Source organism: Haloferax massiliensis (assembly GCF_001368915.1).
In the GTDB taxonomy this organism is placed as follows: Archaea; Halobacteriota; Halobacteria; order Halobacteriales; family Haloferacaceae; genus Haloferax; species Haloferax massiliensis.
This window is the reverse complement of the sequence record NZ_CSTE01000007.1, coordinates 1-56,106: the sequence shown is the minus strand read 5'-3', so window position 1 is coordinate 56,106 and position 56,106 is coordinate 1. Positions and strand designations below refer to the sequence as shown.

General features: G+C 68.9%; 52 protein-coding genes (1 of these 52 only partly in view). 25 read left to right on the top strand and 27 right to left on the bottom strand.

All coding sequences use genetic code 11. From position 1 onward, the window contains the following. Positions 1-28, top strand: partial view of an ABC transporter substrate-binding protein gene (locus tag BN996_RS19380; protein ID WP_089781769.1) — the final stretch only. Its footprint begins 1,208 nt before the window's first position; 28 of the gene's 1,236 nt are visible here — the last part of the coding sequence; its start codon lies off the left edge, out of view; its stop codon occupies positions 26-28. A gap of 87 nt (positions 29-115) precedes the next feature. Here the strand turns inward: BN996_RS19380 and hutH (BN996_RS19375) are convergent, their stop codons facing one another. From hutH (BN996_RS19375) to hutU (BN996_RS19360), 4 genes are read right to left on the bottom strand one after another with little or no spacing between them, the layout of a single operon-like run. After that, positions 116-1,702 (bottom strand): histidine ammonia-lyase, encoded by a 1,587-nt coding sequence (hutH, locus tag BN996_RS19375; RefSeq protein WP_089781772.1) that lies wholly within the window; start codon positions 1,700-1,702, stop codon positions 116-118. Next, positions 1,695-2,933 carry an imidazolonepropionase gene (hutI, locus tag BN996_RS19370; protein WP_089781774.1) on the bottom strand — a complete coding sequence of 413 codons (1,239 nt, stop codon included), beginning with the start codon at positions 2,931-2,933 and terminating at the stop codon, positions 1,695-1,697. Before hutI (BN996_RS19370) ends, hutH (BN996_RS19375) begins: the two co-directional genes overlap by 8 nt. Continuing rightward, positions 2,926-3,876 (bottom strand): formimidoylglutamase, encoded by a 951-nt coding sequence (gene hutG / locus BN996_RS19365; RefSeq protein ID WP_089781776.1) that lies wholly within the window; start codon positions 3,874-3,876, stop codon positions 2,926-2,928. The genes hutI (BN996_RS19370) and hutG (BN996_RS19365) overlap by 8 nt, the downstream gene beginning before the upstream one ends. After that, positions 3,873-5,642, bottom strand: coding sequence for a urocanate hydratase (gene hutU, locus BN996_RS19360; RefSeq protein WP_089781778.1), 1,770 nt, complete (start codon positions 5,640-5,642; stop codon positions 3,873-3,875). The genes hutG (BN996_RS19365) and hutU (BN996_RS19360) overlap by 4 nt, the downstream gene beginning before the upstream one ends. An 87-nt stretch (positions 5,643-5,729) precedes the next feature. On the opposite strand from hutU (BN996_RS19360), the gene BN996_RS19355 reads away from it, so the two are divergent. Then, a complete protein-coding gene (locus BN996_RS19355; protein WP_089781780.1) occupies positions 5,730-6,380 on the top strand; it encodes a helix-turn-helix domain-containing protein in 651 nt (216 codons plus the stop codon). A 3-nt stretch (positions 6,381-6,383) separates the two neighbouring features. Here BN996_RS19355 and BN996_RS19350 read toward each other — a convergent pair whose 3' ends face one another. Next, on the bottom strand, positions 6,384-6,785 hold the full coding sequence (locus BN996_RS19350; RefSeq protein ID WP_089781782.1) for a VOC family protein: 402 nt from the start codon (positions 6,783-6,785) through the stop codon (positions 6,384-6,386). 370 nt (positions 6,786-7,155) lie between these two features. Between BN996_RS19350 and BN996_RS19345 the strand changes: the two genes are divergently transcribed. Further along, positions 7,156-8,289, top strand: a complete 1,134-nt coding sequence (locus BN996_RS19345; protein WP_089781784.1) for an MFS transporter — start codon at positions 7,156-7,158, stop codon at positions 8,287-8,289. 130 nt (positions 8,290-8,419) lie between these two features. Here the strand turns inward: BN996_RS19345 and BN996_RS19340 are convergent, their stop codons facing one another. The 8 genes from BN996_RS19340 to BN996_RS19305 form a co-directional block, all read right to left on the bottom strand. After that, entirely contained in the window at positions 8,420-8,953 is a 534-nt protein-coding gene (locus BN996_RS19340) for a 3-isopropylmalate dehydratase small subunit (protein ID WP_089781786.1), read from the bottom strand. Beyond that, a complete protein-coding gene (locus BN996_RS19335; protein WP_089781788.1) occupies positions 8,950-10,263 on the bottom strand; it encodes a 3-isopropylmalate dehydratase large subunit in 1,314 nt (437 codons plus the stop codon). The genes BN996_RS19340 and BN996_RS19335 overlap by 4 nt, the downstream gene beginning before the upstream one ends. 1 nt (position 10,264) lies before the next feature. Continuing rightward, on the bottom strand, positions 10,265-11,224 hold the full coding sequence (locus BN996_RS19330) for a hydroxymethylglutaryl-CoA lyase (RefSeq protein ID WP_089781790.1): 960 nt from the start codon (positions 11,222-11,224) through the stop codon (positions 10,265-10,267). Continuing rightward, positions 11,221-12,426, bottom strand: coding sequence for a CaiB/BaiF CoA transferase family protein (locus BN996_RS19325; protein ID WP_004967838.1), 1,206 nt, complete (start codon positions 12,424-12,426; stop codon positions 11,221-11,223). The genes BN996_RS19330 and BN996_RS19325 overlap by 4 nt, the downstream gene beginning before the upstream one ends. Positions 12,427-12,568: 142 nt before the next feature. Further along, positions 12,569-13,969 carry a dihydroorotase gene (locus BN996_RS19320; protein ID WP_089781792.1) on the bottom strand — a complete coding sequence of 467 codons (1,401 nt, stop codon included), beginning with the start codon at positions 13,967-13,969 and terminating at the stop codon, positions 12,569-12,571. After that, positions 13,966-14,625 carry an isochorismatase family protein gene (locus BN996_RS19315; RefSeq protein ID WP_089781794.1) on the bottom strand — a complete coding sequence of 220 codons (660 nt, stop codon included), beginning with the start codon at positions 14,623-14,625 and terminating at the stop codon, positions 13,966-13,968. The genes BN996_RS19320 and BN996_RS19315 overlap by 4 nt, the downstream gene beginning before the upstream one ends. Positions 14,626-14,691: 66 nt before the next feature. Continuing rightward, positions 14,692-15,669 (bottom strand): LLM class flavin-dependent oxidoreductase, encoded by a 978-nt coding sequence (locus BN996_RS19310; protein WP_089781796.1) that lies wholly within the window; start codon positions 15,667-15,669, stop codon positions 14,692-14,694. Beyond that, positions 15,666-16,073: a nuclear transport factor 2 family protein gene (locus BN996_RS19305; protein WP_089781798.1), complete on the bottom strand. Its 408-nt coding sequence runs from the start codon at positions 16,071-16,073 to the stop codon at positions 15,666-15,668. The genes BN996_RS19310 and BN996_RS19305 overlap by 4 nt, the downstream gene beginning before the upstream one ends. Positions 16,074-16,306: 233 nt before the next feature. Here BN996_RS19305 and BN996_RS19300 point away from each other — a divergent pair, with 233 nt between their 5' ends. From BN996_RS19300 to BN996_RS19270, 7 genes are all read left to right on the top strand, one after another. Further along, positions 16,307-17,740 carry an FAD-dependent oxidoreductase gene (locus BN996_RS19300; protein WP_089781800.1) on the top strand — a complete coding sequence of 478 codons (1,434 nt, stop codon included), beginning with the start codon at positions 16,307-16,309 and terminating at the stop codon, positions 17,738-17,740. Between the two features lie 162 nt (positions 17,741-17,902). Then, positions 17,903-19,225 carry an ABC transporter substrate-binding protein gene (locus tag BN996_RS19295; RefSeq protein WP_089781802.1) on the top strand — a complete coding sequence of 441 codons (1,323 nt, stop codon included), beginning with the start codon at positions 17,903-17,905 and terminating at the stop codon, positions 19,223-19,225. A gap of 93 nt (positions 19,226-19,318) precedes the next feature. Further along, positions 19,319-20,284 (top strand): branched-chain amino acid ABC transporter permease, encoded by a 966-nt coding sequence (locus tag BN996_RS19290; RefSeq protein ID WP_089781804.1) that lies wholly within the window; start codon positions 19,319-19,321, stop codon positions 20,282-20,284. Continuing rightward, positions 20,281-21,357, top strand: a complete 1,077-nt coding sequence (locus BN996_RS19285; RefSeq protein ID WP_089781806.1) for a branched-chain amino acid ABC transporter permease — start codon at positions 20,281-20,283, stop codon at positions 21,355-21,357. Before BN996_RS19290 ends, BN996_RS19285 begins: the two co-directional genes overlap by 4 nt. Then, positions 21,357-22,148 (top strand): ABC transporter ATP-binding protein, encoded by a 792-nt coding sequence (locus BN996_RS19280; RefSeq protein WP_089781809.1) that lies wholly within the window; start codon positions 21,357-21,359, stop codon positions 22,146-22,148. The genes BN996_RS19285 and BN996_RS19280 overlap by 1 nt, the downstream gene beginning before the upstream one ends. After that, entirely contained in the window at positions 22,141-22,845 is a 705-nt protein-coding gene (locus BN996_RS19275; RefSeq protein WP_089781811.1) for an ABC transporter ATP-binding protein, read from the top strand. Before BN996_RS19280 ends, BN996_RS19275 begins: the two co-directional genes overlap by 8 nt. 1 nt (position 22,846) lies before the next feature. Then, the gene (locus BN996_RS19270; RefSeq protein ID WP_089781813.1) at positions 22,847-24,175 is read left to right on the top strand and encodes an MmgE/PrpD family protein; all 1,329 of its coding nucleotides are present in this window, start codon (positions 22,847-22,849) and stop codon (positions 24,173-24,175) included. A 20-nt stretch (positions 24,176-24,195) separates the two neighbouring features. Here the strand turns inward: BN996_RS19270 and BN996_RS20865 are convergent, their stop codons facing one another. From BN996_RS20865 to BN996_RS19230, 8 genes are all read right to left on the bottom strand, one after another. Continuing rightward, positions 24,196-24,474, bottom strand: coding sequence for a hypothetical protein (locus tag BN996_RS20865; protein WP_089781815.1), 279 nt, complete (start codon positions 24,472-24,474; stop codon positions 24,196-24,198). 27 nt (positions 24,475-24,501) lie between these two features. Beyond that, complete coding sequence (locus tag BN996_RS19260; RefSeq protein ID WP_089781813.1) at positions 24,502-25,830, bottom strand: MmgE/PrpD family protein; 1,329 nt, start codon at positions 25,828-25,830, stop codon at positions 24,502-24,504. A gap of 1 nt (position 25,831) precedes the next feature. Next, entirely contained in the window at positions 25,832-26,536 is a 705-nt protein-coding gene (locus BN996_RS19255) for an ABC transporter ATP-binding protein (protein ID WP_089781811.1), read from the bottom strand. After that, positions 26,529-27,320 carry an ABC transporter ATP-binding protein gene (locus BN996_RS19250; RefSeq protein ID WP_089781809.1) on the bottom strand — a complete coding sequence of 264 codons (792 nt, stop codon included), beginning with the start codon at positions 27,318-27,320 and terminating at the stop codon, positions 26,529-26,531. The genes BN996_RS19255 and BN996_RS19250 overlap by 8 nt, the downstream gene beginning before the upstream one ends. Then, positions 27,320-28,396 carry a branched-chain amino acid ABC transporter permease gene (locus BN996_RS19245; RefSeq protein ID WP_089781806.1) on the bottom strand — a complete coding sequence of 359 codons (1,077 nt, stop codon included), beginning with the start codon at positions 28,394-28,396 and terminating at the stop codon, positions 27,320-27,322. Before BN996_RS19245 ends, BN996_RS19250 begins: the two co-directional genes overlap by 1 nt. Continuing rightward, positions 28,393-29,358 (bottom strand): branched-chain amino acid ABC transporter permease, encoded by a 966-nt coding sequence (locus BN996_RS19240; RefSeq protein ID WP_089781804.1) that lies wholly within the window; start codon positions 29,356-29,358, stop codon positions 28,393-28,395. Before BN996_RS19240 ends, BN996_RS19245 begins: the two co-directional genes overlap by 4 nt. Positions 29,359-29,451: 93 nt before the next feature. Then, positions 29,452-30,774, bottom strand: a complete 1,323-nt coding sequence (locus tag BN996_RS19235; RefSeq protein ID WP_089781802.1) for an ABC transporter substrate-binding protein — start codon at positions 30,772-30,774, stop codon at positions 29,452-29,454. A 162-nt stretch (positions 30,775-30,936) separates the two neighbouring features. Next, positions 30,937-32,370, bottom strand: coding sequence for an FAD-dependent oxidoreductase (locus BN996_RS19230; RefSeq protein ID WP_089781800.1), 1,434 nt, complete (start codon positions 32,368-32,370; stop codon positions 30,937-30,939). Positions 32,371-32,603: 233 nt separating this feature from the next. Between BN996_RS19230 and BN996_RS19225 the strand changes: the two genes are divergently transcribed. From BN996_RS19225 to BN996_RS19190, 8 genes are all read left to right on the top strand, one after another. Continuing rightward, positions 32,604-33,011, top strand: a complete 408-nt coding sequence (locus BN996_RS19225; protein ID WP_089781798.1) for a nuclear transport factor 2 family protein — start codon at positions 32,604-32,606, stop codon at positions 33,009-33,011. Then, the gene (locus BN996_RS19220) at positions 33,008-33,985 is read left to right on the top strand and encodes an LLM class flavin-dependent oxidoreductase (protein ID WP_089781796.1); all 978 of its coding nucleotides are present in this window, start codon (positions 33,008-33,010) and stop codon (positions 33,983-33,985) included. Before BN996_RS19225 ends, BN996_RS19220 begins: the two co-directional genes overlap by 4 nt. A gap of 66 nt (positions 33,986-34,051) precedes the next feature. Then, complete coding sequence (locus tag BN996_RS19215) at positions 34,052-34,711, top strand: isochorismatase family protein (RefSeq protein WP_089781794.1); 660 nt, start codon at positions 34,052-34,054, stop codon at positions 34,709-34,711. Further along, the gene (locus BN996_RS19210; protein WP_089781792.1) at positions 34,708-36,108 is read left to right on the top strand and encodes a dihydroorotase; all 1,401 of its coding nucleotides are present in this window, start codon (positions 34,708-34,710) and stop codon (positions 36,106-36,108) included. The genes BN996_RS19215 and BN996_RS19210 overlap by 4 nt, the downstream gene beginning before the upstream one ends. 142 nt (positions 36,109-36,250) lie before the next feature. Further along, positions 36,251-37,456, top strand: coding sequence for a CaiB/BaiF CoA transferase family protein (locus BN996_RS19205; RefSeq protein ID WP_004967838.1), 1,206 nt, complete (start codon positions 36,251-36,253; stop codon positions 37,454-37,456). Then, positions 37,453-38,412 (top strand): hydroxymethylglutaryl-CoA lyase, encoded by a 960-nt coding sequence (locus BN996_RS19200; protein ID WP_089781790.1) that lies wholly within the window; start codon positions 37,453-37,455, stop codon positions 38,410-38,412. Before BN996_RS19205 ends, BN996_RS19200 begins: the two co-directional genes overlap by 4 nt. Position 38,413: 1 nt before the next feature. Beyond that, entirely contained in the window at positions 38,414-39,727 is a 1,314-nt protein-coding gene (locus BN996_RS19195) for a 3-isopropylmalate dehydratase large subunit (protein ID WP_089781788.1), read from the top strand. Further along, on the top strand, positions 39,724-40,257 hold the full coding sequence (locus BN996_RS19190) for a 3-isopropylmalate dehydratase small subunit (protein ID WP_089781786.1): 534 nt from the start codon (positions 39,724-39,726) through the stop codon (positions 40,255-40,257). Before BN996_RS19195 ends, BN996_RS19190 begins: the two co-directional genes overlap by 4 nt. Before the next feature lie 130 nt (positions 40,258-40,387). Here BN996_RS19190 and BN996_RS19185 read toward each other — a convergent pair whose 3' ends face one another. Further along, a complete protein-coding gene (locus BN996_RS19185) occupies positions 40,388-41,521 on the bottom strand; it encodes an MFS transporter (RefSeq protein ID WP_089781784.1) in 1,134 nt (377 codons plus the stop codon). Between the two features lie 370 nt (positions 41,522-41,891). On the opposite strand from BN996_RS19185, the gene BN996_RS19180 reads away from it, so the two are divergent. Then, positions 41,892-42,293, top strand: a complete 402-nt coding sequence (locus tag BN996_RS19180) for a VOC family protein (protein WP_089781782.1) — start codon at positions 41,892-41,894, stop codon at positions 42,291-42,293. A gap of 3 nt (positions 42,294-42,296) precedes the next feature. Here the strand turns inward: BN996_RS19180 and BN996_RS19175 are convergent, their stop codons facing one another. After that, complete coding sequence (locus BN996_RS19175; RefSeq protein WP_089781780.1) at positions 42,297-42,947, bottom strand: helix-turn-helix domain-containing protein; 651 nt, start codon at positions 42,945-42,947, stop codon at positions 42,297-42,299. 87 nt (positions 42,948-43,034) lie between these two features. Here BN996_RS19175 and hutU (BN996_RS19170) point away from each other — a divergent pair, with 87 nt between their 5' ends. Genes hutU (BN996_RS19170) through hutH (BN996_RS19155) form a run of 4 tightly spaced genes read left to right on the top strand, consistent with a single transcriptional unit; the run spans position 43,035 to position 48,561 of the window. Then, positions 43,035-44,804: a urocanate hydratase gene (hutU, locus tag BN996_RS19170; RefSeq protein WP_089781778.1), complete on the top strand. Its 1,770-nt coding sequence runs from the start codon at positions 43,035-43,037 to the stop codon at positions 44,802-44,804. Continuing rightward, positions 44,801-45,751: a formimidoylglutamase gene (gene hutG / locus BN996_RS19165; protein WP_089781776.1), complete on the top strand. Its 951-nt coding sequence runs from the start codon at positions 44,801-44,803 to the stop codon at positions 45,749-45,751. The genes hutU (BN996_RS19170) and hutG (BN996_RS19165) overlap by 4 nt, the downstream gene beginning before the upstream one ends. Continuing rightward, complete coding sequence (gene hutI, locus BN996_RS19160) at positions 45,744-46,982, top strand: imidazolonepropionase (RefSeq protein ID WP_089781774.1); 1,239 nt, start codon at positions 45,744-45,746, stop codon at positions 46,980-46,982. The genes hutG (BN996_RS19165) and hutI (BN996_RS19160) overlap by 8 nt, the downstream gene beginning before the upstream one ends. Beyond that, the gene (gene hutH / locus BN996_RS19155) at positions 46,975-48,561 is read left to right on the top strand and encodes a histidine ammonia-lyase (RefSeq protein ID WP_089781772.1); all 1,587 of its coding nucleotides are present in this window, start codon (positions 46,975-46,977) and stop codon (positions 48,559-48,561) included. Before hutI (BN996_RS19160) ends, hutH (BN996_RS19155) begins: the two co-directional genes overlap by 8 nt. 87 nt (positions 48,562-48,648) lie before the next feature. Here the strand turns inward: hutH (BN996_RS19155) and BN996_RS19150 are convergent, their stop codons facing one another. Continuing rightward, positions 48,649-49,884, bottom strand: coding sequence for an ABC transporter substrate-binding protein (locus BN996_RS19150; protein WP_089781769.1), 1,236 nt, complete (start codon positions 49,882-49,884; stop codon positions 48,649-48,651). A 94-nt stretch (positions 49,885-49,978) separates the two neighbouring features. Here BN996_RS19150 and BN996_RS19145 point away from each other — a divergent pair, with 94 nt between their 5' ends. Next, the gene (locus tag BN996_RS19145) at positions 49,979-51,238 is read left to right on the top strand and encodes an ABC transporter substrate-binding protein (RefSeq protein ID WP_089781767.1); all 1,260 of its coding nucleotides are present in this window, start codon (positions 49,979-49,981) and stop codon (positions 51,236-51,238) included. 24 nt (positions 51,239-51,262) lie between these two features. Here the strand turns inward: BN996_RS19145 and BN996_RS20315 are convergent, their stop codons facing one another. From BN996_RS20315 to BN996_RS19135, 3 genes are all read right to left on the bottom strand, one after another. Further along, positions 51,263-51,406, bottom strand: a complete 144-nt coding sequence (locus tag BN996_RS20315) for an HVO_A0556 family zinc finger protein (protein WP_167344176.1) — start codon at positions 51,404-51,406, stop codon at positions 51,263-51,265. A 266-nt stretch (positions 51,407-51,672) separates the two neighbouring features. Continuing rightward, a complete protein-coding gene (locus BN996_RS19140) occupies positions 51,673-52,329 on the bottom strand; it encodes a lactate utilization protein (protein WP_089781765.1) in 657 nt (218 codons plus the stop codon). 129 nt (positions 52,330-52,458) lie between these two features. Beyond that, the gene (locus BN996_RS19135) at positions 52,459-54,009 is read right to left on the bottom strand and encodes a cobyric acid synthase (protein WP_089781763.1); all 1,551 of its coding nucleotides are present in this window, start codon (positions 54,007-54,009) and stop codon (positions 52,459-52,461) included. Between the two features lie 191 nt (positions 54,010-54,200). Between BN996_RS19135 and BN996_RS19130 the strand changes: the two genes are divergently transcribed. Beyond that, positions 54,201-55,817 carry a long-chain-fatty-acid--CoA ligase gene (locus BN996_RS19130; RefSeq protein WP_089781761.1) on the top strand — a complete coding sequence of 539 codons (1,617 nt, stop codon included), beginning with the start codon at positions 54,201-54,203 and terminating at the stop codon, positions 55,815-55,817. Positions 55,818-56,106 lie beyond the last annotated feature (289 nt).

The following is a 56,106-nucleotide window of genomic DNA, read 5'->3' as shown; positions in this document are numbered from 1 at the left end:
CGCCGACATCATCAACGGCAATCTCTGAGTCGGCGACCGCGGACATCTCGTCGGGGCGACCTCGTGGCCTCGTCGGCGGCGGCGCGAACGGCGTCGACGGCGACGCGCCCGGCGGTCAGTCGGAGAGCCCGGCGTCCGCGATAGCCGCGCGAATCGCGCCGAACCGGACGAGGTCGGCCGCGGTCTCCAGTTCGCCGTCGAGGCGGCGGTCCTCGTCCAGCGGCGGAACCACGGACCGAATCGCGTCGCGGACGGCTCCCGTGCCGGTGCCGAGTTCGAGGCCGTCGCCGAGGAACTCCGCGGCCTGCGACCCACAGAGGAGTTCGACGCCGACGATGGTCGCGACGTTCTCGGCGACCGTGCGGGCGTTGAGGGCGCTCTGGCCGCTCATGCTCACGTGGTCTTCCTGCCCGCCGCTGACGGGCGTCGAGTCGATGGAGGGGCGACCGAGCGACCGGCACTCGTTGAGGAGCGCCGCGGCGGTGTACTGCGCAATCATGTACCCGGAGCGGAGGCCGCTGCGTTCGGTCAGGAACGGCGGGAGGTACGACTCCTGCACGTCGGGATTGAGCATCCGGTCGGTCCGGCGCTCGGAGATGGCCGCGAGTTCTGTCAGCGCGCCGGCGGCGTAGTCGAGTCGGAGCGCCAGCGGTTCGCCGTGGAAGTTGCCGGCGGAGACGACGGCGGCCGCGTCGGTGCCGGGCGCGCGCTCGTCCACCGCGCCGGCCGGGAAGACGAGCGGGTTGTCGGTGACGCTGTTGAGTTCGACCTCGACGGCCTCGCGGAGGTGCGAGACGGCGTCTCTGACCGCGCCGTGGACCTGCGGGAGACAGCGAATCGAGTAGGCGTCCTGCACGCGCTCGCAGTCCTTGTGCGATTCGAGGACGGTCGACCCGGCGGTGAGGCGGCGAATCGCGGCCGCGCTCTCTTTCTGACCGGGGTGGGGGCGAACCTCGTGGATTGCGGGGTCGCAGTTCGCCGTCGTCCCCATCGTGACCTCGGTCGCGAGCGCGCCGGCGGCGTCGGCGGCCTCGACGGTTCGCTCGGCGTCGACGACGAACAGCGAGGCGAGGCCGACCGTCAGTTGCGTCCCGTTGATGAGCGCGAGGCCCTCCTTGGAGGCGAGCGTCACCGGTTCCAAGCCGACCGCTCGCAGGGCTTCGTCGCCCGGGAGTCGCTCGCCGTCGACGCGGGCCTCGCCCTCGCCGATGAGGACGAGCGCCATGTGCGCGAGGGGCGCGAGGTCGCCGCTCGCGCCGAGGCTCCCGCGGGAGCGGACGACCGGCTGAACCCCCTCGTTGAGCATCGAGACGAGCAGGTCGACCACCGAGGGCCGAATGCCCGAAAAGCCCTTGGCGAGCGTGTTGGCCCGGCTGACCATCATCGACCTGACCTCCTCGCGGGCGAGTTCGCGGCCCGCGCCGGCGGCGTGACTGCGGACGAGGTTGGTCTGGAGGCGCTCGATGTCCTCGCGGTCGATGTGGGTCTCCACGAGGTGTCCGAAGCCGGTGTTGACGCCGTACACCGGTTCGCCGGAGTCGAGGACGGACTCGACGCGCTCGCGCGACTCGCGCATCCGCTCGCGCGACTCGGCGGCGAGCTCGACCGGGGCGTCGTGGCGGGCGACGGCCGCCACGTCTTCCGGCGCCAGCGACGCGCCGTCGAGCGTGACCGACTCGGGGAGCGACGCGGCGTCACTCACGGGCGACCACCCCCGATTTCAGCACGGTCGAAACGGGGTTCGTGTCGAACCGGTACGAGAGGTGCGACGCGGTCGGCACGTCGAGCACGACGGCGTCGGCAGGGGCTCCCGCGCGGAGCGTGCCCGTGCCGTCGTCGCGGTCGAGCGCGCCCGCGGCGGCGCTCGTGACGCCCCGAATCGCCTCGTGGGGCGTCATTCGCATCCCGACGCTGGCGAGAGTAGCGACGAAGCTCATGCTTCGGGAGAAGCAGTTCGGGTTGAAATCGGTGGCGAGCGCGACCTCGTGGCCCGCGTCGAGGAAGGCGCGGGCGTCGGCGTAGTCGGCTCCGAGGCCGAACGCCGTGCCGGGAAGCATGACCGGCGTGACGCCGGCGTCGACGAGCGTCTCGCGGCCCGCCTCGTCGGTGTGAAGCAGGTGGTCCGCGCTGGCCGCGCCGACCGCGGCCGCGACGTCGGTGCCGCCGATGGCGGCGAACTCGTCGGCGTGAATCTTCGGCGCGAGGCCGTGGTCGCGGCCCGCTTCGAGAATCCGACGGGACTGCTCGGCGGTGAACACGCCGCGCTCGCAGAACACGTCGCAGAACTCGGCGATGCCCTGTTCGGCGACCGCGGGGAGTTGGTCGGCGACGACCGACTCGGCGTACTCCTCGGCGTCCACGCCGCGGGGGACGGCGTGTGCGCCCATGAACGTCGGAATCACGTCCACCGGGTGGTCCGACCCGGCCGCGTCGACGGCCGAGAGCATCCGTAGTTCGGTCTCGGTGTCGAGGCCGTAGCCGGTCTTCACCTCGACCGTCGTCGTCCCGTGGGCGAGCATCGCGTCGAGGTGCTCGGTGAGGTTCGCCACCAACTCGTCGTCTGTGGCCTCGCGGACCGCGTCGACGGTGCGGAGGATGCCGCCGCCGTCGGCGAGAATCTCCTCGTAGGTCGCGCCGCGGAGCTTCGCCACGAACTCGTCGGAGCGGTCGCCCGCAAAGAGCGCGTGGGTGTGAGGGTCGACGAAGCCCGGCAAGACCGTCTTGCCGGTCGCGTCGATGGCCGTCTCGGCGTCCGCGACGGGGTAGTCCGCGAGCACTTCGGCCGTGGGTCCAACGGCGACGACCTCGCCGTCGAGCGCGGCGAACGCGGCGTCTTCGAGGACGACGACGCCGGTTCCCTCGTCGGGGCCGACGACCAGTTCGGCCGCGCCGTGGACGACCGTGAGGCCGGCCGCGGAACCCGCGTCAGTCACGGGACACCACCCCCGCGAGGAAGTGGGCGACCGCGCGGGCGGCCGCGCCGACGGTTCGGCCGTCCTCGTCGTCCAGCGGCGGCGCGCACTCCACGACCTCGAAGCCGACGACGCGGGGGTCGGCCGCGACGCGGCGGAGCATGGAGAACAGTTCGCGGGTGGTGACGCCGCCGGGGGTCGGCGCGCTCGCGCCCGGCGCGGCCGTCTGGTCCAGCACGTCCACGTCGAGGCTGACGAAGACGCGGTCGCAGGCGGCCAGCGCATCGAGGGCGAAGTCGGCCGTCTCGACGGGGCCGCGGCCGACCTCGTCGGCGGTGAGGATGGTCCCGCCCGAGTCGCGCAGGAAGTCGGCGTAGGCGGTCGAGGTCTCGAAGTGGCGCGCGCCGACCACGGCGAGGCGGTCGAGGCCGGCGTCGAACAGTTGGCGGTAGGGCGTCCCGCTCGTCGGGCCGTCGGCGGGTTCGCGGCAGTCGAGGTGGGCGTCGAAGCTCACGACGCCGACCGAGTCGTCGCCGGCGAGAAGCGGCGTGACGTTCCCGACCGTCAGGGAGTTGTCACCGCCGAGGAAGACCGGGAGCGCGCCGCGCTCGTAGACGGCCGCGGCCTCGTCGGCGACGACGGCCTGCACGTCGGCGACGTGGTTCTCGGGGTCGTCCGCGTCGTTGTACGCCTCGACCGGGAGGTCGCCGAGGTCGGCGACGCCGGCGACCGGCCCCTCGTCGAAGTGGTGGGTCTTGACGCCGGCGAGGGCGCGCCGAATCGCGGCCGGGGCCTCGCGGGCACCGCGCCGGCCGATGACGGCCCCGTCGTAGGGTTCGCCCACGAGGACGGCTCGGAAGTCGCCCGCGTCCTCGATTTCGGCCGGGGAGACGACGCGGCCGAACTGCTCGTCGTTCGGGTCCGACGAGGTCCCTTCCCACGCGGGCGGGTCGGTGAGGCTCATTCGTCACCTCGGGCGGCGGGTTCGTCGTCCGCGTCGTGGTCCCGCATCGGGATTCGGACGTTCGACCGGGTCGCCTCGTCCAGCGCGTCCTCGTAGCCGGCGTCGGCGTGGCGGACGACGCCCATGCCGGGGTCGGTCGTGAAGACGGCGCGGGCCTTCTCAGCCGCGAGGTCGGAGCCGTCGAGGACGACGTGGTTGTTCGCGTGCAGCGAGTTGCCGATGCCGACGCCGCCGCCGTCGTGGACGCTCACGATGTCCGCGCCCGCGGCCGTGTTGAGAAGCGCGTTCAGGATGGGCCAGTCGGCGACCGCGTCGGTGCCGTCGCGCATCGCCTCGGTCTCGCGGTACGGGCTGGCGACCGACCCGGCGTCGAGGTGGTCGCGGGTGACGACGACCGGCGCGGAGACCTCGCCCGAGGCGACGAGGTCGTTGATCTTCAGCGCGAACCGGGCGCGCTCCGTGAGTCCCTCGTCGTCGGTGGCGTAGCCGAGCCAGCAGACGCGCGAGGGGAGCCCCTGGAACGACACCTGCTCCTGTGCGAGGTCTATCCAGCGCATGAGCGACTCGTTTTCGGGGAACAGCGCTCGAATCGCCTCGTCGGTGCGGTGGATGTCGGCGGAGTCGCCGGAGAGCGCGGCCCACCGGAACGGCCCGCGCCCGCGGCAGAACATCGGGCGGATGTACGCCGGGACGAAGCCGGGGAAGTCGAAGGCGGTGGTCATCCCGCGGTGGTCTTGGACCTGCCCGCGGATGTTGTTGCCGTACTCGAAGGCGATTGCGCCCGCGTCCTGTAAGTCGAGGATGGCCTGGACGTGGCGCTCCATCGTGTCGAGGCTCGCTTCGACGTACTTCTCGGGGTCGTCCTCGCGGAGTCGGTCGGCCTCGTCGGCGGTGTAGCCGCTCGGGTAGTAGCCTTCGAGTTCGTCGTGGGCGCTGGTCTGGTCTGTGACCACGTCGGGAATCTCGTCGCGCGCGAGCAGTTCTTCGAGCATGTCCGCGGCGTTCATCTGGACGCCCACGCTGTAGGGTTCGCCCGCGTCGATGGCCGCCTTCGCGTTTTCGAGCGCCTCGTCCAGCGAGTCGGCGAACTCCATCAGGTAGTCCGTCTCGACCCGGCGCTCGATGCGGTCGGCCTGCACCTCGGCGGCGATACAGACCCCGCGGTTCATCGTCACCGCGAGGGGCTGTGCGCCGCTCATCCCGCCGAGGCCGCCGGTGACGACGAGTTTGCCCCGCAGGTCGGCGTCGTAGTGCTGGCGGGCGAGTTCGGCCAGCGTCTCGTAGGTGCCCTGAATGATGCCCTGCGTGCCGATGTACGCCCACGACCCGGCGGTCATCTGGCCGTACATGATCTTCCCCTCGGCCTCCAGTTCGTGGAAGTGCTCCCAGTCGTCCCAGCGGCCGACGAGGTTGGAGTTGGCGATGAGGACGCGCGGGGCGCGTTCGTGGGTCGGAAAGCGCCCGACCGGCTTGCCCGACTGGACGAGGAGCGTCTCGTCGTCGTCGAGGTCGCGGAGTTCGGCGAGGATGGCGTCGTAGGCGTCCCACGAGCGGGCGGCGCGACCGGTCCCGCCGTAGACGACGAGGTCCTCGGGGCGCTCGGCCACCTCGGGGTCGAGGTTGTTGTTGAGCATCCGGAGCGCCGCCTCCTGTCGCCACCCCTTGCACTCGATGTCCGTCCCGGTGGGCGCGCCCTGATACGCGCGCCACTCGTCGCTCGGGTCGCCGAGGCGGTCCCGGCGCGCCGACGATTGCTGGTCGTGCATACCTCACACATCGGGCGCGAGACGGGTAGCGATTCCCCCACCGTGCGGCGTGGTGTTTATATGTACTGCTGGCCCCACGGTCCGAGTATGTACGAGGCGAGCCTCCGAATCCGGGACGACAGCGCCTACGCGGCGGCGACGGCGGGCAACGCCGCGAGCGTCGAACTGTGGTGCAACGAGCACTGCGACATGCTCCACGTGAGCGGCGAGGTCGGAAGCGACGTGCTCGACCGCGTCGGCGACACCGTCGGCGTGGCGGCGTCGGTCGAGCGCGGCGACGAGTTGGTCGTCGTCACCGCCGACTGCCTCCGGGACCACGAGATAGACCACATCGAGGGCTACGTGCAGAAACACGGGCTACTGCTCGTGCCGCCGCTTCGCTACCGCGACGGCGCGAAGGTCTGTCGCCTGCTCGCCGTCTCCGCCGACGACCTGACGGCGTGCTTCCGCGACCTCGTGGACAGCGGCTTCGACGTGAGCGTCGAGTCCAAGCGCGCGGTGTCGTTCGCCAGCGGGAGCGGCCCGCTTTTAGCACCCGCCGACGCGATGCCCGAACTCACCGGCCGCCAGCGCGAGGCGCTCCGACTGGCCCGCGCCGGCGGCTACTACGACCTCCCGCGCGGTATCGAGACCGCGACCATCGCCGACGAGATGGGCGTCTCGCGGCGCACCGCCGAGGAACACCTGCGCCGGGCGGAGCGAAAAGTGATGGACTCGGTCGCGCAGTACGTGCTGTAAGGCTCAGCCGTCGTCGGGCGCGGCTTTCAGCTCCAGCGTGTAGCCGAACGGGTCGGTGACGTACACCGCGGGCGCGACGCCCGTCGCCCCGAGCGGTTCGAGTTGGCGGTCGATTTCGACGCCGCCGGCGTCGAGATGGTCGCGGAGTTCGTCGATGTCGTGGGCGAACTCGATGGCGACGTGGTCGAAGGCGGTCTCGGTCGGCGGTTCGAAGTTCTCGGCCGGCCGGAGGTGGATGACGCTCACCGGGGTCAATCGGACGGAGAAGAAGGGCTTTTCGCCCGATTCGAACAACTCGCGGTTCTCGATGTCGAAGCCGAGCGCGTCGCGGTAGAACCCGACCGCGGCGTCGAGGCTGTCGGCGGGGATGCGGAGGTTCACGTGGTCGATTGCCGTCGCGTCCATGCCCGCACCGTCGCGGGGGAAGATGGTAAAAATTCGTGCGGCGGCTATCGAGGACGGGGGGCGCTGAAATGGGGCATAGATAAACTGAATTGAGTTTAAAAGTCTACAATTTTTAGAAATTGTAGAATTTGTAAAAATTGTACAGTAATAGAGACGTTTCAACGAGTTATTCTCTCGATGGCTTTTCTGAGTTTGTCTAATATAAACTTCTAATTATTTACTAATACTTCATCGCCTCGGGAGACCGCGACGCCGACAACCGGAACCGACGTTCCGCAATCGTAACCCATTGGTAGCAGGTGGGTGAACGGAGGGTGTGAACCAACAGCCGACATCCGACGAGCGCTTGCTTGCGGGCTACCCGGGTCGGATGTTAGTCACCGTGTCGCTGGCGTGGGCGGTCCTTCAGACGGGGCGGTTCCTCCTGTCGCCGCTGTTGCCGACCATCATCGAGGAGTTACAGATAACGGAGGCGACCGCCGGCATCGCGCTGGCGCTGTTTCAGGGCGTCTACGCCGTCACCCAGTACCCCGGCGGCGAGTACTCCGACCGCTGGACGCGGACGACGCTCATCGTCCCCGGACTGGGCATCCTCGTCCTCGGTTTTGCCACGTTCGGCCTCGCGGGCGGTCTCGCGGGCTTCGTCGCCGCCGCGGTCGTCACGGGACTCGGGAAGGGGCTTTTCGCCATCCCCTCGCGGGCGCTCCTGTCGGACCTGTTCGTCGAACGCCGCGGCCGAGCGCTCGGAGTCTACGCCGCCGGCACCGACCTCGGCGGCCTCGTCTCCTCGGGGCTCGCCATCCTCGCGCTGACCTACGCGACGTGGCGGACGCCGTTCCTCCCGGTGGCCGTCGTCCTCGCGGGACTCACGGTGCTCTACGCGCTCTGGTCGCGAGACGGCTACGCCGTGGGGTCGCCCGAACTCCACGTCTCGGGGACGCTCAGACGCCTCTTCGCCAGCGCGGAACAGCGCCGGACGCTCCTCGCGTTCGGGCTGTTTTACTTCATGGTCGGCGGCTTCATCAACTTCTTTCCGACCTACCTCATCGAGGCGAAGGGCTTCGACCAGCAGTTGGCGAGCGCGACGTTCGCCATCGTCTTCGCCGTCGGCATCACCATCAAACCCGTCGCCGGCGGCCTGAGCGACCGGTTCCGCCGCGAGTCAATCGCCGTCGTCGGGATGCTCGTGGCCGCCGGCGCGCTCGCCGTCCTCTCGGCCGTGGCGGCGCGCCCGCTCATCTACGTCTCCGTCGTCGCGCTCGCGGCCGGCTACAAGACGGAGTTCCCCCTCGCGGACGCCATCATCATGGACAACGCGCCCGACGCCGACCGCGGGGCCGACCTCGGGGCCGCGCGGGCGCTGTTCCTCGGCGCGAACGCGGTCGGCCCGGCGTACGTCGGCATCGTCGCCACCTACGCGAGCTACGTCGCCGCGTTCGCGGGGCTCGCGGTCTGTCTCGTCGTCGCCGCCGGACTCCTCTACTGGGACGCGCGGAAGCGGTAACTGGTCGTTCGGAGCGTAAAATCGTGGAAAACAGCCGTCTGGGAATGGCGTTCGGGGGTGCCTCTGTTCGGTCGGCGTCGGCGGTCGGCGGTCGGTGCGGCGGAACGGATGACGTGAGTCGAGTGCCCGCTCAGCCGTCGAGTTTCGCCTTCGTGTAGGCTTTCAGTCCTCCCTGTTCGACGAGCGACTGGAGGAACTCGGGGAGCGCCTCCGCCTCGTACGTCTCGTCTCGCGTGTGGTTCGTCACGACGCCCGCGTCGAGGTCGACGTGAATCTCGTCGCCGTCCTCGATGGCGTCCGCGCCGGAGCAGATGAGCACCGGCAGGCCGAGGTTGATGGCGTTGCGGAAGAAGATGCGCGCGAACGACTGCGCGACGACCGCCGAGACGCCCGCGCCGACGAGCGACAGCGGCGAGTGCTCCCGCGACGACCCGCTCCCGAAGTTCTCGCCGGCGACGACGAAGTCGCCGGTCTCGACCGACGCCGAGAACTCGGGTCTGAGGTCCTCGAAGGCGTGGCTGGCGAGTTCGTCGGGGTCCGACGAGACGATAAAGCGCGACGGCGTTATCTGGTCGGTGTCGATGTTGTCGCCGAAGACCCACGCGCGACCGGGTTCGGCGGGGTCGGGGCGGCCGTCGCCGGAACCGCCGGCGGCTCCCGTCATGGCAGCACCTCCGCGAACACCGTGTCGTCGTAGCGGTTCGTCTCGACCTCGCGGGGGTCGGTGATTTCGCCGTACAGCGCGCTCGCGCCGACGGTCGCCGGACTCGACAGGTAGACCGACGACTCCATCGACCCCTCGCGGCCGGGGAAGTTCCGGTTCGCCGTGGCGAGACAGACGTCGCCGTCGCCGAGGACGCCCTGATGGTAGCCCGCGCAGGGGCCGCAGCCGGCGCTCTGGATGACCGCGCCGGCGTCGGTGAGCGTCTGGAAGACGCCCGTCCCGAGCATGTGCTGGTAGACGGACTTCGAGGCGGGGACGACGACCATCCGGACGTTCGGGGCGATGGTCTCGCCCGCGAGGATGTCCGCGACGATTTTGATGTCCTCGTACCGGCCGTTCGTGCAGGTGCCGACGAACAGCTGGTCGACCTCGGTGCCCGCGACCTCGGTCACGTCCACCGCGTTCTCGGGGTTCGACGGCTTCGAAACCTGCGGGGCGAGGGCGGCCGCGTCGTAGGTGTGGACCGCCTCGTAGTCGGCGTCGTCGTCGGAGACGAACGCGTCGCCGAGGTCGATTTCGTTCCCGGTCTGGCGTTCGAGGTACGACTCGGTCCGCTCGTCGGGCGCGACGAGGCCGGCCTTGCCGCCCATCTCGATGGCCATGTTCGAGAGGACGAGGCGCTCGTGAATCGGGAGCGACTCGACGGCGCTCCCGGCGTACTCGGCTGCCATGTAGGTACAGCCGTCGAAGCCCACGTCGCCGATAAAGCGGAGGATGAGGTCCTTCGCGTAGACGCCGTCTTGAAGCTCGCCGTCGACCTCGAAGCGGAGCGTCTTCGGGACGCGGAACCAGAGTTCGCCCGTCGCGAGCGCGGTTCCGAGGTCGGTCGAGCCGACGCCGGTCCCGAACGCGCCGATGCCGCCGTAGGTCGTCGAGTGGGAGTCCGCGCCGATGACGAGGTCGCCGGGGCCGACGAAGCCCTCCTCGACGAGGACGGCGTGGCAGATGCCGTCGCCCACGTCGAACTGGTGCGCGCCGTGTTTCGCCGCGAACTCGCGGACCGCGTTGTGGTTGTTCGCGGCCTGCACCCCGTCGGCGGGGGCGTGGTGGTCGATGGTGAAGACGGTCCGGTCGGGCGCGAACAGCTCGCCGTCGTCGCCCGTCACCTCGTCGAACGTCTGGAACGCGAGCGGGCCGGTGATGTCGTGGGCCATCGCCACGTCCACGTCGGCTTCGACGTAGTCGCCGGCGCGGGCGTCGGTTCCCGATTTCTCCGAGAGCAACTTCTCCGCGAGGGTCTTGCCGGACATGTCAGTTCTCCTCCCCGTCGGCGGCGACGGTGTCGAGGACGCCCTCGACGGTGCCGCCCGCGAGGACGTGGCTCGTCAGGCCGAGGCCCAGTCGGTCGGACACGTCGTGAGCGGCCGCCTCGATGCGGCCGAAGTCGACGCCGTGGCCGACGCCCATGCGTTCGAGCATCTGGACGAGGTCCTCGGTCGGCGTGTTGCCGACGCCGGACATGTCGCCCGGGAGGACGACGCCGCCGCCGAGGCCGCAGACCGAGGCGTCGAAGCGGTCGACGCCGACCGCCATCGCGGCCAGCGTGTTGGCGAGGCTCATCCCGTTCGTGTCGTGGAGGTGCAGGCCCATGTCGAGGCCGGGGTGCGCCTCGAACGCGGCGGTGAAGCGCTCCGTGATTTCGACCGGGTTCGCGAGGCCCATCGTCGTCGCCAGCGTCACCTCGTCGACGCCGGAGTCGACGACGCTGTCGACGACCGCGAGCGTCTCCGCCGGGTCGATTGCGCCCTCGTAGGGGCAGTAGAAGCTCGTGCCCATCCCGGCTTCGACCTCGATGCCGTGGTCGTGGGCGAGGTCGACGATGTCGTCCATCTCCGCGAGCACCTCCTCGCGGGTGCGGTTCTGGTTTTTCGCGGTGTACGTCTCGCTCACCGTGACGAGCGCGTTCACCTTGTCAACCTCGGCCTCGACGGCGCGCTCCATGCCCCGGAGGTTGGGGACGAGCGCCCGGTAGGTCACGCCGTCGCGGCGGGTGATTCGCGTCGCCACCTCGTCGGCGTCCCGCAGGGTCGGGACGGCCTTCGGGTGGGTGAAAGAGGAGAGTTCGATTTCGTCGACGCCGGTGTCCGAGAGGGCGTCGATTATCTCGACTTTCTCGTCGGTCGGGACGAACTCGTCGAGGCGCTGGAACCCGTCGCGGGGGAGCATCTCGACGACGTGGACGCGCTCGGGAAGCGAGTCGAGGAGGCTCATATCACGTCCTCCGCTTCGAGGTCCGAAAGCACCGACTCGTCGTAGCCGAGTCGGTCGCGGTAGACCGCGTCGTTGTGTTCACCGAGCGACGGACCGAGGTGGTCGACCCGCCCCGGCGTCTCCGAGAACTTCGGGAAGGCGTTCTGGACGACCGCCTCGCCGAGGTCGGGGTCGTCGACCGTCAGGAACGCCTCGCGCGCCGCGTAGTGCTCGTCGTTGAGGATGTCCTCGACGTTGTAGACGGGCGCGAGCGTCGCGTCGGCCGCCTCGAACGCGTCGAGAACCTCCTCGCGGCTGTGGTCGTCCATCCAGTCTTGGATGATGGCGTCGAGTTCGTCGACGTGTTCCAGTCGGTCCTCGTTGGTCTCGAACCGCGGGTCGTCTTTCAGGTCGGGGCGGTCGATGGCGTCGAACGTGCGCTCGGCGAGCGGTTGGGCGCTCGCGGAGATGGCGACCCAGCGGTCGTCGCCCGTCCGGTAGACGTTCCGCGGGGCCGACGAGGTCGAGCGGTTGCCCGACCGCGACTCGATTTCGCCGAGTTGGTCGTAGCGGAGCGGTTGCGGGCCGAGCAGGCCGAAGATGGGTTCGATGAGGCTCGTGTCGATGTACTGGCCGCCGCCGCCGTGGACGTCGCGGTGGTAGAGCGCGAACATCACCGCGAACGTCGAAAACAGCGCCGCGATGTTGTCGGCGAGGCCGGTCGGCGGGAGCAACGGAGGCGAGTCGGGGAAGCCGTTGAGGTAGGCGAAGCCGGACATCGCCTCCGCGAGCGTCCCGAAGCCGGGGCGCTCGGCGTACGGGCCGGTCTGACCGAAGCCGGACATCCGAAGCATCACGAGGTCGTCGTTGACCTCGGAGAGGCGCTCCCAGCCGACATTCCAGCGTTCGAGCGTGCCGGGCCGGAAGTTCTCGATGAGGAGGTCGGCCTCGCCCACGAGGTCCTCGAACACCGCCGCGCCCTCGTCGGTGGAGATGTTCAGGGTGATAGACTGCTTGTTCCGCGAGAGGTACTTGTGCCAGAGGCCGACGCCGTCTTTCTGTGGACCGAAGCGGCGGATGTGGTCGCCGAACGCCGGGTGTTCGATTTTGATGACCGTCGCCCCGAAGTCGGCCAGGAAGCGGCCGACGGTCGGGCCGGATATCATCGACCCGGCTTCGAGGACGACGAGGCCGTCGAGTGGTCCGTTCGTGTCGTTCGTCATGTCGTGTGTGTCTTCTCGTTCTGTGTCGCGTGTGGTGGTCGTGTGGTGGTGCGTGTGCGCGTCCGCGTGCCCGTCGGGACGTGTGCCCGGTTCCGCGTGGCCGGTCAGTCCGCGTTCGTGGCTCGGTTCGGTCGCCGCCGGCTCACACCGGGCGGTCGATGTGGGTTCCGTGCCCTTTCGTGCCGACGATTTCGCCGTCGTCGTAGGCGAGTTCGCCCTTCACGACGGTCTGGGTCGGCCAGCCGGTGACCTCTCGGCCCTCGTAGGGGGAGTAGCCGCTGACGCTGTGTAACAGTTCCGGCGTGACCGTCTTCGTCTCGTCGAGGTCGACGACGGCGAGGTCGGCGTCGCTTCCGACCCGGACTGTCCCCTTCTTGGGGTAGAGGTTGAACGCCTTCGCCGCGTTGGTGCTGGTGACCTCGACGGCGCGTTCGAGCGAGATGCGACCCTCGTTGACGCCCTCCGAGAGGATGAGCGGGAGCATCACCGGCGTCGAGGGGAACCCGAGCAGGCTGTCGCGGATGCCCTCGCCGAACTTGTTCTCCGCGAGGTTGGCGCAGTGGTCGGTCCCGATAGTCGAGATGGTGCCGTCGGCGAGGCGCTCCCAGAGCGTCTCTTGGTCGGCTTTCGACCGAACTGGGGGGTTGACTTTCATGCGCTCGTCGCACTCCTCGGTTGTGAGCGCGAGGTAGTGGATACACGTCTCGCCCCACGCCCGGTAGCCCGCGTCGTGGAGCGCGGCGAGTTCGTCTGCGGTCCCCCCGGCGGAGATGTGGACCGCGTAGAAGCGGTCGTCGTAGCCGTGGACCTTGGCGAGCGCGGCCCCGGCGACCATGCTCTGGGTCTCGGCGTAGCCGGGGAACTCCTCGACCATCACCTCGTAGCCCTCGTCGGCGTCGGCGTCGGTGTCGTCGGACTCCGAGGTGACGTAGACGTTGCCGCCGGCGAGCGCGTTCGTGATTTCGACGTTCTCGGAGTGGTAGCCGAGCGTCGTCGGCACGTCCTGTTCGGCGAGTTTCCGGACGAACGCATCGCCGAAGTCGTCGTGCATATCGCAGTCGACGCCGAACTTCTCGCGGGCGGCGTCCTTGTAGTTCATGTACCACTTGAACGTCGTGATGCCGAACTCGTCGATGATAGTCGGAATCTCCTCTATGTGCTCCATCGAGAGCAGGCCCAGCGAGAAGAAGTAATCGTGGTAGTAGTTCGGCTCCGCCTCGTCGAAGTAGCCCGGCATGATGTCCTCGTAGGCCCCGGCCCGGCGGAAGTAGTTCCCGATGGTGGTCACGCCGCCGACGAGGTCGGACTTGGACTCGGACTCGGCGTCCGCCTCCAGCCCGCGGTAGATGCCGTGGTGGGTGTGCGGGTCGATTGCGCCCGGGAGCACGTGCTTGCCCGTCGCGTCGATTTCCGTCTCGCCGGAGAGCGTGCCGGGGGCGGCGACGGCGGAGATGGTCTCGCCGTCGGCCGCGACGTCGGCTTCGAAGGTGCCGTGTTCGGGCGTGACGACGGTGCCGTTCGAGATGACGAGGTCGTGAGTCATAGCGTCTCGACCCACTCCTTGACCGCCTCGGTCTCCAGCACCTCGGCGTACTTCATCCACAGGTCGAGGAGGCCGATTTTGTGGGACGCCTCGATGCGGTCGAAGATGCACTCCTGCGGCAGGACGACGCTGAAGCCGTTCTGCTTGGCGTCGACCGCGGTGGCTCGGACGCACCCGCTCGTGGAGTTGCCGACGATGACGACCGAGTCGTGGCCCCCGCGGACGAGCCGCGAGAGCAGGTCGGTCCCGTAGAACGCCGACGCGTAGGACTTGTCGACGACGGTGTCGCCCGCCTCGGGCGCGACCGGGTCGACGATGTCGAGGTCGGGGTGGTCGGGGTCGTCGTAGCTCGACGGGACGACCCGCGTGTACGTCACCGGAAGCCCCTGTTCTCGCGCGAAGTCGAGGAACGGGTCGATGTGTTCGATGGCGTCCCACGCGACGTCGCCCATCGCGGTGCGGTACTCCTCGATGGCGTCGAGGATGGGAACGTTCTCGCCGACGATGAGCCGCTGCATGTCGATGACGAGAACCATCGGGTTCTCGCCCATGCCGCGGGACTCCCACGACGAGGCGCCCTCCCTGTCGTAACCAGCCTTCGTGATGACCTGTTTATCCTGTTCGGATAGCAGGTCCTCCCAGATACGGTCTGTCATGACTCGCTTCGCCTGAGATGCGGTGGCATCCAGCATAAAAGTACGGCACGGTCCGCCGGCGTCATGTTACGGGGCGAACACCTCCAGCGTTCGGGCGACCCACTCGCGGTCGACGCCGGCGGGCGCGCGGACGACCGGGAGGTCGACGCCCATCTCCCGGAGTTCGCCGAGCCGTCCCCGCACGTCGTCGGGCGCGCCGACCAGGGCCACGAGGTCGAGGAAGTCGGCCGAGAGTTCGCGCGCTCCGGCCTCGGTCGTCGGCGCGGCCCGGACCGCCTCGACCTCGCCGGCGAAGCCGGCCTGCTCGGCCGCGCGGTCGTAGTAGCCCGGCACGTCCCGCAGGTAGTAGGCGACGTGTTCGGCCGCCGCCCGCCGCGCCTCGTCGGGGTCGTCGTGGACGGCCGTGAGGACGTACATCGCCACGTCCACGTCGCTTCGGTCGCGCCCGCTTCGGGCGGTGCCGGTGTCGAGCCACCCCAGCGCCTCCTCGAACTGCGGGCGCGGATACAGGTTCGGAAGCCAGCCGTCGGCGACCTGCCCGGTCAGCCGGACGTTCGCGGGGCCGAGCGCGCCGTTGTAGATTGGTATCTCCTCGCGGACGGGTTCGAAGGCGTCCCAGAAGCTCGTGCGCTCGGGCGAGAAGAACTCCCCGTCGAACGAGTCGGCGTCGCCCCGGAGGTAGCGCCGCACGAGGTCGACGTACTCGTGGAGCCGCGACAGCGGGCGGTCGAAGGGGACGCCGTGGAACGCCTCGACGACGCCGGGGTGGGCGACGCCGAGGCCGAGAATCGCGCGCCCGTCGGAGTGGTCGTCGAGGGTCGCCGCGGCCGCCGCGAGCGCCGCCGGCGTCCGCGAGAACACGTTGACGATACCGGTCGCGAGGCCGATTTCGTCGGTGTGGACGGCCCAGCGTTCGAGCTTTCCGAAGGCGGTCTTGCCCTGTCCCTCGGCGGCCCACGCCGACTCGTAGCCGAGTTCCTCGGCGCGGACGACGAGCGAGGGGTCGTCGCGGAGCGCGAACAGGACACCGGTTCGCTCGCTCATTCCTCCGCCGGAACCGCGGGCGCATCGTCGGCCGGGACCGGGACGACGCCGTCGACGGCGAGGTCGTTCCAGATGTCGAGGCGCTCGATGAGCCCCCGGCGGACGACGTAGATATCGACGTAGCGAACGTCCGAGAACTCCGCGCCGTCGTTGTCGACGCCGTAGAGCGACCCGACGCTCACGACGGTGTCGCCCGCCTCCATCCAGCGGTCGAACTCCTTTGCCGCCCACTCGTACCGCGGTTCGAGGTGCGCGAGGAAGTCGTAGGCCGCGGTCGGTCCCTCGAAGGTCGCCCCCGGCAGGGAGATGACGGCGTCCTCGGCGAACAGGTCGCCGACGGTGTTCCTGCGGTCGTCTTCCATGCGGTCGAAGAACTCCTCGACGATATCTCGTGGCGAGTCCATGCGGTATGGGTGTTCTCGACACACATAGTTTTTCACTCCGTCGTTCCCGACAATCTGTCGTTCCTGAACGTTCGAGTCGGCGCGACGGCGGACGCGGCCGCAGGAGCGACGGGGGGATTGTTCTCACGTGCGCCCACGAAACCGACGGACACGGCGACGACGCGAGAGGGCCGCGGCGACGCCGACGCCGCCGGAGGCGGTAGTTTTACGATAGAGTCTACCTAGCAGAGTGCATGGACGAACTAGCCCGGCGGACGCCGAGCGACGGCGTCGCCGAAGTCGTCTCGGTCGACGACATCGAGTGGGACATCGACACGGACGTGCTCGTCGCGGGCGGCGGCGGCACCGGCCTCGTCGCCGCGCTCGCGGCCAGCGAGAACCCCGACGTTCGCGTGACGGTGCTGGAGAAAGCGCCCGAGTGCGGCGGCAACACGTCGCTTTCGACCGGGATGGTCCCCGCGGCGGGGACGCGCCTCCAGCGCGAGGCCGGCATCGAGGAGACGCCCGCGGACATGGCGCGCGACATCCTGGAGAAAAACGACTACGAGGCCGACGAGGAGCGCGTCCGGTACCTCTGCGAGGAGAGCGCGAACCTCATCCACTGGCTCGTCGACGACTGGGACGTCACGCTCCACATCGTGGACGACTTCAAGTACCCCAAACACTCCGAGTACCGGATGCACGCGCCGGAGGGTCGAAACGGCGAGAACCTCGTCGCCGAACTGGTCGAGCGCGTCGAGTCGACGCCGAACATCGAACTCCTGACGAACGCGCCCGTGAAGAGGCTCGTCGCCGACGACGGCGCGGTCCGGGGCGTCGTCGCCGGCCTCGGCCACGACGAGGCCATCGAGGCCGAGCGGGTCATCCTCGCCACCGACGGCTTCGCCGGCAACCGCGGGATGGTCACCGACTACTGCGAGGAAGACGTCGAGCGGGCGCTGTACTTCGGCGCTGACGGCAACACCGGCGACGGCGTCCGCTTCGGCGCGGAACTCGGCGGCGAACTCGCCTGCATGGACGCCTATCAGGGCCACGCGACGGTGGCGAGCCAGACGGGGATGCTCTCGACCTACGCGGTCACGATGAACGGGGGCATCCTCGTGAATCAGGACGGCGAGCGGTTCGGCGACGAGTCCGCGGGCTACAGCGAGTTCGCCATCTCGGTGCTCAAACAGCCCGGCGGGCAGGCGATTCAACTGTTCGACGAGCGCATCTTCGAACGACTCCGCGGGCAGTTCGAGGACTTCGACGAGGCCATCGAACAGGGGACCTACCACAGCGACGACTCGGTCGCCGACCTCGCCGAGCGACTCGGTGCCGACGGCGAGCGCGCCGCGGAGACGGTCACCGACTACAACGAGGCGGCCGCGGCGGGCGAGCCGGACGAAGTCGGTCGGGTCGACGGCGCGACCCCGCTGGAAGCGCCCTTCTACGGGACCAAGGTCACCGGCGCGCTCTTCCACACGCAGGGCGGCCTCGTCGTCGACGAACACGGGCGCGTCCTCCGGACCGACGGAAGCACCGTCGAGAACCTCTACGCCGGCGGCGGCACCGCCTGCGGCATCAGCGGCCACGGCGCGGGCGGCTACCTCTCCGGCAACGGGCTGACGACCGCCCTCGGTTACGGCCGCCTCGCCGGCATCCACGCCCGCGAGTCGCTCGACTGACGCCGCGGCGAGGTCACGGCCCCGGAGCAGGGCACCGAAACTACTCGTTTTCGACGCAGTTCGCCGACCAGAACCGATTCGTTGCAGGAATATCCGCAGAACGTGACAACACGAGTACGGGAGGATTTATTACAGTAGGCACTAACCTCGATACCGATTGCCATGGGTAAGACTCTCAAGTCTTCGACGAGCAACAGGCGGCGCTTCCTCAAAGCAACGGGCGCGAGCGTCGCGGCATTGACACTGGCCGGCTGTGCGAGCGACGACGCCGGGAACGGCGGCGGTGATTCGGGCGGTGACTCCGGCGGCGACTCGGGCGGGTCCGGCGGCGACACGGGCACCACGACGGGGACGCCCGAGCAGTCCGTCGACGAGGTCATCATCGGGTCGAACCACCCGCTTTCGGGGAGTCTCGCCGCGACGGGCGTCGGGATGAGCAACGCCATCAAACTCGCCGCGATGCGGAAAAACGAGGAGGGCGGCATCGAGTCGCTCGGCGGCGCTGAAGTGACCGTCATCGAGGGCGACAACCAGGGCGCACAGGAGCTCGGCGGACAGGTCAGCGAGGAGCTGCTGAGCGAGGGCGCGCACGTGCTCACCGGCTGTTACTCCTCGCCGGTGACGACGGCGGCGACGCAGGTCGCGGAGCGACAGGGCGTCCCCTTCGTCATCTCCATCGCGGCGGCGGACAACATCCTGCAGGGCCGCGACTTCAACTACGTCTACCGGCCCCAGCCCCCGGCGCGCCGGCTGGCGAGCGACTACGCGGACCTCGTGCCATCGGTCATCCGCGACGGCGGCGGCACCATCGACACGGCGGGACTGTTCTACATCAACAACAGCTACGGGCAGGCGATTCGCGACAGCCTCCGGGAGTTCCTCCCCGAGCAGAACGTCGAAATCGTCGAGGAGACGGCCATCGAGTTCGGCGCGTCGAACGCCAACACGCAGGTGTCGCGGCTCCGGAGCGCCGACCCCGACACCATCATCGCCACGACGTACGTCGCCGGCGGCGTCCTGCTCGCACAGGCGTTGCAGGACCAGGACTACCGGCCGCCGTACCTGACCGCGTCCGCGTCCGCGACGTTCACCGACGACGACGCCGTCAGCGACATCGGCGAGTTCGCAAACGGCGTGCTGGACAACAACTACGCGCTGAACCCGACGGTCGACAAGACCGCCGAGGTGCGCTCGCAGTTCCTCGACAACTACGACCAGGAGTTCTCCGCGTCGGTCGGGATGTCCTACACCGCGGCGGAGGTCGTCATCCAGGCGGTCGAGGAGGCCGGCAGCGTCGACCCCGACGACATCAACGAGGCGCTCAAGGGCCTCAGCTACGAGGACCACATCTCGGCGATGGGCGCTATCGAGTTCGACGACCAGGGTGAGAACGTCAACGCGCTCGGCCCGGTGAACCAGGTCCAGGACCTCTCGGTCAGAGTCGTCTACCCCGAGGAGTACGCGGAGGCCGAACCGCAGGTCTAACCGCTACCCGCGCGCGCCGTCACGTCAACGAACCGTCCCGAACGATAGCACCTTTTATGGGGGATGCCAACAATTCCCGAGCGTAGAAACCGCATGGGACACCTAGTCACATCGGTCGCGCCGCTGCCGCTGCAGGGCGGGGGCCTCGGCCGATTCATCGACCCGTTCGCACAGTTCCTGACAGACATCACCAATCTGGAGCCCGTCCTTCTGCAGCTGCTCGCGTTCGGCCTCCTGCTCGGGGGCGTCTACGCGCTGACGGCGCTCGGGCTGACGATGATATTCGGCGTGATGGACGTCATCAACTTCGCCCACGGCGTCTTCCTCGTCGTCGGGATGTACTCGGTGTGGTTAGTCTCCGAGACGGCGGGTATCAGCCCGTTCATCGGTATCCCCATCGCCGCCGCCGTGCTGTTCGTCCTCGGGGTGGTGGTCCATATTCTCACGGTCGAACCCATCATCGAGGCACCGCAGCAGAACCAGCTCATCGCCACGCTGGGCGTCCTCTTTATCGTCCAGTCGGCCATCGAAATCGTGTTCACGCCCGACCCCCAGCAGGTCGAACTCTCGCTCGGGTCGATACAGGTCGGCGGCGTGTTCATCCCGCTCGGGCAGTTCTACGCGCTCGTCATCGCGCTCGGGACGATGCTCGCCGTGCGGGCGTTCCTGAACCGGACCGACCTCGGCCGGAAGATTCGCGGCACGGCCGACAACCGCGACGGCGCGCGCTACGTCGGCATCAACGTCCGCCGCATCAACTACCTCACCTTCGGCATCGGCGCGGCGCTGGCCGGCGTGGCCGGCGGCTCCATCGCGCTGTTCCAGCGGTTCGACCCCTTCACCGGCGAGACGTACCTCATCAACGCCTTCGTCATCGTCATCCTCGGCGGCCTCGGCTCGTTCCCCGGCGCGTTCGTCGGCGGCCTCATCGTCGGGCTGATTCAGGTGTTCGGCGGCTACTACCTCCCCGGGACCACCGCGCAGGTGCTCATCTTCCTGCTTTTCATCGGGACGCTCCTCGTCAAGCCCGAGGGCCTGTTCGGAGGTGCTGAGGCGTGAGCGCAATCGAGACGGTCCGCGACCGCTACCGGACGTTCGACGACGGGCGGTACGCCCCGCTCGTGAAGGGCGTCGCGCTGTTCGGCCTGCTCGCGGCGCTCCCGACGCTCATCGAAATCGACGTCGCCGGGATGGAGCTCGCGGCGACGCTGAGCCTCCGAATGCTCATCCTCACGGTCATCTACGCCTACACGGCGCAGGCGTGGAACATCATGTCCGGCTACACCGGGCAGTTCTCGTTCGGGCACGCGGCGTTCTTCGGCGTCGGCGCGTACGCCACGCAGGCGCTCGTCGTCGACTTCGCGGTGAACCCGTGGGTCGGAATGCTCGTCGGCGGCGTGCTCGCGGCGGGGTACGGCCTCGTCATCGGCGCGCTGTCGTTCCGCTTCAACCTGCAGGGCCACTACTTCGCGCTGGCGACGCTGGCGTTCGCGGAGCTGCTCCGCTTCGTCGTCACCAACATGTCCGAACTCCACGGGGCCAACGGCTACTTCAAGCCGTTCCCGCGCGACTACGGCGCCGAGTACGGCCTCGCGGCCTTCCAGTTCCAGAGCGACCTGCCGTACTACTACCTCATCGTCGGCTTCCTGCTGGTCGTGACGCTCGTCTCGTGGCTCATCAAGAACTCGTGGGTCGGGCTGTACTTCTTCGCCATCCGCGAGGACGAGCGGGCCGCCGCCAGCGTCGGCGTGCCGAGCTTCCGGTACAAGCTCATCGGCGTCGCCGTCAGCGCCTTCTTCACCGCCCTCGGCGGTGCCTACTGGTCGATGTACTTCAACACCATCCGCCCCGACACCGTGTTCGCGCTGTTCAAGAACGTCGAACTGCTCCTCCCCGCGGTCGTCGGCGGCCCGGGGACGCTTCTGGGCCCCATCGTCGGCTCGTTCATCGTCACGCCGGTCAGCGAGGTGGCGCGGACGACGTTCTCCGACATCAACGGCCTCGACCGCATCATCTACGGCGCGTTCCTCGTGGCCATCGTCATCTACTCGCCGCGCGGCGTCGTGAGTTGGCCGAGTCAGGCGCGCGCCCTCTGGGAGCGCGTCCGCGACGACGAGGAGGTGAGCGAGTGATGTCGGCGGACGAGACGACCGCGCAGAGCGTCGACGACCCGGATGCAGACATCGAGCGCGAGGGCGAGCGGATTCTGTCGGTCGAGGGCGTCGGCAAGCGCTTCTCCGGCCTGCAGGCGCTCGACGACGTGGACATGACCGTCAACCGCGGCGAGATTATCGGCCTCATCGGGCCGAACGGCGCGGGCAAGACCACGCTGTTCAACTGCATCAGCGGGGCGTTCCCGCCGACGAGCGGGACCGTCAGACTCGACGGCGAGGTCATCTCCGGCCTCCCGGCGCACAAAGTCGCGCGGGCGGGGCTGGCGCGGACGTTCCAAATCACGCGCCCGCTGGAGGAGCTGACCGTCGTCGAGAACGCGATGGTCGGCGCGCACATACACACGCGCCGCCGGAGCGAGGCGCGCGAAATCGCCATGGAGAACCTCGAATTCGTCGGGCTCGCGGACAAGGCCGACGAGGAGGCGGGCGAACTCACCGTGGGCGCACAGAAGCGCCTCGAACTCGCCCGCGCCGTCTCGACGCGCCCGGAGATTCTGCTCCTCGACGAGATTATGGCGGGGCTCACCCCGTCGGAGTCGAAGCAGATGCTCGACCTGTTCCGCCAACTGCGCGAGCGCGGGACGAGCCTCCTCATCATCGAACACGACATGAAAGCCATCATGAACATCTCGGACTACGTGAAAGTGCTGGACCAGGGGAAGGGCATCGCCTTCGGCGCGCCGGAGACGGTGGTCGAAGACGACCGCGTCATCGAGGCCTACATCGGGGGGTTCGACGTCGATGCTTGAACTGCGCGGCGTCCGCGCCGGCTACGACGACATCGAGGTGCTCCACGGCGTCGACATGCGCGTCGACGAGGGCGAAATCGTCGCACTCATCGGCTCGAACGGCGCGGGCAAGACCACGACGATGCGAACCATCTGCGGCATCCTCTCGCCGAGCCGCGGCGAGATAACCTACCGCGACGAGGCGATTCACTCGAAGGCGTCCCACGAAATCGTCGAGCGCGGCATCGTGCAGGTCCCCGAGAACCGCGACCTGTTCACCAACATGACCGTCATCGACAACCTGCTTCTCGGCGCGCAGACCGAGGAGGCGAAGGCGAACCGCGAGGAGAACCTCGACGAGATGCTGGGGCTGTTCCCCCGACTCGCGGAACGCAAGAACCAACGCGCCGGCACGATGTCCGGCGGGGAACAGCAGATGCTGACCCTCGCCCGCGCGCTCATGGGCGAACCCGACCTGCTCATCCTCGACGAGCCCTCCATCGGCCTCGCGCCGCACCTCGTCCAAGAGGTGTTCGACGTCATCGAGGACATCCACGCGCAGGGCATGACGGTGCTCATGGTCGAACAGAACGTCCAGCAGACGCTCAAGCTGGCCGACCGGGGCTACGTCATGGAGAACGGCCGCATCAGCATGACCGCCGACGGCGACGACCTCCTCGAAGACGAGGGCGTCGTCGAGGCGTACCTCGGGGTGTGAGATGACGGACGAATCGCTCGCGTCGTTCGTCGCCGACCTCGACCGGACCGACCTCCCCGCGTCGGTCGTCGAGCGCGCGTCCCTCGTCGTCGCTGACACCATCGGCGCGGTGCTGGGCGGCGCGTCGGACCCCGCGGTCGCCGCGCTGGCGCGCCGGTGGGCCGACGAGAACGGCGGCGAATCGACCATCATGGGGACCGCGGGCGAGCGGACCACCGCGTACCGCGCCGCGTTCGTCAACGCGGCCGCCGGGAGCGTCCTCGAACTCGACGAGGGCCACCGCTTCGCGGCCGGTCACCCCGCGATTCACGTCCTGCCGGCGCTCCTCGCGGACGGCGAATCGGCCTACCGCAGCGGCGACGAGTTCCTGACGGCGTTCGTCGCCGGCTACGAGGCGGCGGTCCGCGCCGCCGAGACGGTCGTCCCGCTCGCCGACGGCCTCCACCCCCACGGCGTGTGGGGCGGCGTCGGCACCGCCGCAGCCGTCTCCCGACTCCGCGGCCTCGACGCCGAGACGACGCTCGACGCGATGCGAATCGCGGCGAACTACGCCCAGCACACCCGGTTCGAGGCGGCCACCGAGGGCGCGACCGTCAGAAACGGCTACGTCGGGATGAGCAACCTCTCGGGGCTGCTCGCGGTCGATCAAGCCGAATCCGGGTTCACCGGCCTCGACGACGGCGTGGTCCGACACCTCGAACCCGTCGCCGCGGACGGCCCCGACCGGAGCGCCCTCGACGACGGACTCGGCGAGCGCTGGGAAATCGAGCGCGGCTACTTCAAGGTCCACGCGGCCTGCCGCTACACCCACGCCGCCCTCGACGCCGTGGCGCCCCTCGTCGACGAGACGGGCGTCGTCGCGGCCGACGTCGAGTCGGTCACCGTCGAGACGTACCCCGCCGCGGCCGCGCTGTCGGAGCCCGCGCCCGAAAACGCCCTGCAGGCGAAGTTCTCGATTCCCTTCGCCGTCGCGTCGGCGCTGACGACCGGCGAGACCGGCAAGGAGGCGTTCACCGACGAGGCGCTGACGAAGACCGCGCTCGGGTTCGCCCGCCGCGTGGACGTGGTCGCCACCGAGGAGTTCGCGACCCGCGCCCCCGACGAGCGCGGCGCGCGCGTCACCGTCGAAACGGTCGATGGCGAACGGTACGCCCGCGAGGTGCGCGCCGCCCGCGGCGGCGAACGCGACCCGTTCACCGAATCGGAGCTCCGAGCGAAGTTCGACCGACTCGTCGCGCCCGTCATCGGCGACGGCGGCGTCGACGGCCTCTGGACCGCGGCGACCGAACCCGCCGCCCCCCGCGTGCTCTGCGCCCTCACTCGGGCCTGAGCCGCCCTGCGACCACGTATTCAGACCATGATTTCACAGGAACCAGTCCGAGACTGGGAACGACAGGTGCACGGCTTTCTGACCGACGAGCTACCCGACGACGTGCGCGCCGACGGCGAGCGAATCGTCGCGGACGTGCTCGCGGCGACCGTCGCGGGGGCGGCCGCCCCCGCGACGGTCGCCGCGAGCACGTCCGCGACGATTCGCTCGCCGTCGGCGCGCACGTCGTCGGGTAGCTCGTCGGTCAGAAAGCCGTGCACCTGTCGTTCCCAGTCTCGGACTGGTTCCTGTGAAATCATGGTCTGAATACGTGGTCGCAGGGCGGCTCAGGCCCGAGTGAGGGCGCAGAGCACGCGGGGGGCGGCGGGTTCGGTCGCCGCGGTCCAGAGGCCGTCGACGCCGCCGTCGCCGATGACGGGCGCGACGAGTCGGTCGAACTTCGCTCGGAGCTCCGATTCGGTGAACGGGTCGCGTTCGCCGCCGCGGGCGGCGCGCACCTCGCGGGCGTACCGTTCGCCATCGACCGTTTCGACGGTGACGCGCGCGCCGCGCTCGTCGGGGGCGCGGGTCGCGAACTCCTCGGTGGCGACCACGTCCACGCGGCGGGCGAACCCGAGCGCGGTCTTCGTCAGCGCCTCGTCGGTGAACGCCTCCTTGCCGGTCTCGCCGGTCGTCAGCGCCGACGCGACGGCGAAGGGAATCGAGAACTTCGCCTGCAGGGCGTTTTCGGGCGCGGGCTCCGACAGCGCGGCCGCGGCGGGGTACGTCTCGACGGTGACCGACTCGACGTCGGCCGCGACGACGCCCGTCTCGTCGACGAGGGGCGCCACGGCGTCGAGGGCGGCGTGGGTGTAGCGGCAGGCCGCGTGGACCTTGAAGTAGCCGCGCTCGATTTCCCAGCGCTCGCCGAGTCCGTCGTCGAGGGCGCTCCGGTCGGGGCCGTCCGCGGCGACGGGTTCGAGGTGTCGGACCACGCCGTCGTCGAGGCCGGTGAACCCGGATTCGGCTTGATCGACCGCGAGCAGCCCCGAGAGGTTGCTCATCCCGACGTAGCCGTTTCTGACGGTCGCGCCCTCGGTGGCCGCCTCGAACCGGGTGTGCTGGGCGTAGTTCGCCGCGATTCGCATCGCGTCGAGCGTCGTCTCGGCGTCGAGGCCGCGGAGTCGGGAGACGGCTGCGGCGGTGCCGACGCCGCCCCACACGCCGTGGGGGTGGAGGCCGTCGGCGAGCGGGACGACCGTCTCGGCGGCGCGGACCGCCGCCTCGTAGCCGGCGACGAACGCCGTCAGGAACTCGTCGCCGCTGCGGTAGGCCGATTCGCCGTCCGCGAGGAGCGCCGGCAGGACGTGAATCGCGGGGTGACCGGCCGCGAAGCGGTGGCCCTCGTCGAGTTCGAGGACGCTCCCGGCGGCCGCGTTGACGAACGCGGCGCGGTACGCGGTGGTCCGCTCGCCCGCGGTCCCCATGATGGTCGATTCGCCGCCGTTCTCGTCGGCCCACCGGCGCGCCAGCGCGGCGACCGCGGGGTCCGACGCGCCGCCCAGCACCGCGCCGATGGTGTCAGCGACGACGAGGGACGCGCGCTCGACGACCGACGCGGGGAGGTCGGTCCGGTCGAGGTCGGCGACGAACGACGCGAGCGATTCGTCCGTCATCTCACACCCCGAGGTACGCCTCGACGACGCCCTCGTCTTCGAGGAGGTCGTCGCCGTCGGCGGTCATGCTGATGCGGCCGTTCTCCATGACGTAGCCCCGGTCGGCCAGCTTGAGCGTCTGCTGGACGTTCTGTTCGACCATGAGCACCGTCATGCCCTGCGCGTGGATGTCCTCGATGACGTCGAACACCTCTTGGACGAGGTGCGGCGCGAGGCCGATGGAGGGCTCGTCGAGGATGAGCAGGTCGGGTTCGCCCATGAGCGCGCGGGCGAGGGTCAGCATCTGCTGTTCCCCGCCGGACATCGTGCCGGCGCGTTGGTTCTTGCGTTCCGCGAGTCGGGGGAACAGCCCCAGCATCTCGTCGAGGTTCTCCTCGCGGTTCGCCTTCGCCTCCTCGGTCTGCGCGCCGAGAAGCAGGTTGTCGATGACGGTCATGTTGGTGAACAGGTCGCGGTTCTCGGGGACCTGCACGATGCCGCGCTCGACGATTTCGTGGGACGCCTTCGAGTGAATCGCCTCGTCGCGGTAGGTTATCTCGCCGCGGCTCGGCGAGAGGATGCCGCAGATGGTTCGCATCGTCGTGGTCTTGCCCGCGCCGTTCGAGCCGATGAGTGCGACGATTTCGCCCTCGTCGACGCGCATGTCGACGCCGTGGAGCACCTCGATGTCGTCGTAGCCGGCGCGGACGCCGCGCAGTTCAAGCATCGACGTCGAACCCCCCGATGTAGGCCTCGATGACGCGGTCGTCTTCGACCACCGTCTCCGGCGCGCCGAAGGCGATGCCCTTCCCCTGGTCCAGCACTTTCACGTAGTCCGAGATGTTCATGATGGCTTTCATGTCGTGTTCGATGATGAGGAGGCTCGTCCCGCGCTCGCGCAGTTGGCGGAACAGGTCGAGCATCTGCTTCGACTCCGACGGGGTGAGCCCCGCCATAATCTCGTCGAGGAGCAGAATCTCCGGGCGCGTCGAGACGGCGCGGGCGAGTTCGAGGCGCTTCTGTGCGCCCACGGTGAGTTCGCCCGCCTCCTCGTCGGCCTTGTCCGCGAGCCCGACGAATTCGAGGTTCTCCATGGCGATTTCGCGCGCCTCGCTCCGGCGGCGCGTGTGTATGTGCGCGCCGACCATCGCGTTCTCGACGACGGTCAGCTCCTCCAGCGGGCGCGTGATTTGGAACGTCCGCGCCAGCCCCGCCCGCGCGACTTTGTGCGCCGGGAGGCCGGAGATGACCTCGCCGTCGAGTCTGACGGTCCCGCTCGTCGGCGGGAACGCCCCGCTGATGCAGTTGAACAGCGTGGTCTTGCCCGCGCCGTTCGGCCCGATGAGGCCGATAATCTCGCCGCGGTTGACGGTCATGTCCACGTCGTCGAGCGCCTGCAGGCCGGAGAAGCGCTTGCCGACGCCCTCGACCGACAGAATCCGCTCGCCCTCGCGCTCGATGTCTGCATCCGGGTCGTCGACGCTCTGCGCGGTCGTCTCGTCCGCCGACATCACTCGCTCACCTCCTCGTCGTCGCGGACGCGCTCCCAGAGGGCGCGCGCCTGACTCGGCCAACTCACGACGCCGCGCGGCGAGTAGATGACGATGGCCACGAGGAACGCGCCGTAGATGATGCGGTCGAGGCCGTTGATGTCGGAGAACGTCGTCCGCGCCACCTCGCTGACCGGCGTGACGATGAACGAGCCGACGATGGGGCCCAGAAGCGTCCCCGGGCCGCCGACGACCGCGGGGAGGAGCAGTTCGACGTTCTTGAACAGCGCGAACACGGTGTCGGGGCGGATGGTGTTGAAGTACATCGACCAGTAGGCACCGCCGAGGGCGGTGAAGAAGGCGCTGACGGCGACGCCGATGAGCTTGTACCGGAAGCTCGGCACGCCGACGCTGGCGGCGGCCCGCTCGTCCTCGCGGATGGCGAAGAAGTACAGCCCGACCCACGAGTTCTTGATGAGCCACGAGACGAGCGTCACGACCAGCAGGAAGCCGACGATGAGGTAGTAGTACGGCAGGTCGCTCTGGAACTGGAAGGCCGCGAGGCCGTACTCGGCGCCGTAGTCGCGCGGGAACGGCTTGAAGTAGCCGTTGGCCCCGTGGAGTTCGGACATGTTGGTGACGACGAAGCGGAGCAGCTCCGCGAACGCCAGCGTCGCCAGCGCGAAGTAGTGGCCCTGCAGGTTGAAGCGGAACGACAGCGCGCCGATGACGAGGCCGTACCCCGCCGCGAGCACGCCGCCGACGAGCATTCCGACCCACGGGTTCACCGCGAAGTCGACGACGAGCGCCTGCGTGGCGTACGCGCCGACGCCGAAGAACGCCGCGTGCCCGAACGAGAACTGCCCGGTGTAGCCGGACATGATGTTCCACGCCTGCGCCGTGTAGGCGTAGATGACCGTGAGGATGAGCATTCGGAGGCTCAGCGTCGCCGCGAGCTCCATCCCGGCGACGTCGATTTCGATGAGCGTCGGGAGCGCCGCGAGCAGGCCGAACAGCGCGACGCCCTTCACGAGCGGGGCGTACCGCCCGTCGTCGAACGTCCGGTAGCGGTCGCGGACCGTCTCGATTGCGCTCACGCCTCAGCACCTCCGAACAGGCCCTCGGGCTTGACGAGGAGCGTCCCGATGAAAAGCAGGAAGATGAGCACCTGCGCGGTGGTCCCGGGGAGGTAGTAGCCGCCGAACACCTGAATCAGCCCGACGATGAGGCCGCCGACGAACGCGCCGGGGAACGAGCCGAGGCCGCCGAGGATGACGATGACGAAGGCGTTGATGAGGTACGTCTCGCCGGTGAAGGGGTCGAACCGCTGGAACAGCGCGATGGAGCCGCCGGCCACGCCGGCCAGCGCCGCGCCGATGCCGAAGGTGAGGTAGTTGATGCGGCGGACGTTGATGCCGACGTAGCGCGCGCCGTCGCGGTTGTCGGCCGTGCCGCGAATCTTCCGGCCGAGGTCGGTCCGGTTCAGGAACGCCCGCACGGCGAGCATCGTCCCGAGCGCGATGACGAGCGCGTAGAACTGCCCGAGCGGGATGAACACGCCGCCGACCTGTATCGACCCGAGCGAGAGTTCGACCTGCTGGGGGTCGGGCGTGAACACGATTTCGATGGCCGACTGGACGATAAAGAGGACGCCCAGCGTGGCGATGAGCTGGTTCTGCTGCGGTGCCTCGATGATGGGTTCGACCGTGAGAATATGGACCACCACCCCGAGGACGAACAGCACGGCGGCGGCGATGGGGATACCGATGAACGGGCTGATACCCGCCGTCTCGGAGACTAACCACACCGAGTACATCCCGACGACGAGGAAGACGCCGTGGGCGAAGTTGATGACGTCCATCACGCCGAATATCATCGTCAGCCCGAGCGCCGTCAGCGCGTAGACGCCCCCGAGCAGGAGGCCGAACGCGAGCAGCTGCAGAAGGACGGGCTCCAGATTGGTGATGTCTGTCAGGAACTGTGCGAACGGGTCGATGAATCGGCCGAGGCCCCCGCCCTGCAGCGGCAGCGGCGCGACCGATGTGACTAGGTGTCCCATGCGGTTTCTACGCTCGGGAATTGTTGGCATCCCCCATAAAAGGTGCTATCGTTCGGGACGGTTCGTTGACGTGACGGCGCGCGCGGGTAGCGGTTAGACCTGCGGTTCGGCCTCCGCGTACTCCTCGGGGTAGACGACTCTGACCGAGAGGTCCTGGACCTGGTTCACCGGGCCGAGCGCGTTGACGTTCTCACCCTGGTCGTCGAACTCGATAGCGCCCATCGCCGAGATGTGGTCCTCGTAGCTGAGGCCCTTGAGCGCCTCGTTGATGTCGTCGGGGTCGACGCTGCCGGCCTCCTCGACCGCCTGGATGACGACCTCCGCCGCGGTGTAGGACATCCCGACCGACGCGGAGAACTCCTGGTCGTAGTTGTCGAGGAACTGCGAGCGCACCTCGGCGGTCTTGTCGACCGTCGGGTTCAGCGCGTAGTTGTTGTCCAGCACGCCGTTTGCGAACTCGCCGATGTCGCTGACGGCGTCGTCGTCGGTGAACGTCGCGGACGCGGACGCGGTCAGGTACGGCGGCCGGTAGTCCTGGTCCTGCAACGCCTGTGCGAGCAGGACGCCGCCGGCGACGTACGTCGTGGCGATGATGGTGTCGGGGTCGGCGCTCCGGAGCCGCGACACCTGCGTGTTGGCGTTCGACGCGCCGAACTCGATGGCCGTCTCCTCGACGATTTCGACGTTCTGCTCGGGGAGGAACTCCCGGAGGCTGTCGCGAATCGCCTGCCCGTAGCTGTTGTTGATGTAGAACAGTCCCGCCGTGTCGATGGTGCCGCCGCCGTCGCGGATGACCGATGGCACGAGGTCCGCGTAGTCGCTCGCCAGCCGGCGCGCCGGGGGCTGGGGCCGGTAGACGTAGTTGAAGTCGCGGCCCTGCAGGATGTTGTCCGCCGCCGCGATGGAGATGACGAAGGGGACGCCCTGTCGCTCCGCGACCTGCGTCGCCGCCGTCGTCACCGGCGAGGAGTAACAGCCGGTGAGCACGTGCGCGCCCTCGCTCAGCAGCTCCTCGCTGACCTGTCCGCCGAGCTCCTGTGCGCCCTGGTTGTCGCCCTCGATGACGGTCACTTCAGCGCCGCCGAGCGACTCGATGCCGCCCTCCTCGTTTTTCCGCATCGCGGCGAGTTTGATGGCGTTGCTCATCCCGACGCCCGTCGCGGCGAGACTCCCCGAAAGCGGGTGGTTCGACCCGATGATGACCTCGTCGACGGACTGCTCGGGCGTCCCCGTCGTGGTGCCCGTGTCGCCGCCGGACCCGCCCGAGTCGCCGCCGGAGTCACCGCCCGAATCACCGCCGCCGTTCCCGGCGTCGTCGCTCGCACAGCCGGCCAGTGTCAATGCCGCGACGCTCGCGCCCGTTGCTTTGAGGAAGCGCCGCCTGTTGCTCGTCGAAGACTTGAGAGTCTTACCCATGGCAATCGGTATCGAGGTTAGTGCCTACTGTAATAAATCCTCCCGTACTCGTGTTGTCACGTTCTGCGGATATTCCTGCAACGAATCGGTTCTGGTCGGCGAACTGCGTCGAAAACGAGTAGTTTCGGTGCCCTGCTCCGGGGCCGTGACCTCGCCGCGGCGTCAGTCGAGCGACTCGCGGGCGTGGATGCCGGCGAGGCGGCCGTAACCGAGGGCGGTCGTCAGCCCGTTGCCGGAGAGGTAGCCGCCCGCGCCGTGGCCGCTGATGCCGCAGGCGGTGCCGCCGCCGGCGTAGAGGTTCTCGACGGTGCTTCCGTCGGTCCGGAGGACGCGCCCGTGTTCGTCGACGACGAGGCCGCCCTGCGTGTGGAAGAGCGCGCCGGTGACCTTGGTCCCGTAGAAGGGCGCTTCCAGCGGGGTCGCGCCGTCGACCCGACCGACTTCGTCCGGCTCGCCCGCCGCGGCCGCCTCGTTGTAGTCGGTGACCGTCTCCGCGGCGCGCTCGCCGTCGGCACCGAGTCGCTCGGCGAGGTCGGCGACCGAGTCGTCGCTGTGGTAGGTCCCCTGTTCGATGGCCTCGTCGAAGTCCTCGAACTGCCCGCGGAGTCGTTCGAAGATGCGCTCGTCGAACAGTTGAATCGCCTGCCCGCCGGGCTGTTTGAGCACCGAGATGGCGAACTCGCTGTAGCCCGCGGACTCGTCGCCGAACCGCTCGCCGTCCTGATTCACGAGGATGCCCCCGTTCATCGTGACCGCGTAGGTCGAGAGCATCCCCGTCTGGCTCGCCACCGTCGCGTGGCCCTGATAGGCGTCCATGCAGGCGAGTTCGCCGCCGAGTTCCGCGCCGAAGCGGACGCCGTCGCCGGTGTTGCCGTCAGCGCCGAAGTACAGCGCCCGCTCGACGTCTTCCTCGCAGTAGTCGGTGACCATCCCGCGGTTGCCGGCGAAGCCGTCGGTGGCGAGGATGACCCGCTCGGCCTCGATGGCCTCGTCGTGGCCGAGGCCGGCGACGACGCCCCGGACCGCGCCGTCGTCGGCGACGAGCCTCTTCACGGGCGCGTTCGTCAGGAGTTCGATGTTCGGCGTCGACTCGACGCGCTCGACCAGTTCGGCGACGAGGTTCTCGCCGTTTCGACCCTCCGGCGCGTGCATCCGGTACTCGGAGTGTTTGGGGTACTTGAAGTCGTCCACGATGTGGAGCGTGACGTCCCAGTCGTCGACGAGCCAGTGGATGAGGTTCGCGCTCTCCTCGCAGAGGTACCGGACGCGCTCCTCGTCGGCCTCGTAGTCGTTTTTCTCCAGGATGTCGCGCGCCATGTCCGCGGGCGTCTCCTCGATGCCGGCCTCGCGCTGGAGGCGCGTCCCCGCCGCGGGGACCATCCCGGTCGAAAGCGACGTGTTGCCGCCGCACTCGGGCGCTTTCTCCAGCACCGTCACGCGAACGTCGGGGTTCTCGCTGGCCGCGAGCGCGGCGACGAGGCCGGTGCCGCCGCCGCCCGCGACGAGCACGTCCGTGTCGATGTCCCACTCGATGTCGTCGACCGAGACGACTTCGGCGACGCCGTCGCTCGGCGTCCGCCGGGCTAGTTCGTCCATGCACTCTGCTAGGTAGACTCTATCGTAAAACTACCGCCTCCGGCGGCGTCGGCGTCGCCGCGGCCCTCTCGCGTCGTCGCCGTGTCCGTCGGTTTCGTGGGCGCACGTGAGAACAATCCCCCCGTCGCTCCTGCGGCCGCGTCCGCCGTCGCGCCGACTCGAACGTTCAGGAACGACAGATTGTCGGGAACGACGGAGTGAAAAACTATGTGTGTCGAGAACACCCATACCGCATGGACTCGCCACGAGATATCGTCGAGGAGTTCTTCGACCGCATGGAAGACGACCGCAGGAACACCGTCGGCGACCTGTTCGCCGAGGACGCCGTCATCTCCCTGCCGGGGGCGACCTTCGAGGGACCGACCGCGGCCTACGACTTCCTCGCGCACCTCGAACCGCGGTACGAGTGGGCGGCAAAGGAGTTCGACCGCTGGATGGAGGCGGGCGACACCGTCGTGAGCGTCGGGTCGCTCTACGGCGTCGACAACGACGGCGCGGAGTTCTCGGACGTTCGCTACGTCGATATCTACGTCGTCCGCCGGGGGCTCATCGAGCGCCTCGACATCTGGAACGACCTCGCCGTCGACGGCGTCGTCCCGGTCCCGGCCGACGATGCGCCCGCGGTTCCGGCGGAGGAATGAGCGAGCGAACCGGTGTCCTGTTCGCGCTCCGCGACGACCCCTCGCTCGTCGTCCGCGCCGAGGAACTCGGCTACGAGTCGGCGTGGGCCGCCGAGGGACAGGGCAAGACCGCCTTCGGAAAGCTCGAACGCTGGGCCGTCCACACCGACGAAATCGGCCTCGCGACCGGTATCGTCAACGTGTTCTCGCGGACGCCGGCGGCGCTCGCGGCGGCCGCGGCGACCCTCGACGACCACTCCGACGGGCGCGCGATTCTCGGCCTCGGCGTCGCCCACCCCGGCGTCGTCGAGGCGTTCCACGGCGTCCCCTTCGACCGCCCGCTGTCGCGGCTCCACGAGTACGTCGACCTCGTGCGGCGCTACCTCCGGGGCGACGCCGACTCGTTCGACGGGGAGTTCTTCTCGCCCGAGCGCACGAGCTTCTGGGACGCCTTCGAACCCGTCCGCGAGGAGATACCAATCTACAACGGCGCGCTCGGCCCCGCGAACGTCCGGCTGACCGGGCAGGTCGCCGACGGCTGGCTTCCGAACCTGTATCCGCGCCCGCAGTTCGAGGAGGCGCTGGGGTGGCTCGACACCGGCACCGCCCGAAGCGGGCGCGACCGAAGCGACGTGGACGTGGCGATGTACGTCCTCACGGCCGTCCACGACGACCCCGACGAGGCGCGGCGGGCGGCGGCCGAACACGTCGCCTACTACCTGCGGGACGTGCCGGGCTACTACGACCGCGCGGCCGAGCAGGCCGGCTTCGCCGGCGAGGTCGAGGCGGTCCGGGCCGCGCCGACGACCGAGGCCGGAGCGCGCGAACTCTCGGCCGACTTCCTCGACCTCGTGGCCCTGGTCGGCGCGCCCGACGACGTGCGGGGACGGCTCGGCGAACTCCGGGAGATGGGCGTCGACCTCCCGGTCGTCCGCGCGCCCGCCGGCGTCGACCGCGAGTGGGTCGCCCGAACGCTGGAGGTGTTCGCCCCGTAACATGACGCCGGCGGACCGTGCCGTACTTTTATGCTGGATGCCACCGCATCTCAGGCGAAGCGAGTCATGACAGACCGTATCTGGGAGGACCTGCTATCCGAACAGGATAAACAGGTCATCACGAAGGCTGGTTACGACAGGGAGGGCGCCTCGTCGTGGGAGTCCCGCGGCATGGGCGAGAACCCGATGGTTCTCGTCATCGACATGCAGCGGCTCATCGTCGGCGAGAACGTTCCCATCCTCGACGCCATCGAGGAGTACCGCACCGCGATGGGCGACGTCGCGTGGGACGCCATCGAACACATCGACCCGTTCCTCGACTTCGCGCGAGAACAGGGGCTTCCGGTGACGTACACGCGGGTCGTCCCGTCGAGCTACGACGACCCCGACCACCCCGACCTCGACATCGTCGACCCGGTCGCGCCCGAGGCGGGCGACACCGTCGTCGACAAGTCCTACGCGTCGGCGTTCTACGGGACCGACCTGCTCTCGCGGCTCGTCCGCGGGGGCCACGACTCGGTCGTCATCGTCGGCAACTCCACGAGCGGGTGCGTCCGAGCCACCGCGGTCGACGCCAAGCAGAACGGCTTCAGCGTCGTCCTGCCGCAGGAGTGCATCTTCGACCGCATCGAGGCGTCCCACAAAATCGGCCTCCTCGACCTGTGGATGAAGTACGCCGAGGTGCTGGAGACCGAGGCGGTCAAGGAGTGGGTCGAGACGCTATGACTCACGACCTCGTCATCTCGAACGGCACCGTCGTCACGCCCGAACACGGCACCTTCGAAGCCGACGTCGCGGCCGACGGCGAGACCATCTCCGCCGTCGCCGCCCCCGGCACGCTCTCCGGCGAGACGGAAATCGACGCGACGGGCAAGCACGTGCTCCCGGGCGCAATCGACCCGCACACCCACCACGGCATCTACCGCGGGCTGGAGGCGGACGCCGAGTCCGAGTCCAAGTCCGACCTCGTCGGCGGCGTGACCACCATCGGGAACTACTTCCGCCGGGCCGGGGCCTACGAGGACATCATGCCGGGCTACTTCGACGAGGCGGAGCCGAACTACTACCACGATTACTTCTTCTCGCTGGGCCTGCTCTCGATGGAGCACATAGAGGAGATTCCGACTATCATCGACGAGTTCGGCATCACGACGTTCAAGTGGTACATGAACTACAAGGACGCCGCCCGCGAGAAGTTCGGCGTCGACTGCGATATGCACGACGACTTCGGCGATGCGTTCGTCCGGAAACTCGCCGAACAGGACGTGCCGACGACGCTCGGCTACCACTCCGAGAACGTCGAAATCACGAACGCGCTCGCCGGCGGCAACGTCTACGTCACCTCGGAGTCCGACGACACCGACGCCGACGCCGACGAGGGCTACGAGGTGATGGTCGAGGAGTTCCCCGGCTACGCCGAGACCCAGAGCATGGTCGCCGGGGCCGCGCTCGCCAAGGTCCACGGCTACGACGACCGCTTCTACGCGGTCCACATCTCCGCCGGGGGGACCGCAGACGAACTCGCCGCGCTCCACGACGCGGGCTACCGGGCGTGGGGCGAGACGTGTATCCACTACCTCGCGCTCACAACCGAGGAGTGCGACGAGCGCATGAAAGTCAACCCCCCAGTTCGGTCGAAAGCCGACCAAGAGACGCTCTGGGAGCGCCTCGCCGACGGCACCATCTCGACTATCGGGACCGACCACTGCGCCAACCTCGCGGAGAACAAGTTCGGCGAGGGCATCCGCGACAGCCTGCTCGGGTTCCCCTCGACGCCGGTGATGCTCCCGCTCATCCTCTCGGAGGGCGTCAACGAGGGTCGCATCTCGCTCGAACGCGCCGTCGAGGTCACCAGCACCAACGCGGCGAAGGCGTTCAACCTCTACCCCAAGAAGGGGACAGTCCGGGTCGGAAGCGACGCCGACCTCGCCGTCGTCGACCTCGACGAGACGAAGACGGTCACGCCGGAACTGTTACACAGCGTCAGCGGCTACTCCCCCTACGAGGGCCGAGAGGTCACCGGCTGGCCGACCCAGACCGTCGTGAAGGGCGAACTCGCCTACGACGACGGCGAAATCGTCGGCACGAAAGGGCACGGAACCCACATCGACCGCCCGGTGTGAGCCGGCGGCGACCGAACCGAGCCACGAACGCGGACTGACCGGCCACGCGGAACCGGGCACACGTCCCGACGGGCACGCGGACGCGCACACGCACCACCACACGACCACCACACGCGACACAGAACGAGAAGACACACACGACATGACGAACGACACGAACGGACCACTCGACGGCCTCGTCGTCCTCGAAGCCGGGTCGATGATATCCGGCCCGACCGTCGGCCGCTTCCTGGCCGACTTCGGGGCGACGGTCATCAAAATCGAACACCCGGCGTTCGGCGACCACATCCGCCGCTTCGGTCCACAGAAAGACGGCGTCGGCCTCTGGCACAAGTACCTCTCGCGGAACAAGCAGTCTATCACCCTGAACATCTCCACCGACGAGGGCGCGGCGGTGTTCGAGGACCTCGTGGGCGAGGCCGACCTCCTCATCGAGAACTTCCGGCCCGGCACGCTCGAACGCTGGAATGTCGGCTGGGAGCGCCTCTCCGAGGTCAACGACGACCTCGTGATGCTTCGGATGTCCGGCTTCGGTCAGACCGGCCCGTACGCCGAGCGCCCCGGCTTCGGGACGCTCGCGGAGGCGATGTCCGGCTTCGCCTACCTCAACGGCTTCCCCGACTCGCCTCCGTTGCTCCCGCCGACCGGCCTCGCCGACAACATCGCGGCGCTGTTTTCGACGTTCGCGGTGATGTTCGCGCTCTACCACCGCGACGTCCACGGCGGCGGCGGCCAGTACATCGACACGAGCCTCATCGAACCCATCTTCGGCCTGCTCGGCCCGCAACCGCTCCGCTACGACCAACTCGGCGAAATCGAGTCGCGGTCGGGCAACCGCTCGACCTCGTCGGCCCCGCGGAACGTCTACCGGACGGGCGACGACCGCTGGGTCGCCATCTCCGCGAGCGCCCAACCGCTCGCCGAGCGCACGTTCGACGCCATCGACCGCCCCGACCTGAAAGACGACCCGCGGTTCGAGACCAACGAGGACCGACTGGAACACGTCGACGAACTCGACGCCATCATCCAAGACTGGATGGACGACCACAGCCGCGAGGAGGTTCTCGACGCGTTCGAGGCGGCCGACGCGACGCTCGCGCCCGTCTACAACGTCGAGGACATCCTCAACGACGAGCACTACGCGGCGCGCGAGGCGTTCCTGACGGTCGACGACCCCGACCTCGGCGAGGCGGTCGTCCAGAACGCCTTCCCGAAGTTCTCGGAGACGCCGGGGCGGGTCGACCACCTCGGTCCGTCGCTCGGTGAACACAACGACGCGGTCTACCGCGACCGACTCGGCTACGACGAGTCGGTGCTTTCGGACCTCGAAGCGGAGGACGTGATATGAGCCTCCTCGACTCGCTTCCCGAGCGCGTCCACGTCGTCGAGATGCTCCCCCGCGACGGGTTCCAGCGCCTCGACGAGTTCGTCCCGACCGACGAGAAAGTCGAGATAATCGACGCCCTCTCGGACACCGGCGTCGACGAAATCGAACTCTCCTCTTTCACCCACCCGAAGGCCGTCCCGACCCTGCGGGACGCCGACGAGGTGGCGACGCGAATCACCCGCCGCGACGGCGTGACCTACCGGGCGCTCGTCCCCAACCTCCGGGGCATGGAGCGCGCCGTCGAGGCCGAGGTTGACAAGGTGAACGCGCTCGTCACGGTGAGCGAGACGTACACCGCGAAAAACCAGAACCGCACCCGCGAGGAGGTGCTCGCGGAGATGGACGACATCGTCGACCTCGCCCACGACCACGGCATCGAGGTCGAAGCCGGGATGGGCACGAGCTTCTACTGCCCCTACGAGGGCGCAATCGACCCGGCGGAGACGCTCGCGGTCGTCGACAGCGTCGTCGACTCCGGCGTCGACGAGGTGACGCTGGCGACGACGATGGGCCTCGCGAACCCGGTCGAAATCACGGAGCGCTTCACCGCCGCGTTCGAGGCGCACCCCGGCCTCGACATGGGCCTGCACCTCCACGACACGAACGGGATGAGCCTCGCCAACACGCTGGCCGCGATGGCGGTCGGCGTCGACCGCTTCGACGCCTCGGTCTGCGGCCTCGGCGGCGGCGTCGTCCTCCCGGGCGACATGTCCGGCGTCGGCAACACGCCGACCGAGGACCTCGTCCAGATGCTCGAACGCATGGGCGTCGGCCACGGCGTCGACTTCGGCCGCATCGAGGCGGCCGCTCACGACGTGTCCGACCGACTGGGCCTCGGCCTGACGAGCCACGTCCTCGCGGGCGGCACCGTCGAGGGCGTCCTCGACACCGTCGCCGCCGACGGGGAGGAGAACTGACATGTCCGGCAAGACCCTCGCGGAGAAGTTGCTCTCGGAGAAATCGGGAACCGACGCCCGCGCCGGCGACTACGTCGAAGCCGACGTGGACGTGGCGATGGCCCACGACATCACCGGCCCGCTCGCGTTCCAGACGTTCGACGAGGTGACGGGCGACGACGGCGAGCTGTTCGCGCCCGACCGGACCGTCTTCACCATCGACCACCACGCCCCCGCCGACGGGGTGCAGGCCGCGAACAACCACAACGCGGTCCGCGAGTTCGCGGCGAAACACGGCGCGCACCAGTTCGACGTGGGCGACGGCATCTGCCACGCCGTCCTCGTCGAGGAGGGCTTCGTCGGCCCCGGCGACCTCGTCATCGGCGCGGACTCCCACTCGACGACCTACGGCGGCATCGGCGCGTTCGGGACCGGCGTCGGCTCGACCGACCTCGGAACCGCGCTCGCGACGGGCGAACTCTGGTTCCGCGTCCCGAAGACGCTCCGCTTCGAGGTCGACGGCGAGCTTCAAGACGGCGTCTACGCGAAGGACCTCATCCTCCGCTTTATCGGCGACGTGGGCTTCGACGGCTGTACCTACATGGCAGCCGAGTACGCCGGGAGCGCCGTCGAGTCGCTCCCGATTCACGAGCGCCTCGTCCTCTCGAACATGGCCATCGAGATGGGCGGCAAGGCCGGCCTCGTCGCGCCCGACGAGCGGACCGAGTCGTACCTCGAACGCCAGACCGGGAACGAAATCGACCTCGGCGACGCGTTCGTCTCCGACGACGACGCCGACTACGAGGCGGTCCACACCTACGACGCGGCCGCCCTCGCCCCGCAGGTTTCGAAGCCGTCGAACCCCGAGAACGCGGTGGACGTGACCGAGGTCGCGGGCACCGAGGTCGACCAGCTGTTCGTCGGCACCTGCACGAACGGCCGGTACGAGGACATCAAAATCGTCGCGGACATCCTCGCGGGCGAGACCATCGCCCCGAACGTCCGGATGGTCGTCGTCCCCGCCTCGAAGTCCGTCTACCAGCACATGCTCGGGACGGGCGTCTTCCAGACGCTCACCGACGCCGGCGCGGTCATCCAGAGCGCCGGCTGCGGCCCCTGCGCGGGCTACCATCAGGGCGTCCTCGGCGACGGCGACGTCTGTCTCGCCACGGCGAACCGGAACTTCCCCGGCCGCGAGGGGTCGATGGAGTCGTCGGTCTACCTGTCGAGTCCGGCGACCGTCGGCGCGAGCGCGCTGTACGGCGAAATCACCGACCCCCGCGAGGTCGAGACGAACCGCTACGACGACACGGTGTTCGCGGAGGTGCTGCCATGACGGGAGCCGCCGGCGGTTCCGGCGACGGCCGCCCCGACCCCGCCGAACCCGGTCGCGCGTGGGTCTTCGGCGACAACATCGACACCGACCAGATAACGCCGTCGCGCTTTATCGTCTCGTCGGACCCCGACGAACTCGCCAGCCACGCCTTCGAGGACCTCAGACCCGAGTTCTCGGCGTCGGTCGAGACCGGCGACTTCGTCGTCGCCGGCGAGAACTTCGGGAGCGGGTCGTCGCGGGAGCACTCGCCGCTGTCGCTCGTCGGCGCGGGCGTCTCGGCGGTCGTCGCGCAGTCGTTCGCGCGCATCTTCTTCCGCAACGCCATCAACCTCGGCCTGCCGGTGCTCATCTGCTCCGGCGCGGACGCCATCGAGGACGGCGACGAGATTCACGTCGACCTCGACGCGGGCGTCGTGACGAACCACACGCGAGACGAGACGTACGAGGCGGAGGCGCTCCCCGAGTTCCTCCAGTCGCTCGTCGAACAGGGAGGACTGAAAGCCTACACGAAGGCGAAACTCGACGGCTGAGCGGGCACTCGACTCACGTCATCCGTTCCGCCGCACCGACCGCCGACCGCCGACGCCGACCGAACAGAGGCACCCCCGAACGCCATTCCCAGACGGCTGTTTTCCACGATTTTACGCTCCGAACGACCAGTTACCGCTTCCGCGCGTCCCAGTAGAGGAGTCCGGCGGCGACGACGAGACAGACCGCGAGCCCCGCGAACGCGGCGACGTAGCTCGCGTAGGTGGCGACGATGCCGACGTACGCCGGGCCGACCGCGTTCGCGCCGAGGAACAGCGCCCGCGCGGCCCCGAGGTCGGCCCCGCGGTCGGCGTCGGGCGCGTTGTCCATGATGATGGCGTCCGCGAGGGGGAACTCCGTCTTGTAGCCGGCCGCGAGCGCGACGACGGAGACGTAGATGAGCGGGCGCGCCGCCACGGCCGAGAGGACGGCGAGCGCGCCGGCGGCCACGAGCATCCCGACGACGGCGATTGACTCGCGGCGGAACCGGTCGCTCAGGCCGCCGGCGACGGGTTTGATGGTGATGCCGACGGCGAAGACGATGGCGAACGTCGCGCTCGCCAACTGCTGGTCGAAGCCCTTCGCCTCGATGAGGTAGGTCGGAAAGAAGTTGATGAAGCCGCCGACCATGAAGTAAAACAGCCCGAACGCGAGGAGCGTCCGGCGCTGTTCCGCGCTGGCGAAGAGGCGTCTGAGCGTCCCCGAGACGTGGAGTTCGGGCGACCCCACGGCGTAGCCGTCTCGCGACCAGAGCGCGTAGAGCACCGTGAGTCCCGCGAGGACGACGGCCACCGGGAGGAACGGCGTCCGCCACGTCGCGTAGGTCAGCGCGAGGATGGCGAGCCCCGAGGAGACGAGGCCGCCGAGGTCGGTGCCGGCGGCGTAGACTCCGAGCGCTCGGCCGCGGCGTTCGACGAACAGGTCCGACAGGAGCGCCCGCGAGGGGATGGCGAAAAGCCCCTTCCCGAGTCCCGTGACGACCGCGGCGGCGACGAAGCCCGCGAGACCGCCCGCGAGGCCGAACGTGGCAAAACCGAGGACGAGGATGCCCAGTCCGGGGACGATGAGCGTCGTCCGCGTCCAGCGGTCGGAGTACTCGCCGCCGGGGTACTGGGTGACGGCGTAGACGCCCTGAAACAGCGCCAGCGCGATGCCGGCGGTCGCCTCCGTTATCTGTAACTCCTCGATGATGGTCGGCAACAGCGGCGACAGGAGGAACCGCCCCGTCTGAAGGACCGCCCACGCCAGCGACACGGTGACTAACATCCGACCCGGGTAGCCCGCAAGCAAGCGCTCGTCGGATGTCGGCTGTTGGTTCACACCCTCCGTTCACCCACCTGCTACCAATGGGTTACGATTGCGGAACGTCGGTTCCGGTTGTCGGCGTCGCGGTCTCCCGAGGCGATGAAGTATTAGTAAATAATTAGAAGTTTATATTAGACAAACTCAGAAAAGCCATCGAGAGAATAACTCGTTGAAACGTCTCTATTACTGTACAATTTTTACAAATTCTACAATTTCTAAAAATTGTAGACTTTTAAACTCAATTCAGTTTATCTATGCCCCATTTCAGCGCCCCCCGTCCTCGATAGCCGCCGCACGAATTTTTACCATCTTCCCCCGCGACGGTGCGGGCATGGACGCGACGGCAATCGACCACGTGAACCTCCGCATCCCCGCCGACAGCCTCGACGCCGCGGTCGGGTTCTACCGCGACGCGCTCGGCTTCGACATCGAGAACCGCGAGTTGTTCGAATCGGGCGAAAAGCCCTTCTTCTCCGTCCGATTGACCCCGGTGAGCGTCATCCACCTCCGGCCGGCCGAGAACTTCGAACCGCCGACCGAGACCGCCTTCGACCACGTCGCCATCGAGTTCGCCCACGACATCGACGAACTCCGCGACCATCTCGACGCCGGCGGCGTCGAAATCGACCGCCAACTCGAACCGCTCGGGGCGACGGGCGTCGCGCCCGCGGTGTACGTCACCGACCCGTTCGGCTACACGCTGGAGCTGAAAGCCGCGCCCGACGACGGCTGAGCCTTACAGCACGTACTGCGCGACCGAGTCCATCACTTTTCGCTCCGCCCGGCGCAGGTGTTCCTCGGCGGTGCGCCGCGAGACGCCCATCTCGTCGGCGATGGTCGCGGTCTCGATACCGCGCGGGAGGTCGTAGTAGCCGCCGGCGCGGGCCAGTCGGAGCGCCTCGCGCTGGCGGCCGGTGAGTTCGGGCATCGCGTCGGCGGGTGCTAAAAGCGGGCCGCTCCCGCTGGCGAACGACACCGCGCGCTTGGACTCGACGCTCACGTCGAAGCCGCTGTCCACGAGGTCGCGGAAGCACGCCGTCAGGTCGTCGGCGGAGACGGCGAGCAGGCGACAGACCTTCGCGCCGTCGCGGTAGCGAAGCGGCGGCACGAGCAGTAGCCCGTGTTTCTGCACGTAGCCCTCGATGTGGTCTATCTCGTGGTCCCGGAGGCAGTCGGCGGTGACGACGACCAACTCGTCGCCGCGCTCGACCGACGCCGCCACGCCGACGGTGTCGCCGACGCGGTCGAGCACGTCGCTTCCGACCTCGCCGCTCACGTGGAGCATGTCGCAGTGCTCGTTGCACCACAGTTCGACGCTCGCGGCGTTGCCCGCCGTCGCCGCCGCGTAGGCGCTGTCGTCCCGGATTCGGAGGCTCGCCTCGTACATACTCGGACCGTGGGGCCAGCAGTACATATAAACACCACGCCGCACGGTGGGGGAATCGCTACCCGTCTCGCGCCCGATGTGTGAGGTATGCACGACCAGCAATCGTCGGCGCGCCGGGACCGCCTCGGCGACCCGAGCGACGAGTGGCGCGCGTATCAGGGCGCGCCCACCGGGACGGACATCGAGTGCAAGGGGTGGCGACAGGAGGCGGCGCTCCGGATGCTCAACAACAACCTCGACCCCGAGGTGGCCGAGCGCCCCGAGGACCTCGTCGTCTACGGCGGGACCGGTCGCGCCGCCCGCTCGTGGGACGCCTACGACGCCATCCTCGCCGAACTCCGCGACCTCGACGACGACGAGACGCTCCTCGTCCAGTCGGGCAAGCCGGTCGGGCGCTTTCCGACCCACGAACGCGCCCCGCGCGTCCTCATCGCCAACTCCAACCTCGTCGGCCGCTGGGACGACTGGGAGCACTTCCACGAACTGGAGGCCGAGGGGAAGATCATGTACGGCCAGATGACCGCCGGGTCGTGGGCGTACATCGGCACGCAGGGCATCATTCAGGGCACCTACGAGACGCTGGCCGAACTCGCCCGCCAGCACTACGACGCCGACCTGCGGGGCAAACTCGTCGTCACCGGCGGCCTCGGCGGGATGAGCGGCGCACAGCCCCTCGCGGTGACGATGAACCGCGGGGTCTGTATCGCCGCCGAGGTGCAGGCCGACCGCATCGAGCGCCGGGTCGAGACGGACTACCTGATGGAGTTCGCCGACTCGCTGGACGAGGCGCTCGAAAACGCGAAGGCGGCCATCGACGCGGGCGAACCCTACAGCGTGGGCGTCCAGATGAACGCCGCGGACATGCTCGAAGAACTGCTCGCGCGCGACGAGATTCCCGACGTGGTCACAGACCAGACCAGCGCCCACGACGAACTCGAAGGCTACTACCCGAGCGGCTACACCGCCGACGAGGCCGACCGACTCCGCGAGGACGACCCCGAGAAGTACGTCGAAGCGAGCCTCGACACGATGGAGCGCCACGTCCAGGCCATCCTCGACTTACAGGACGCGGGCGCAATCGCCTTCGAGTACGGCAACAACATCCGCGGGCAGGTCCAAGACCACCGCGGGATGACCACCGCCTTCGACTTCCCCGGCTTCGTCCCGGCGTACATCCGCCCGATGTTCTGCCGCGGGCGCGGGCCGTTCCGGTGGGCCGCGCTCTCCGGCGACTCCGCCGACATCCACCGCACCGACGAGGCGATTCGAGCGCTGTTCCCCGAAAACGAGTCGCTCATGCGCTGGATAGACCTCGCACAGGAGCAGGTGTCGTTCCAGGGGCTCCCCTCGCGCGTCTGCTGGCTCGGCTACGCCACCGACGACGAGGGACTCACGGAGCGCGCCCGGTTCGCGCTGAAGATCAACGACCTCGTCGCCTCGGGCGAGGTCTCCGCGCCGGTCGTCGTCACCCGCGACCACCTCGACGCCGGGTCGGTCGCCAGCCCGTACCGCGAGACCGAGGCGATGCGCGACGGCACCGACGCGGTCGCCGACTGGCCCATCCTGAACGCGCTTCTCAACACGGCCGCGGGCGCGGACATCGTGAGCGTCCACGACGGCGGCGGCGTCGGCATCGGCAACTCGCTGCACGCGAACAACCACGTCGTCCTCGACGGCTCCGACCTCGCGGCTGAGAAGGCCCGCGCCGTCTTCACGACCGACCCCGGCATGGGCGTCGTCCGCCACGCCGACGCCGGCTACGAGGACGCGCTGGACGAGGCGACCCGGTCGAACGTCCGAATCCCGATGCGGGACCACGACGCGGACGACGAACCCGCCGCCCGAGGTGACGAATGAGCCTCACCGACCCGCCCGCGTGGGAAGGGACCTCGTCGGACCCGAACGACGAGCAGTTCGGCCGCGTCGTCTCCCCGGCCGAAATCGAGGACGCGGGCGACTTCCGAGCCGTCCTCGTGGGCGAACCCTACGACGGGGCCGTCATCGGCCGGCGCGGTGCCCGCGAGGCCCCGGCCGCGATTCGGCGCGCCCTCGCCGGCGTCAAGACCCACCACTTCGACGAGGGGCCGGTCGCCGGCGTCGCCGACCTCGGCGACCTCCCGGTCGAGGCGTACAACGACGCGGACGACCCCGAGAACCACGTCGCCGACGTGCAGGCCGTCGTCGCCGACGAGGCCGCGGCCGTCTACGAGCGCGGCGCGCTCCCGGTCTTCCTCGGCGGTGACAACTCCCTGACGGTCGGGAACGTCACGCCGCTTCTCGCCGGCGACGACTCGGTCGGCGTCGTGAGCTTCGACGCCCACCTCGACTGCCGCGAACCCGCCGACGGCCCGACGAGCGGGACGCCCTACCGCCAACTGTTCGACGCCGGCCTCGACCGCCTCGCCGTGGTCGGCGCGCGCCACTTCGAGACCTCGACCGCCTACGCCGACTTCCTGCGCGACTCGGGCGGGACCATCCTCACCGCCGACGAGGTCGGCCGCGGCCCCGTCGAGACGGCCGACTTCGCCCTCGATGCGCTGGCCGCCTGCGACCGCGTCTTCGTCAGCCTCGACGTGGACGTGCTGGACCAGACGGCCGCGCCGGGCGCGAGCGCGCCGACCCCCGGCGGCGTCACCACCCGCGAACTGTTCTCCATGCTCCGCCGCGTCGCGGCCGACCCCCGCGTCGTCGGCTTCGAGGTCGTGGAGTGCGCGCCGCCGCTGGACGACGAGGACGGCCGAACCGTCGGCGCGGCCGCCCGCGCGGTCGCCCACTTCCTCGCGGGGGTGGTGTCCCGTGACTGACGCGGGTTCCGCGGCCGGCCTCACGGTCGTCCACGGCGCGGCCGAACTGGTCGTCGGCCCCGACGAGGGAACCGGCGTCGTCGTCCTCGAAGACGCCGCGTTCGCCGCGCTCGACGGCGAGGTCGTCGCCGTTGGACCCACGGCCGAAGTGCTCGCGGACTACCCCGTCGCGGACGCCGAGACGGCCATCGACGCGACCGGCAAGACGGTCTTGCCGGGCTTCGTCGACCCTCACACCCACGCGCTCTTTGCGGGCGACCGCTCCGACGAGTTCGTGGCGAAGCTCCGCGGCGCGACCTACGAGGAGATTCTCGCCGACGGCGGCGGCATCCTCCGCACCGTCGACGCGGTCCGCGAGGCCACAGACGACGAGTTGGTGGCGAACCTCACCGAGCACCTCGACGCGATGCTCGCCCACGGGACGACGACGGTCGAGGTGAAGACCGGCTACGGCCTCGACACCGAGACCGAACTACGGATGCTCTCGGCCGTCGACGCGGCCGGGTCGGACCACCCGGTGGACGTGATTCCGACGTTCATGGGCGCACACGCCGTCCCCCGCGGCGTGGACGCCGAGGAGTACGCCGAGTCGGTCGTCGCCGACCAACTCCCCGCGGTCGCCGAACAGGGCATCGCCGAGTTCTGCGACGTGTTCTGCGAGCGCGGCGTGTTCACCGCCGAGCAGTCCCGTCGGATTCTCGAAGCGGGCCGCGACCACGGCCTCGCGCCGAAGATTCACGCCGACGAGTTCGCCGCCATCGGCGGCACCGACGTCGCGGCCGCGGTCGGCGCGGCCAGCGCGGACCACCTGCTTCACACCGACGAGGCGGGCCGCGAGACGCTCGTCGACGCCGGCGTCACGCCGGTCATGCTTCCCGGCACGGCGTTCGGCCTCGGAGCCGACTACGCCGACGCCCGCGCCTTCCTCGACGCGGGCCACGAGGTCGCGCTCGCCACCGATTTCAACCCGAACTGCTTCTCCCGAAGCATGAGCTTCGTCGCTACTCTCGCCAGCGTCGGGATGCGAATGACGCCCCACGAGGCGATTCGGGGCGTCACGAGCGCCGCCGCGGGCGCGCTCGACCGCGACGACGGCACGGGCACGCTCCGCGCGGGAGCCCCTGCCGACGCCGTCGTGCTCGACGTGCCGACCGCGTCGCACCTCTCGTACCGGTTCGACACGAACCCCGTTTCGACCGTGCTGAAATCGGGGGTGGTCGCCCGTGAGTGACGCCGCGTCGCTCCCCGAGTCGGTCACGCTCGACGGCGCGTCGCTGGCGCCGGAAGACGTGGCGGCCGTCGCCCGCCACGACGCCCCGGTCGAGCTCGCCGCCGAGTCGCGCGAGCGGATGCGCGAGTCGCGCGAGCGCGTCGAGTCCGTCCTCGACTCCGGCGAACCGGTGTACGGCGTCAACACCGGCTTCGGACACCTCGTGGAGACCCACATCGACCGCGAGGACATCGAGCGCCTCCAGACCAACCTCGTCCGCAGTCACGCCGCCGGCGCGGGCCGCGAACTCGCCCGCGAGGAGGTCAGGTCGATGATGGTCAGCCGGGCCAACACGCTCGCCAAGGGCTTTTCGGGCATTCGGCCCTCGGTGGTCGACCTGCTCGTCTCGATGCTCAACGAGGGGGTTCAGCCGGTCGTCCGCTCCCGCGGGAGCCTCGGCGCGAGCGGCGACCTCGCGCCCCTCGCGCACATGGCGCTCGTCCTCATCGGCGAGGGCGAGGCCCGCGTCGACGGCGAGCGACTCCCGGGCGACGAAGCCCTGCGAGCGGTCGGCTTGGAACCGGTGACGCTCGCCTCCAAGGAGGGCCTCGCGCTCATCAACGGGACGCAACTGACGGTCGGCCTCGCCTCGCTGTTCGTCGTCGACGCCGAGCGAACCGTCGAGGCCGCCGACGCCGCCGGCGCGCTCGCGACCGAGGTCACGATGGGGACGACGGCGAACTGCGACCCCGCAATCCACGAGGTTCGCCCCCACCCCGGTCAGAAAGAGAGCGCGGCCGCGATTCGCCGCCTCACCGCCGGGTCGACCGTCCTCGAATCGCACAAGGACTGCGAGCGCGTGCAGGACGCCTACTCGATTCGCTGTCTCCCGCAGGTCCACGGCGCGGTCAGAGACGCCGTCTCGCACCTCCGCGAGGCCGTCGAGGTCGAACTCAACAGCGTCACCGACAACCCGCTCGTCTTCCCGGCCGGCGCGGTGGACGAGCGCGCGCCCGGCACCGACGCGGCCGCCGTCGTCTCCGCCGGCAACTTCCACGGCGAACCGCTGGCGCTCCGACTCGACTACGCCGCCGGCGCGCTGACAGAACTCGCGGCCATCTCCGAGCGCCGGACCGACCGGATGCTCAATCCCGACGTGCAGGAGTCGTACCTCCCGCCGTTCCTGACCGAACGCAGCGGCCTCCGCTCCGGGTACATGATTGCGCAGTACACCGCCGCGGCGCTCCTCAACGAGTGCCGGTCGCTCGGTCGCCCCTCCATCGACTCGACGCCCGTCAGCGGCGGGCAGGAAGACCACGTGAGCATGAGCGGCCAGAGCGCCCTCAACGCCCGCACGGTCGCCGAGAACGTCGCGACCATCGTCGGCGTCGAACTCCTCTGTGGGTCGCAGGCCGCGGAGTTCCTCGGCGACGGCCTCGAACTCGGCACCGGCACGGGAGCCGTCCGCGACGCGATTCGGTCCGTGGTTCCGCCGCTGGACGAGGACCGCCGCCTCGACGGCGAACTGGAGACCGCGGCCGACCTCGTCCGGTTCGGCGCGATTCGCGCGGCTATCGCGGACGCCGGGCTCTCCGACTGACCGCCGGGCGCGTCGCCGTCGACGCCGTTCGCGCCGCCGCCGACGAGGCCACGAGGTCGCCCCGACGAGATGTCCGCGGTCGCCGACTCAGAGATTGCCGTTGATGATGTCGGCGACGCGCTGTCGGTCGAATAGCTGTTCTTCTTCGGGAATATCGGGATACGGCCCCTCGCTGTACTGGGGCCACGCGCCGAACTGGTCCGGATAGAGCTGTTTGGCGGTCATCTCCAACTGGAACAGATTGAGTATCGGCCCCTGATAGCGGCCGGCCTGCGCGTAGACGCGGTCGTTCCGCACGGCCGAAATCTCGGCACCGACGGGGTCGTCGCGGAGGCCCGCGCGGATGTCGGGCATGCTCGTGTTCGGATGCATCCCGCCGAGCGTGAGAATCACGTCGGGGTCGGCTTCGAGGAGCGTCTCGAAGTCGACGGTCGAGCCGGACTCCACGTCGTCGCCGAACGCGCTGACCGGCTTCAGCGGGCGGGTGTGAGCGGTCAGGAACCCCGGCGTGCTCAGGTTGTACGCGTAGATGGACTCCAGGTCGCTCGGGCCGAGGAGCACGGCGGTCGGGCGGTCGGCCTCCGCGGGGAGGTCCGCCGAAATCGCCGCGAGCAGTTCCTCGCGGACCGCCGCGAGCGCCTCGTACTTCGCCTCCTCCTTGAGCACCTGCGCGACCTTGGCGAATATCTCCCAGAGGCCGTAGTACTCGTAGGCGTCGGCCCACTCGGTCGGCGGCGCTTGGTGGCGCGCGCTGAAACTGTTGCCGAACCACGGGCCGACGTTCTCCTCGATTTCGTCGAGGTCGGCCTGACTCCAACTGCCGAGCGCGGAGACGCTGGCGGGGTCGGCGAGGTGCACGTCGCTGTCGAGTTCGTAGAGCCGCTCTTTCGACGGCTCCCACGACGAGTACAGGCCGGTCCAGTCGAGTTCGACGCCGGGGAGTCGCGGCGTGAACTGGTTCCACAGCGCGTCGTAGTAGTCGGGGGCGTGCATCGAGTTGACGGCGTCGCCGTGGCCGAGCGCGAACGCCATCCCCGCGTGGTGGGTCAGCCGCGTGAAGATGCTCTCGGGGACGCCCTCGAACGTCACGTCGCCCATCGGTGCCATCGACACCGTGTACGAACTGCCGTCGGCCGTCGACTCCGCGGTCGACTCGCTCGTCGCCGTCGATTCGGCGGTCGCGGCGGTGTCCGCCGCGGCCGCGTCCGTCGCCGTCGCGTCCGACTCGGACGAACCGGTACAGCCGGCGAGCAGTCCGCCGGCGGCGACCGAACCGCCGTAGGTCAAGAACTTCCTGCGCGTTGGTCCGTCGCTGTCTGCCATCGTATTTTTAGGCCCGCCTAATACATATAGGCGTACCGATTTAGGCTCGCCAAAACTCCGAAACGGATTTATCCGTTTAGGGTTGCCTAAAACCATGGGCGAAGACTTCACCGACCGGGCGACACCCACGCGGCGCGCGTATCTCAAAAGTGGCGGCGCGCTGCTCGCCGGCGGCCTGCTGGCTGGCTGCGCCGGGGGGAACGACGCGAGCTCGCCGACGGACGCGACAGAGACGGCCGCGACGACGACCGCGACCGAAGCGGCTTCCGACGCGGAGACTGCGGCCGACGGCGACTCCGCCGGGTACGCGGTGTCGATGTCGCCGGCCGGCGACGTGACGTTCGAATCGGTCCCGGAGCGCGTGATGGTGTACAACCTCGTCTACGCCGACGCCGCGGTCGCCTTCGGCCACGGCGACGCGGTGAACTCCCTCGGCTTCGACAGCGACGCCGGCGGCCGGACGCTCGACGCCTACTACGAGCGCCTCGACGGCGTCTCGTTCGACCGGAGCGACCTCGCGCAACTCAACTCGGGGTCGGGGAGCGTCAACATCGACAAGGAGCTCGTCTACGAACTGGACTCCGACCTGCACCTCGTCGACCCGGCGCTCGTGGCCGGATTCGACGGCTGGGACCAGTCGGACGTCGAGGAGATTCGCGAGCGGGTCGGCCCGTGGTTCGGCAACGCTTACAGCCGCACGCACGCCCAGCCGCCCGAGCCGTACGCCGCCGACTACGAGTACTACACGCTCTGGGAAATCGTCGAGAAAGTCGGGCAGGTGTTTCAGGAGGAAGACCGCTTCGCGGCGCTCGAAGCGGTCCACGGCGACCTCCTCGGCACCATTCAGTCGGACCTCCCGCCCGAGTCGGAGCGGCCGACCGTCGGCGTCGTCATCTACATGGACGAGACGTTCTACCCGACGAAAATCGACGCAGCCGGCTTCGCGACCTCGCACATCCGTCCGCTCGGGATCACCGACGCCTTCGCGGCCGGCGACGTGACGTTCGAGACCTCCTACGACTTCGAGACGATGCTCGAAATCGACCCCGACGTACTGCTCCACAGCTACGGTATCGACTCGTACTACGACGTGGCGGCGATTCGACGGGACCTCGAAAACCACCCCGTCGGGAGCGAACTCAGCGCGGTCCGGAACGAGCGCGTCTTCCCATCGGGGACGCCGGTGCAGGGGCCGATTATGAACCTGTTCCAGTTGGAGATGACCGCCAAACAGCTCTATCCGGACCAGTTCGGCGCGTGGCCGGAGTACGCGGGCGGCGCGTATCCCGAGATTCCCGAGGCCGAACGGCTGTTCGACCGCGACCGCGTCGCCGACATCGTCACCGGCGACTGAGGCGACCGGCGTTTCGACGGCCCCTTACCAGAGTTGGACCGCGGGCGTCCCGCAGTCGTCGCAGACGATGGCCTCGTTGTCTTTGTAGCTCCCGGTCACGAGGTCGCCGTCGCAGTAGGTGCAGTCCTCTTCGTCGAACGTGCCGAGCAGGTGCGCGGGTTCCGACATACCCAACGATTCGGCTCCAGTCCCAAGAACATTTCTACGGTTCGATATATCCCCGACCGTGGCCCTCCCGAGAACTATCCAGTTCGAGCCGTTTTGCCGGCGACAGACGCGGCTCACGATGCGGGACCGAAAAACGGTGGGTTCCGGGGGAATGGTGGTGGTCCGGTGTGGTAGTGGCCCGGTGTGGTAGTGGTGATGGATTCACCGGGCGCAGGAAGCTCCCCGGAGGAGCGTGGGAACGTGTCGAGGGAAAGGCGAGTCGGACGTTAGTAGCCCAGTTGCTCGCGGATGAGGACGACGGTGGTTCGGCCCTCCTCGACTTCCTGCCGGAAGATGAGTTGCTTCGCAATCATGGACTCGACGCCGTAGGCCTCCTTCGCGCGCTCGTTTTCGAGCGGGTACGCGACGGATTCGAGGCGGTCGAGCGCGTCGTCGAGCGTCGGGACGATTTTGTTGATGCCGCTGACGATGACGACGTTGCTGGCGGCGAAGGGGTACGCGCCGATGCGACTGCCCGAGAGGTCCGCGGCGACGAGGTCGCCCGTCTGCGAGATGGCGTTGATGCCGCCGAGGAAGTAGTCGGCGGTCTGGGAGTCGCGGCGGGCGGCCTGTCGCTCCGCGTCGTCGTCGATGCTCCAAATCTGGTCCGGCAGACTCTCCCAGTCGTGGTCGCCCTCGCTGAGGTAGTCGTCGAACCCGATCTCTTCGAGGGTGGTCGAGTGGCCGTTCATCACGGAGACGCCGGCGGGGATGTGCGACCGCAGGGTTTCGAGCGCCTCGTCGGCCGTGTCGACGACGACGACGTCGAACCCGCTCGCTTCGAGGTTCTCGACGGTCACTTCGATGGCCTCGTCCTCGGGGAGTCGGTCGAGGTCGGCGTCGATGTCGGCGTCGTCTGCGTAGTCGGATTTCTGTTGAGACATGTGTGAGTGTGGTGGTGGAGTTCGGTGGGTGCTCCGACGAACGTGTGTAGCGCCTATTAGGTGTTAAACGCTCGCTGACGGCGGTGTCAGGTGGTTACGGGCGTGTTACCGGCCTCGTCGGAGACGGGTTTACGCGTCGCCGCGTTGGCGACTCCGCCACTCCAGTCCGAGCGCGTCACGGAGCGCCGCCACGTCGAGGTTGTCGGCGACGAGCGCGGCGGCGCGGTCGTAGGGGTCGCCCGACGCGCCGGCGTCCGCGTCGGCTCCGAGCGGGTCCGTCGCCGGCCGGTCGCGCCCGGCCGACTCGTACACGGCGTCCACGAACGCGTTCCGCGGCGAGTCGTTGGCGAACAGGTCGTGGATGTACGTCCCCGCGACCCGCCCGAGCGCCGCGCCGTCGCCCGAAACGGGGCTCGCGTCGCCGACGATGCGGCTGTCGCCCATGTGTATCTCGTAGCCGTCCACGGTCCCCGTCGCGCCGGCCAGCGGTCCCGCGCCGTCGAACTCGACGGCGACGGGTTCGACTCGCTTGTCGTGGGAGAACCGCGTGACCACCGGCAGGAGGCCGAGCCCGTCGACCGTCTCGTCGTCTCCCGAACCCTCGATATCGGCGTTCTCGATGGTCTCGCCGAGCAGTTGGTAGCCGCCGCAGATGCCGACGACCGGGCCGTCGAACGCGGCGAGTTCGTCGCCGAAGCCGGCGTCGCGGAGCGCGAGCAGGTCGTCGACCGTGTTCTTGCTTCCGGGGAGGACCACTCCGTCGATTCCGTCGAGCGTCGCGTCGAGCGGGAGGTAGGCGACCCGGACGCCCGGCGTCTCGGAAAGCGGGCCGAAGTCCGTCGCGTTCGAGATGCGCGGGAGTCGCGGCACGCCGATTGTGACCGCGTTCTCGGCCGCGACGCCGTCGTCGTCGCCGACGGTGGCGCGCTCGCCTTCCGCGGGGAGCGCGAGGCTGTCCTCCTCCGGGAGGCCGGGGTCGTCGTAGGGGAGGACGCCGAGGACGGGCACGCCGGTCCGCTCCTCGATTTCGTCGAGCCCCGGTTCGAGGAGGCTCGGGTCGCCGCGGAACTTCGTGATGACCGCGCCGACGACGCGGTCGCGCACGTCCTCGGGGAGGAGTTCGAGCGTCCCCAGCAGGCTGGCGAAGACGCCGCCGCGCTCGATGTCGGCCGCGAGGAGGATGTCGGCGTCGGCGAAGCGGGCGGTCTCGACGTTCGCCAAATCGCGGTCGTGGAGGTTTATCTCGGCGATGGAGCCGGCCCCCTCGGCGACGACCACGTCCGCCTCGCTCGCCAGCCGACGGTGTGATTCGACCGCCGCCTTGCGGGCGTCCTCCCAGTGGGTCGCGTAGTAGTCGCCGGCGGCGTTGAGCCCGACCGCCCGGCCGTGGACGACCAGTTGCGAGGTGCCGTCGCCGTGGGGCTTGAGCAGGACCGGGTTGTGGTCGGTCGTCGGCGCGACCCGCGCGGCGCGAGCCTGTACGTACTGCGAGACGCCGATTTCGCCGAAATCGTCGCCGGCGGCGGTCGCCACCGCGCGGGCGTTGTTGCTCATGTTCTGGGCCTTGAACGGCGCGACTGAGAGGCCGCGGTCGGCGAACAGGCGACAGAGCCCGGCCGCGACGGTGCTCTTGCCAACGTGGCTCGCGGTCCCCGCGACGAGGAGGGTCGGCGTCGTCATCTGCCGGGAGTCAGGGCCGCGCGGTTCAAAGGTGTTCGTTTCGGCGTCGGGCGGGCGCGGCCCCGTCGCGTCCGGCGGCGCGTTCGACTCCCTCCACGACCTCCCCGTCATACTGTGGTGGTCACGTCGGCTCTGTGAAATGTTGCCGGAAGTGGTGCGTTTAGTTCGCTCGCCCGCCCGGTCTATCATGAATGAAGAAACAGTTACTCGTGACGGACTTCCTCGACCGGGCCCGGACGTACTACGGCGATTACGAGGCCGTCGTCGGCGTCGACGGCGAGCGCTTCACCTACGCGGAGTTCGGCGAGCGGGTGGACAGGTTTTCGGCGGCGCTACAATCCCGCGGCGTCGAGAAGGGCGACCGGGTCGCGGTGCTCGACCCCAACACGCACTGCCACCTCGAAGCGGCCTTCGGCGCGATGCAGTGCGGCGCGCTTCACGTCCCGCTGAACTACCGGCTCACGACGGAGGACTACGAGTACCTGCTTTCGGACTCCGGCGCGAGCGTGGTCTACGCAGACTACCAGTACGCGGGGAAAATCGAGGCCGTCCGCGACGACGTGCCCGCCGAGGTGTTCGTGACGAACGACCCCGCCGCCGTCGACGGCGACTGGCTCGACTTCGAGGCGTTCCTCGACGAGGCCGACGCCGACGACTACGAGCGCCCCGAGATGTCCGAGGACGAACTCATCACCATCAACTACACCTCGGGGACGACCGGCGACCCGAAGGGCGTCTGCCGGACCCACCGCACCGAGTCGCTCCACGCCCAACTGGTGACGATTCACCACCACATCGCCGACGACGACGTGTATCTGTGGACGCTCCCGATGTTCCACGTCAACGGCTGGGGCCACATCTACGCCGTCACCGGCCGCGGGGCGAAACACGTCTGCACCCGCGGGGTCGACGCCGAGCGGGTGTTCGACGCCATCGCCAACGAGGACGTGTCGTTCTTCTGCTGCGCGCCCACCGTGCTGTCCATCCTGCGCGAGTACGCCGAGGAGCACGACCCGGCGTACGCCGGCGACAACCCGGTCCGCGTGACCGCCGCCGGCAGCGCCGCCCCGAGCGCGACGATTCGCCACACCGAATCGGAGTTCGGCTGGGAGTTCACGCAGCTGTACGGTGCGACCGAAACCGGCCCGCTCATCGCCACCTCGGACGCGAACCGGCTCATCCCCGACGAGGGCGGCCTTCGCTTCTCGCTCAAACAGCGGCAGGGCGTCGCGCCGCTCGGGACCGACCTGCGCGTCGTCGACGACGATAGCGAACAGGTCCCGCGCGACGACGCCAGCATCGGCGAGGTGGTCGTCCGCGGCAACCAGGTGATGGAGCAGTACTGGAACAAACCCGACGAGACCCACGACGCGTTCAACGACCGCCTCGAAGGCTGGTACCACACCGGCGACCTCGCGGTCGTCAACGAGGACGGGATGATAGCGATTCAGGACCGCAAGAAGGACATCATCATCTCCGGCGGCGAGAACATCTCCTCGGTCGAACTGGAGGACGCGCTGTTCGACCACGACGCCCTCGGCGACGTGGCGGTCATCCCCGCGCCGTCCGACAAGTGGGGCGAGACGCCCAAGGCGTTCGTCGTCCCCGCGAACGGCGACGTGGAGAACCCCGGCGTCACCGCCGAGGAACTGACCGAGTACACCCGCGACCGCCTCGCCGGCTACAAGGCCATCCGCGAGTTCGAGTTCGTCGAGGAGATTCCCAAGACCGCGACCGGCAAGATTCAGAAGTACGAACTCCGCAAGCGCGAGTGGGACGACGAAGAGCGGATGGTCGGACAGGGGTAGGCCGCGACGGCGCGTCGACCACTCGCTCGCCCGGCCGTCTTCGACTCCCGTCCCTCGAAACTCCGACCGTTCGCCCGCAAGATATTATTGGCTCTCTGAATATCTCCCATTTAACATGTCTCCCCCGAGTTCAGGGGGCACCGCCGCCGGCGCGATTCTCTACGTCGCGGCCGACGGCGTTGTCTCCGATTCGGTCGTCTCGGCGCTCCGGGACGCCTTCGAGCGTCCGGTCGAGCGCGACGAGACAGGAGACGGATCGGTCGGCGTCGACGACTATCTGGTCCGCGAC

Excerpts from the sequence above, each read along its gene's own strand:
- BN996_RS19250 (WP_089781809.1), bottom strand. The coding sequence starts at position 27,320 with ATGTCGGCGGACGAGACGACCGCGCAGAGCGTCGACGACCCGGATGCA.
- BN996_RS19230 (WP_089781800.1), bottom strand. The coding sequence starts at position 32,370 with ATGGACGAACTAGCCCGGCGGACGCCGAGCGACGGCGTCGCCGAAGTC.
- BN996_RS19185 (WP_089781784.1), bottom strand. The coding sequence starts at position 41,521 with ATGTTAGTCACCGTGTCGCTGGCGTGGGCGGTCCTTCAGACGGGGCGG.
- BN996_RS19345 (WP_089781784.1), top strand. The coding sequence starts at position 7,156 with ATGTTAGTCACCGTGTCGCTGGCGTGGGCGGTCCTTCAGACGGGGCGG.
- BN996_RS19295 (WP_089781802.1), top strand. The coding sequence starts at position 17,903 with ATGGGTAAGACTCTCAAGTCTTCGACGAGCAACAGGCGGCGCTTCCTC.
- BN996_RS19150 (WP_089781769.1), bottom strand. The coding sequence starts at position 49,884 with ATGGCAGACAGCGACGGACCAACGCGCAGGAAGTTCTTGACCTACGGC.
- BN996_RS19330 (WP_089781790.1), bottom strand. The coding sequence starts at position 11,224 with ATGAGCCTCCTCGACTCGCTTCCCGAGCGCGTCCACGTCGTCGAGATG.
- BN996_RS19210 (WP_089781792.1), top strand. The coding sequence starts at position 34,708 with ATGACTCACGACCTCGTCATCTCGAACGGCACCGTCGTCACGCCCGAA.
- BN996_RS19200 (WP_089781790.1), top strand. The coding sequence starts at position 37,453 with ATGAGCCTCCTCGACTCGCTTCCCGAGCGCGTCCACGTCGTCGAGATG.
- BN996_RS19310 (WP_089781796.1), bottom strand. The coding sequence starts at position 15,669 with ATGAGCGAGCGAACCGGTGTCCTGTTCGCGCTCCGCGACGACCCCTCG.
- BN996_RS19175 (WP_089781780.1), bottom strand. The coding sequence starts at position 42,947 with ATGTACGAGGCGAGCCTCCGAATCCGGGACGACAGCGCCTACGCGGCG.
- BN996_RS19240 (WP_089781804.1), bottom strand. The coding sequence starts at position 29,358 with ATGGGACACCTAGTCACATCGGTCGCGCCGCTGCCGCTGCAGGGCGGG.
- BN996_RS19305 (WP_089781798.1), bottom strand. The coding sequence starts at position 16,073 with ATGGACTCGCCACGAGATATCGTCGAGGAGTTCTTCGACCGCATGGAA.
- BN996_RS19260 (WP_089781813.1), bottom strand. The coding sequence starts at position 25,830 with ATGACGGACGAATCGCTCGCGTCGTTCGTCGCCGACCTCGACCGGACC.
- BN996_RS19190 (WP_089781786.1), top strand. The coding sequence starts at position 39,724 with ATGACGGGAGCCGCCGGCGGTTCCGGCGACGGCCGCCCCGACCCCGCC.
- hutG (WP_089781776.1), top strand. The coding sequence starts at position 44,801 with ATGAGCCTCACCGACCCGCCCGCGTGGGAAGGGACCTCGTCGGACCCG.
- BN996_RS20315 (WP_167344176.1), bottom strand. The coding sequence starts at position 51,406 with ATGTCGGAACCCGCGCACCTGCTCGGCACGTTCGACGAAGAGGACTGC.
- BN996_RS19215 (WP_089781794.1), top strand. The coding sequence starts at position 34,052 with ATGACAGACCGTATCTGGGAGGACCTGCTATCCGAACAGGATAAACAG.
- BN996_RS19235 (WP_089781802.1), bottom strand. The coding sequence starts at position 30,774 with ATGGGTAAGACTCTCAAGTCTTCGACGAGCAACAGGCGGCGCTTCCTC.
- BN996_RS19355 (WP_089781780.1), top strand. The coding sequence starts at position 5,730 with ATGTACGAGGCGAGCCTCCGAATCCGGGACGACAGCGCCTACGCGGCG.
- BN996_RS19280 (WP_089781809.1), top strand. The coding sequence starts at position 21,357 with ATGTCGGCGGACGAGACGACCGCGCAGAGCGTCGACGACCCGGATGCA.
- BN996_RS19300 (WP_089781800.1), top strand. The coding sequence starts at position 16,307 with ATGGACGAACTAGCCCGGCGGACGCCGAGCGACGGCGTCGCCGAAGTC.
- BN996_RS19195 (WP_089781788.1), top strand. The coding sequence starts at position 38,414 with ATGTCCGGCAAGACCCTCGCGGAGAAGTTGCTCTCGGAGAAATCGGGA.
- hutG (WP_089781776.1), bottom strand. The coding sequence starts at position 3,876 with ATGAGCCTCACCGACCCGCCCGCGTGGGAAGGGACCTCGTCGGACCCG.
- hutU (WP_089781778.1), bottom strand. The coding sequence starts at position 5,642 with ATGCACGACCAGCAATCGTCGGCGCGCCGGGACCGCCTCGGCGACCCG.
- BN996_RS19275 (WP_089781811.1), top strand. The coding sequence starts at position 22,141 with ATGCTTGAACTGCGCGGCGTCCGCGCCGGCTACGACGACATCGAGGTG.
- BN996_RS19270 (WP_089781813.1), top strand. The coding sequence starts at position 22,847 with ATGACGGACGAATCGCTCGCGTCGTTCGTCGCCGACCTCGACCGGACC.
- BN996_RS20865 (WP_089781815.1), bottom strand. The coding sequence starts at position 24,474 with ATGATTTCACAGGAACCAGTCCGAGACTGGGAACGACAGGTGCACGGC.
- BN996_RS19180 (WP_089781782.1), top strand. The coding sequence starts at position 41,892 with ATGGACGCGACGGCAATCGACCACGTGAACCTCCGCATCCCCGCCGAC.
- BN996_RS19135 (WP_089781763.1), bottom strand. The coding sequence starts at position 54,009 with ATGACGACGCCGACCCTCCTCGTCGCGGGGACCGCGAGCCACGTTGGC.
- BN996_RS19320 (WP_089781792.1), bottom strand. The coding sequence starts at position 13,969 with ATGACTCACGACCTCGTCATCTCGAACGGCACCGTCGTCACGCCCGAA.
- BN996_RS19225 (WP_089781798.1), top strand. The coding sequence starts at position 32,604 with ATGGACTCGCCACGAGATATCGTCGAGGAGTTCTTCGACCGCATGGAA.
- BN996_RS19340 (WP_089781786.1), bottom strand. The coding sequence starts at position 8,953 with ATGACGGGAGCCGCCGGCGGTTCCGGCGACGGCCGCCCCGACCCCGCC.
- BN996_RS19335 (WP_089781788.1), bottom strand. The coding sequence starts at position 10,263 with ATGTCCGGCAAGACCCTCGCGGAGAAGTTGCTCTCGGAGAAATCGGGA.
- BN996_RS19255 (WP_089781811.1), bottom strand. The coding sequence starts at position 26,536 with ATGCTTGAACTGCGCGGCGTCCGCGCCGGCTACGACGACATCGAGGTG.
- BN996_RS19205 (WP_004967838.1), top strand. The coding sequence starts at position 36,251 with ATGACGAACGACACGAACGGACCACTCGACGGCCTCGTCGTCCTCGAA.
- BN996_RS19140 (WP_089781765.1), bottom strand. The coding sequence starts at position 52,329 with ATGTCTCAACAGAAATCCGACTACGCAGACGACGCCGACATCGACGCC.
- BN996_RS19145 (WP_089781767.1), top strand. The coding sequence starts at position 49,979 with ATGGGCGAAGACTTCACCGACCGGGCGACACCCACGCGGCGCGCGTAT.
- BN996_RS19130 (WP_089781761.1), top strand. The coding sequence starts at position 54,201 with ATGAAGAAACAGTTACTCGTGACGGACTTCCTCGACCGGGCCCGGACG.
- hutU (WP_089781778.1), top strand. The coding sequence starts at position 43,035 with ATGCACGACCAGCAATCGTCGGCGCGCCGGGACCGCCTCGGCGACCCG.
- BN996_RS19350 (WP_089781782.1), bottom strand. The coding sequence starts at position 6,785 with ATGGACGCGACGGCAATCGACCACGTGAACCTCCGCATCCCCGCCGAC.
- BN996_RS19325 (WP_004967838.1), bottom strand. The coding sequence starts at position 12,426 with ATGACGAACGACACGAACGGACCACTCGACGGCCTCGTCGTCCTCGAA.
- BN996_RS19220 (WP_089781796.1), top strand. The coding sequence starts at position 33,008 with ATGAGCGAGCGAACCGGTGTCCTGTTCGCGCTCCGCGACGACCCCTCG.
- BN996_RS19315 (WP_089781794.1), bottom strand. The coding sequence starts at position 14,625 with ATGACAGACCGTATCTGGGAGGACCTGCTATCCGAACAGGATAAACAG.
- BN996_RS19290 (WP_089781804.1), top strand. The coding sequence starts at position 19,319 with ATGGGACACCTAGTCACATCGGTCGCGCCGCTGCCGCTGCAGGGCGGG.